Consider the following 41,551-nt stretch of genomic DNA (forward strand, 5'->3'; position numbering starts at 1 on the left):
CTGCGGCATAAACCGGGACCTCGGGGCGGTACAGCGGCAGGCTCTGGCCCTGCACCGGCGCAGGCAGCTCGGCCTGGCCGGGCGCTGGCGCAGCGACGGGCGGAGTGACGGCCGGGGCGATCACGGGTGGCTCGCCCGGTGCCGGCACAGGGGGCTGAGCGGGTGGCGCAACCAGCGTCGAGCGCAGGTACCAGCTGTTTTCACTGCCGGCAGTGACGCCCCCTTTGAACAGCCGATAGTCGTAGGCACCGGCCGATAGCGTCTGGGTCTGCACAAAGGCGGTGGCCGTGCTGGTGGCGCCGTCACGGGCTTCGACCACCTGGATGCCGTTCTGCGCAGTCGCCGCACCTGCGCCGTTGAGGTTGTTGATGAGCACCTGGGTAGAGCCGGCGATGGCGCCGCGGCTGATCACCAGGCGATCGGAAGCAGCGCCATCGCCGGCCAGCACGCTGTTCAGGCGCAGGGTGCCGTTGTGGCCGGTGTAATCGCCCTCGATGCGCAAGCGGCCCATGGCATCATTGCCGGCTGTGAGGTCAAGTGTACCTGCGTTGCTGACCGAGGTGCGCTGGCCTGGGACAAACGCGGTGATCACCCCTTGGCGTGAAGTGATGCTGCTGCTGGCGTCGAGGGTGAGGCTGCCCGTGCCGCTGTTGCTATCGCCCAGTACCAGCGTGTCATCCAGTGCCAGCCGGCTGCCGTTGTTCAGCGCCACGCGTTCCCAGTTCACATAGTGGGCACCGCCTGCCGGCTGGCTGGCATCGAACGTCAGGCTGTCGTTACCTTCGCCGCCGTCCAACGTGATACTCAGCACCTCGGGCGTAAGGCCTTTGAGCAGTGCCGTGTCATCACCAGGGCCGGCATCCACGCGCCCGACAATACGGCCTCCGTCCCAGGTGAAGCGGTCGTTGCCAGAGCTCAGCAACACATCGCCGCCAACCTGGCCACCGTGCACCAGCACCTGGTCGTCGCTACCGCTGACGCTTATGTTGCCGCCGATGTTGCCATCGAAGACTTCGATGTAGTCCTTGTCGAAGGCTGTGATGACGTTCCGGTCGACGTTGCCGCCACGCATGATGAAGGTGTTCTCGTCCAGCCGCATGTTGACGTTGCCGATACGCCCGTCGTCCATTTCGGCATAGTCGCCGCTGTCGAACGTGCCCTTGATCCAGCCGCCGCTCATGTGAAAGGTGTCCAGGCCATCACCCTGGTTGAGGTTGCCTTCGATGACGCCGCCGCTCATGACGAAGTCATCGATGCCAGCGCCTTGGTTGACGTTTCCGCCGACGCTGCCAGAGGCCATGTCGATGCTGTCTCTGCCGGCGCCGAAGGTTACGTCGCCGGTAATGGCGCCGCTACCGGATGCCGGGAATACCAGGCGGTTATCGCCGCTGGTGTCCACCAGCGAGGGCGCAGTGCCGCTGTCACAGGTGTAGGTGTCGTTACCCGGGCCGGGTGAGAAGGTACAAGCCGCGTGTGCAGCGGGCGAGGCCATGCCCAGCAGCGGGAGCGAACCCAGGGTCAGCATCAGGCGTAGACGCATCAGGAAATCCTCCATTCTCCAGGGAGACCTGCGCACCACGCGTGGTGCACAGGGTTACCGGGGTTGTATAGAGGAGTGCGTCACGACCACAACTGGCAAAAATGTCAGGTGGCAAAGGGCTAGCGCGTTAGTCGCGGTAGAACGTTTGCACCAGGTGGTAGCCGAATTTGCTCTTGATCGGCCCGTGTACCACACGCAAAGGCTTCTTGAAGATTACCTGGTCGATGGCGCCGACCATCTGCCCGGGGCGAATTTCGCCCAGGTCACCACCGCGCTTGCCCGATGGGCAAAGAGAGCACTTTTTCGCGAGCACGTCGAAAGCCTCGCCGTTGGCGATGCGCTGCTTGAGCTTTTCGGCTTCGTCAGCGGTCTTGACCAGTATGTGGCGGGCTTGGGCTTTCATGGGCTACCTGTGCATCGGGGAAAAAGGCGGCATTATGCCTGATTGAATCCCGTTGAAGCGATCGCGCCCAACTGGCCGCGATGAATGTCAGCTCTTCAGCTCAGCGCGATCGCGAAACTGCTCCAGCGCTTCCGGGTTGGCCAGGGCATCGGTGTTTTTCACCGGCAACCCATGCACCACATCGCGAATCGCCAGTTCCACCAGCTTGCCACTGATGGTGCGCGGTATGTCGCTGACCTGGGCGATCACCGCCGGCACATGGCGGGGCGTGGTGTACTGGCGTATCACCTGGCGGATGTGCTGGCGCAGGGCTTCATCCAGCTGCAGGCCGTCGTGCAGGCGCACGAACAGCACCACCCGCACATCCCCGTTCCAGTCTTGGCCGATGGCCACGCTTTCCACAACCTGTTCGACCTTTTCCACCTGGCGGTAGATCTCCGCCGTGCCAATGCGCACACCGCCCGGGTTGAGCACGGCGTCGGAGCGACCGTGGATCACCATGCCCCCGCTGGCACGCTGCTCGGCGTAGTCGCCTTGGGCCCACACCCCCGGAAACTGACTGAAGTAAGCATCGTGGTAACGGCGACCGTCCGGGTCGTTCCAGAAATCGAGTGGCATCGAGGGGAAGTTGCGCGTGCACACCAGCTCGCCTTTTTCGTCCACCACAGGCTGACCCTGCTCGTTCCACACCTCCACCGCCATACCCAGGCCCTTGCACTGGATTTCGCCACGACGCACAGGCAGGGTCGGGTTGCCCAGCACGAAGCAGGAGACAATATCCGTACCGCCCGACATGGACACGAGCCACAGGTCGGCCTTGATCTTGTCGTACACATAGTCATAGCTGTGTGGTGACAGCGGCGAACCGGTGGACAGCAGCAGCCGCAGGCTGGTCAGGCAGTGGCTGGTGGCAGGTTCCAGGCCTGCCTGCTCCAGTGCCGCCAGGTACTTGGCGCTGGTACCGAAAGCGTGGATACCCTCGGCCTCTATCAGGTCCAGAAGGCGCCCGGGGCCTGGGTGGAACGGCGAGCCGTCGTACAGCACCAGCGTGGCACCCACCGCCAGGCCGCTGGCCAGCCAGTTCCACATCATCCAGCCGCAGGTGGTGTAGTAGAACAGCACGTCATCGGCCTTCAGGTCGTTGTGCAGGCCGTGTTCCTTGAGGTGTTGCAACAGCACACCTCCGGCGCGATGGACAATGCACTTGGGCACGCCGGTGGTGCCACTGGAATAGAGGATGTACAGCGGGTGGTCGAACGGCAGCGGAGTGAAACGGGGCTCGCCGCCGGGCTGGAAGAAGTCATCCCACAGGCTGACGTTGGCTGCCTGGAATTCGTCGGCACGCGTGCCTTTGCGGGTGTGGGGCACCACGATAAGCTGCTCCAGGCCCGGCAACTGCGCACACACCTGGTTGACCTTGGTCACCTGATCGATGGCCTTGCCAGCATACTCGTAACCGGCGCAGACGATCAGCAGCTTGGGTTCGATCTGGCCGAAGCGGTCGATGATGCCATGCACGCCGAACTCGGGCGAAGAGGTAGACCAGACCGCGCCAAGGCTGGTGCAGGCGAGCATGGCCACCAGTGTTTGCCAGGTATTGGGCATGATGGCAGCTACCCGGTCGCCCGGGACGATACCTGCAGCCTTGAATGCCGTTTGCAGCCCGGCCACCTGTGCGGCCAGTTCGGCATGGGTGAACACTTCGCGTTGGCCGTCTTCGCGTACGGCGACCACGGCCGGGCGGTCGTCACGGCGGCGCAGCAGGTGTTCGGCAAAGTTCAGGGTGGCATTGACGAACCACTGTGCATCGGGCATTTGCGGCCCTTCGCTGAGCACCTGGCTGGGCGGGGTATGCCAATGCACGTGGAAGTACTCGGCAAGGGTTTGCCAGAAGGCGGGCCGCTGTTCGATGCTCCAGGCGTGCAGGGCCTGGTAGTCGTTGAGTTGCAGGTTGTAGCGCAGGTTGACCCGGCGGCGGAAGGCATCCATCCGGCTGGCCTCGATCTGCGTTGTGGACGGGCGCCAGAGCACATCGTTCATGCCGAATCTCCTTTACCGGAACAAAGCAGGCTCAGGGCAGGATCAGCCTTGTGTTGCGAAGAGGCTGACCCTGCCGAGAAAGCGGTCCTGCTTACTCTACTTTAGCCTTCTGCACATCCTGCGATGCCGCCCACACGCGGTAGCGCACTTCGACATCCTTGGGCACATACACCACCACCGGCAGCTTGCTGTTGTAGCGCAGCAGGAAGCCATCGCCGACCACCGGCACGAAGGCCTCGGTCTTCTTGCCGTCCGGGCAGGCCATCAGCGTGCTGGCCGGGCCGCTGACGTTGTCCAGGCGGTAGTAATTGTAGCCCCAGCCTTCCAGGGTGCGTGCTTCAAGGTTGCCGCCCAGGCGCTGACGATTGCAGTCGACCTGCAGCGTCTTGCCAGCGAGGATTTCCAGTTTATAAGCCGACTCGTCGGCCTGTGCCGGCAGGTGGATAACCTGCCGGGTAAAGCCTTTTTCCGCCTCGGGGTAGGGCGCGATGTCCTTCAGGCTGGCGGCCATCGCAGGTGCGGCGGCGGCCAGGCTCAGGGCCAGAATCGCGGTCATTGGGGTAGGGCGCATAAGGCCTCCTTGCTGATAAACGAATGCGGGACCGTCGCCAGGCCCAGGCCGCCCGTCACTGGGCCAACCAGCCACCATCGACGTTCCAGGCGGCGCCGCGAACCTGGCTACCGGCCTCGCTGCACAGGAAGAGTACCAGCTCACCGAGGTGTTCGGGGGTGACGAAGGCCAGCGACGGTTGCTTTTCTGCCAGCAGATCGTGCTGCGCTTGCAGCCGATCGCCACCCTTGGCCGCACGATCGTCGATCTGCTTTTGCACCAGCGGTGTCAGCACCCAGCCCGGGCATATGGCATTGCAGGTGACATGACTGGTGGCGGTTTCCAGGCCGACCACCTTGGTCAGGCCGACCACACCATGCTTGGCTGCCACGTAGGCTGCCTTGCCCATCGAGCCGACCAGGCCATGCACCGAAGCGATATTGATGATGCGCCCCCAGTTGCGCGTGCGCATGCCCGGCAGCGCCAGGCGTGTGCCATGGAATACGGCCGACAGGTTCAGGGCGATGATCTTGTCCCAGCTTTCTGGCGGGAACTGCTCAACCGGTGCCACATGCTGGATACCGGCGTTGTTGACCAGAATGTCGACGCCACCGAACTCACGTTCGGCCAGGTTGAACAAGGCCTCGATCTGGATCACATCCGACAGGTCGGCCGGGTGATGCACAACCTTCACCCCGTGCCGGGCGATTTCCGCCATGGCGGGGCCCGGGTCGCCAAAGCCGTTGAGCACGATGTTGGCGCCAGCCCGGGCCAATACCTGGGCGATGCCCAGGCCAATGCCGCTGGTGGAACCGGTGACGAGTGCAGTTTTGCCTTCAAGGGTCATGCCATGCTCCTTAGACGATGCCAGTGGCGTAGAACGTGGCGATGACCACGAACACCGCCAGGGTCTTGATCAGGGTAATACCAAAAATGTCCTTGTAGGCCTCGCGGTGGGTGAGGCCTGTCACCGCCAGCAAGGTGATCACCGCGCCGTTGTGCGGCAGGGTGTCCATGCCGCCGCTGGCCATGGCGGCTACCCGGTGTAGCACTTCCAGCGGGATGTCGGCCGCGTGGGCGGCGGCAATGAAGGTGTCGCCCATGGCCGCCAGGGCGATGCTCATGCCGCCCGAAGCGGAGCCGGTGATGCCGGCCAGCAAGGTCACGGTGATGGCTTCGTTCACCAAGGGGTTGGGGATGCCGCGCAGGGCATCGGCCAGCACCAGAAAACCCGGCAGCGAGGCGATTACCGCGCCAAAGCCGTATTCCGAAGCGGTGTTCATGGCTGCCAGCAAGGCGCCACCCACCGCGCTTCTGGTGCCTTCGGCCAGGCGCGTGCGAATGGTGCCAAAGGCACACACCAGGACCATAAGGATGCCCACCAGCAATGCTGCCTGCACTGCCCAGATGGCTGTTAGTTTGGCCACGTCGCTTTGTACCGGCGCACTCATGCCTGGCAGTTGCAGGCTGTGACTGGGGCCGTACCATTGCGGTATCCAGTGGGTGAACACCAGGTTCATCACCCCCACCAGTATCAGCGGCGACAGCGCCAGCCAGGGGTTGGGCAGGCTCAGGTCGGCAGCGGTTTCCGGTTCGTTGCGCAAGTCGGTGCCATAACCTTCACCGGCGCGCAGGGCCTTGTTGCGCTGGCGCTGCAGGTAGGCCATGCCGGTAAAGAACACGAACAGCGTGCCGATCAGGCCCAGCCACGGCGCGGCCCAGGCGGTGGTGTTGAAGAAGGTGCTGGGGATGATGTTCTGGATCTGTGGGGTGCCGGGCAAGGCGTCCATGGTGAACGAGAATGCGCCCAGGGCGATGGTGGCCGGGATCAGGCGTTTGGGGATGTTGCTCTGACGGAACATTTCGGCGGCGAACGGGTACACCGCGAACACCACCACGAACAGCGAAACACCGCCGTAAGTGAGCAGGGCACAGACCAGTACGATGACCAGCATCGCCTGGCGGGTGCCGAGCAGGCGGATGGCCGCGGCGACGATCGAGCGGGAGAAGCCGGACAGCTCGATCAGCTTGCCGAACACCGCCCCCAGCAGGAATACCGGGAAGTACAGTTTGATGAAACCGACCATTTTCTCCATGAACACCCCCGTGAACGCAGGGGCGACGGCAGCAGGGTCGGTGAGCAGGACAGCGCCGAGGGCGGCGATGGGGGCGAAGAGGATCACGCTGTAACCGCGGTAGGCGGCCAGCATCAGCAAGGCCAGAGCGGCGAGTGCGATGAGCACGGTCATCGGGGTGGGTCTCCTGGGTGAGTCTTGTTTTTATCGTTGAACAGGAGATAGCGGGAATCGTGCCAAGTATGTAACTGGCTGATTTGTAAGGGTTAAAGGGTTTTGTTAGAAGTCTATGTCTACATTCAGAGACGCCAGGGGCTGCTTTACAGCCCATCGCTGGCTTGCCTGTGATCAAGGGCGGGCCCTCGCTGTAATCTCAAAATAGAAACAAAAGTCTCCAATTAGAGACCGAGTGCCGCCATCTTCTTGTACAGCGTCGACCGCCCCAGCCCTAAGGCTGCTGCTGCCTCTGGCACTTTTCCTCCCTGTTCGGCCAGCGCCCCGGCAATCAGGTCGCGTTCAAAGGCCTCGCACGCGTCACGGTAGCTCTGCCGCACGGGCGCTTCAGCCAGCGGGCTCAATGGCCCCAATGCCGCACGCAGGTCCGCAACCCCCAACCGGGGCTGATCCGCCAGCAGGGTCGCGCGCTCCAGCACATTGCGCAGCTCGCGAATGTTCCCCGGCCACGCATGCCTGGCCAGCAGTTGCTGCGCTTCAGCTTCCAGCTCGTATTGGCTGCCCAGCTCAGCCAATATGGCCTCGCACAGCGCGGGCAGGTCCTCCAGCCGTTGCCGCAACGGCGGAACATCGATCGGCAGCACGTTCAGCCGGTAGTACAGGTCGGCGCGGAAGGCCCCGCGGGCCATGGCAGCCTGCAGGTCGATGGAGGTGGCGGCAATGATGCGCACATCGCTGCGCAGCATCTGGTTCGACCCGACCGGTTCGTATTCCTTTTCCTGCAGCACCCGCAGCAGTTTGCTCTGCAGGGCCAGCGGCATGTCGCCGATCTCGTCGAGGAACAGCGTGCCGCCTTCGGCCAGTTGCAGCTTGCCGCTACGGCCTTTGCGGTCGGCGCCGGTAAAAGCACCCGGCGCGGTGCCGAAGAATTCGGCTTCCAGCAGCGTCTCCGGGATGGCTGCGCTGTTGATGCTGACAAAAGCTTTGTGTGCCCGTGCTGACGCTGCGTGAATGGCGTGGGCCAGCAGCTCCTTGCCAGTGCCGGTTTCGCCCAGCAGCAATACGGGTGAATCGCTGCCGGCGCCACGCCGGGCGCGTCGCTTGGCTTCCAGGCTGGGCGCGCTGCTGCCTACGAACTGGGCGAAGCTGTACTTGGCCTGGCGGGCGCGCAGTTGCGAGCGGGTCGAGGCCAGTTCCTGCTGCATGCTGGAATAGCGTTTGAGCAGCGGCGACAGGCTGCGCAGTTCGTCGAACAGGGCAAAGCCGATGGCGCCGATCAGCGTGCCCTGGTCGTCGTGGATGGGCAGGCGCATGACCACCAATGGCTCGTTCGGCGTGTCGAGCATGTCCAGCAGGATGGGGCGGCCATTGCTCACCACGTCGCGCATCAGGCTCCCAGGGATCACCGTTTCGCAGGGTTGGCCGATGGCACTGGCAGCGTCGGCCAGGCCAAAGCGTCGGGCATAGCGTTCGTTCATCCAGACGATGCGTGCCTGGCGGTCGACGATCACCGTGCCTTCGCTGGACTGTTCGATGATCTCGAACAGCGAGCGGATCGCCAGTTGCCGTACCTGGGGGTAGTCCTTGAGGCTGTTGCTGTCGTGCATGGGTGAACATCCTGAATCATGTATTGGCACAAGCCCGCGAAAAGGCCTGGCCTGAAAACTCATCGTCGGGGGTCAAACGCCTCACGCAAGGCATCCCCGATAAACACCAGCAGTGACAGGATCACCGCCAGCGCAAAGAACGCGGTAAAGCCCAACCACGGCGCCTCCAGGTGCTGCTTGCCCTGGGTCACCAGCTCGCCCAGCGAGGCGCTGCCCGCTGGCATGCCAAAGCCCAGAAAGTCCAGCGCGGTCAGTGTGGTGATCGCCCCGGTCAGCATGAACGGCACATAGGTCAGCGTGGCATTCATGGCATTGGGCAAGATATGCCGCAACATTACCTGACTGTCCGGTAATCCCAACGCCCGCGCTGCCTTTACATACTCCAGGTTGCGCCCACGCAGGAATTCGGCGCGCACGACGTCGACCAGGGTCAACCAGGAGAACAGCGCCATGATCCCCAGCAGCCACCAGAAATCCGGTACGACGAAACCGCTGAGGATGATCAACAGATACAACACTGGCAACCCCGACCATACCTCCAGCAAGCGCTGGCCGAACAGGTCGACCCAGCCCCCGTGGTAGCCTTGCAGGGCGCCCGCCGCCACGCCAATGAGCACACTGACCACGGTCAGGGCAAAGGCGAACAGCAGCGATACCCGCGTGCCATAAAGCACCCGCGCCAGCACGTCACGCCCTTGGTCGTCGGTGCCTAGCCAGTTGCTGGCACTGGGCGGGCTGGGGGTGGGCACCTGCAGGTCGTAATTAGGTGTGTCGGCACTGAACGGGATTGGTGCGAACAGCATCCAGCCACCCTGTTCCGCGATCAGTTGGCGCACATAGGCACTGCGGTAGTCGGGCTGAAACGGCAGTTGCCCGCCGAACTGCTGCTCGGTATAGCGTTTGAGCGCCGGCACGTACACATTGCCCTTGTAGCCCAGCAGCAGTGGCTTGTCGTTGGCCACCAGTTCGGCGCAAAGGCTCAGCAGCAGAAGGCCGGCAAACAACCACAGCGACACCCAGCCCAGGCGGTGGCGGCGAAAACGTTGCAGGCGACGACGCGACAGGGGCGATAGCATCAGTGCGCCCTCGTATCGAAGTCGATGCGCGGGTCGAGCAGGGTGTAAGACAGGTCACCGAGCAGGCGAATCAGCAGGCCCGCCAGGGTGAAGATGAACAGCGTGCCGAACACCACCGGGTAATCCCGCGACACCGCGGCCTCATAGCTCATGCGGCCCAGGCCATCGAGCGAGAAGATCACCTCGATCAGTAACGAGCCGGCAAAAAACACGGTGATCAGCGCCTGTGGCAGCCCGGCCACCACCAGCAGCATGGCGTTGCGCAACACGTGGCCATACAGCACGCGGCGTTCGCTGAGGCCCTTGGCCCGCGCAGTGACCACGTATTGGCGGGAAACCTCGTCGAGGAAGGCATTCTTGGTCAGCAACGTGAGGGTGGCGAACCCACCGATCACCAGGGCCGCAACCGGCAGCACCAGGTGCCAGAAGTAGTCGGCGACCTTGCCCAGCAGGCTGAGCTCGTCGAAATTGTCCGAGACCAGGCCGCGCACCGGGAACCAGTTGAGCGAAGTGCCGCCGGCAAACAGGACGATCAGCAGCAATGCGAACAGGAACGAAGGCAGGGCGTAACCGATCACGATCAACGCGCTGCTCCAGGCATCGAAGCGGCTGCCGTGGCGCATCGCCTTGCGGATGCCCAGCGGGATAGACACCAGGTAGGTGATCAACGTGGCCCAGAAGCCCAGCGACAGGGTGACCGGCAACTTGTCGAGAATCAGGTCGGTGACTTTGGCGCCGCGGAAGAAGCTGTTGCCAAAGTCCAGCCGGGCATATTGGCCGAGCATCAACCAAAGCCGCTCGGGGGCGGATTTGTCGAAGCCATACTGGCGCCTGATCTCTTCGATCAGTTTCGGGTCCAGGCCGCGTGTGGCCCGGGATTCGCCATGGACCACTTCAGTTCGCGCGCCGGGTGCGCCGCCACCGATGCCCTGCAGGCGCGCCACGGCTTGCTCCACCGGCCCACCCGGCGCGGCCTGGACGATGGCGAAATTGACCAGCAGGATTGCCAGCAGCGTCGGGATGATCAGCAACAGACGGCGCAGGATATAAGCGGTCATGGCGAGGCCTTCTGGCGTTCGGCCATCTGCGCGTTGGTCAGCGGGGTAGGGCTTACCTCCCACCAGGTGTCCAGGCCCTCGTCATAGGTGGCCTGGACCTTGGGCAGGCCGAAGCGGTTCCACCAGACGGTGGAGCTGCCCGGTGGGTAATAGTTGGGTATCCAGTAGTAATTCCACTGCAGCACGCGGTCCAGGGCATGGGCGTGGCGCAGCATGTCGGCCTGGGTGTCGGCGCGGACCAGGCCGTCGATCAGGTGGTCTACGGCCGGGTCCTGCAGGACCATCAGGTTGTTCGAGCCGGGGTCGTGAGCGGCCGCCGAGCCAAAGTAGTTGTACAACTCGGCGCCCGGTGACAGGGTGACCGGGTAGCCGGTGACGATCATGTCGTAATCGCGCGCCATCAGCCGGTTGACGTACTGGGCCGAGTCGACGTTGCGGATGTTCAGGCTCACGCCGATCTGGGCCAGGTTGCGCTTCCACGGCAGCAGCAGGCGTTCAAGGCCGGCCTGGCCATTGAGGAACGTGAACGCCAGCGGCGTGCCCTGGCTATCGACCAGGCGGTCGCCTTCGGGGTGCCAGCCGGCTTGTTCGAGCAGGGCCAGGGCCTGCAACTGCTGTTGACGGATGATCCCCGAGCCGTCGGTGACCGGGGCGGTGAACACCGTGGTGAACACTTCATCTGGCACTTGGCCGCGCAAGGGGGCGAGCAGCTTCAACTCACCCGCATCCGGCAACTGGCGAGCGGCCAAAGGGGTATTGGAGAACACGCTTTGCTGGCGGATGTACAGGTTGCGCATCATCTGCCGGTTGCTCCACTCGAAGTCCCATAACATACCCAGCGCCTGTCGCACACGGCGGTCCTTGAACTGCGGCTGGTCGAGGTTGAACACAAAACCCTGAGCCACTTGCGGTTTGGCCGGGCCCAGGTGGGCGCGCTGCAGGCGGCCGTCGTCCAGTTGCGCACCTTTGTAGCCCAAGGTGTAGGCCGTGGCGGAGAACTCACGGTTGTAATCGTAGCCACCGCCTTTGAGTACCTGGCGCGCCACTTCGGTGTCGCCGAAGTACTCGATGCGCAGCTTGTCGAAATTGTAGCGGCCACGGCTGGCCGGCAGGTCACGTGCCCACCATGTCGGGTCGCGTTCGAAGGTGATGCTGCGGCCGTTTTCGATGCGCCCGATTCGGTATGGCCCGCTGCCAACCGGCTTGTCGAAGCCGGCACCGTTGGCAAAGTCGCGGTGCTGCCAGTCGTGCTCGGGCATTACCGGCAGGCTGGCGAGGTCCAGCGCCAGGGTGCGGCCGTGCTCGGGCTTCAGGTCGAATCGCACGCTGTGCAGGCTTTCTACGGTCACGCCGGCCACGTCGGCGAACTGGGTACGGTACTTCAGGCTGCCCTTGCTCATCAGCAGTTCGAAGGTGAAACGCACGTCTTTGGCGCGCACCGGCTTGCCATCGGCGAAGGTGGCGCGTGGGTCGATGTCGAAACGCAGCCACTCATCATTGGGGCCGCGCTCCATGCGCCGGGCGATCAGGCCGTAAACGGTATAGGGTTCATCGTAAGAGCGTACCGCCAGTGGCGCGTACAGCAGGCCATCGACTTCGCTGACACCGATGCCTTTGTCGATGTAGGGGAGGATGTGGTCGAACTGGCCGATCTCGATGGCCGAGCGGCGCAAGATGCCGCCCTTGGGGGCGGAGGGGTTTACATAGTCGAAATGCCGGAAGCTGGCGGCGTAGCGGGGGTCTTCACCGTAGACCGTGAGGGCGTGGGTGGGAGCGGCCTGGACCGTAAAGCCCATGCACGAAAATACAAGCCCCCACAATACTTGTGGGAGCGGGTTTACCCGCGAATGCGTCGGAGCAGGCAACGAGGTTGTCTGGTCTGGCCTCTTCGCGGGTAAACCCGCTCCCACAGGGGGGCTGATCACCGGGAGGGGTGAATCAGTCCTGGCGGCTGGTCACTTCCAGCAGGTGGTAGCCGAACTGGGTCTTCACCGGGCCTTGCACGGTGTTGACCGGGGCGCTGAAGACCACAGTGTCGAATTCCTTTACCATCTGGCCTGGGCCGAACGAGCCCAGGTCACCGCCCTGACGGCTGGACGGGCAGGTGGAGTTGGCTTTGGCGATTTCAGCGAAGTCGGCGCCTGCTTCGATCTGGGCTTTGAGTTCGTTGCACTTGTCTTCGCTGCTGACCAGAATGTGGCGGGCGGTTGCACGGGCCATGGGTACTGCTCCTTGGGGGTAAAAAGGCAAGCCTAGCGCACTTGTCCGGGGTATGTCTCGCCAGGCTTACAACCTTCGGCCTACAGTTTTTGTGCCGCCTCACGCAACAGGGTTTCGGTCGAGGCCCAGCCCAGGCAGCCGTCGGTAATCGACACACCGTATTTCAGCGTGCCCTTGCCCAGCGCCTGGCAGCCATCGAACAAGTGCCCTTCGATCATGACGCCGACCAGCGAACGGTCGCCGGCCAGGCGCTGTTCCAGCACATCATTGAAGACCGCTGGCTGGCGCGCCGGGTCCTTGCCGCTGTTGGCGTGGCTGCAATCGACCATGATCCGTGCCTGCAGACCGGCCTTGGCCAACGCCTGACGGGCCATGGCGATGCTGTTGGCATCGTGGTTCGGGCCTTTGTGGCCGCCACGCAGTACAAGGTGTGTGTCCGGGTTGCCCAAGGTCTCGATGATCGCCGGGTGGCCCTGTGCATCCATACCGAAGTGGCGGTGGGGGTGGGCAGCGCTGCGCATGGCGTCGCTGGCGATGGCGATGCCGCCGTCCGTACCGTTCTTGAAGCCGACCGGCAGTTCCAGGCCACTGACCATTTCGCGGTGGATTTGCGATTCGGTGGTGCGAGCGCCAATCGCGGCCCAGGCCAACAGGTCGTCGAAGTAGCCGGCGGCCATCGGTTGCAGCAACTCGGTAGCGATTGGCAGGCCGCGTTCGATCATGCTCAGCATCAGCCCGCGAGACAAGGCGATACCCGAGTGCATGTCGTCACTGCCATCGAGGTGCGGGTCGTAGGCCAGGCCTTTCCAGCCCACTGTAGTACGCGGTTTTTCGACGTAGGCGCGCATCACCAGTAGCAGCTTGTCGTTGACTTCGCGGCCAAGGGCGGCCAGGCGGTCGGCGTATTCCAGGGCCGAGCGCGGGTCATGAATCGAGCAGGGGCCGACGATGACCAGCAGGCGCGGGTCGCGGCCTTCGAGGATGTTGCGGATGGCCTGGCGATGGGCCTGGACTTGCTGGGCCAGTTCGCTGGGCAGTGGCATCTGTTGCTTGAGCAGGTGCGGGCTGGGCAGGCGTTTGCTGACAGTGGTGTTGGCCGCTTGCGGCTGGGTCAGGGGCAGGGCGAGGCTGGAAGCGTGCATGGCGTTTTTCCCTGGGCGGACAGCGGGTTCAAGCCCGCATGGTCGGCCCTATCGAGGTGTTCGACAGATCGTTGAATTCGTATTGGCTGCTGCATTGCCACCTGTAGAAGACCGATCGGAGGCGGCAGGCTGGCCCGAACGGGATTGGCTAAATCGCCAGGCGTAGGTGTTTGCGTAGTAATAAGTGGCGTAGTTCATGAATCTGTCCTCAAAGTGAATCGGTGTTGGTCAAAGGCCTGAAAAACAAAACCCCCGGTCGGGAAGCCGACCGGGGGTTTGAGTATTCTCATGTTCGGCGGCCCCTCTAAGGTGGACGCCGGGTGGGTATCGGCGCCTAGTGGCTAAACCAATACCCAAAGTAATAGCTGGCAGGTGCCACGCAGCCGGCAACGGCCAGCACAGGGCGCGGGCTGCGACCGGTGTGGTTGGCGTGGTTGCGGGTGTGTTTCGGCATGTTGCTCTCCAGTGAATGAGCCCGAGCTTACTTCAGTTCGTGCGGGCCATTCAATGGATAAATGCTATGGGGCCGATCATTTACTTTTGTACTGACTGGTTCAATGGCCGTAGCGCCCGACCAGGCTCTGCGCCCCCAGGGCGTGGCCTTGCAGCAGTTGCAGCAGGCCGCTGCGGTCCAGCCCCTCGGGCAAGGTACCCAAGGGCAGGTCGGTGGCAATCAGGGTCAGGGCGTAATGATGGGGGTTGTCGCCGGCGGGTGGACAGGGGCCGCGGTAGCTCTCGGTGCCACGGGAGTTGCGGCCCACTGTCACGTAGGGCCCGCTCAACCCCGCCATGCCTTCCTTGAGCCCATCGTGTTCGGGATCGATGTTGTAGGCCACCCAGTGCACCACACCCACACCCTTGCCACCGTCCGGGTCGAACATGATCAGGGCCAGCGACCGCGTACCTGCGGGCAGGTTGTCCCAGCTCAGTTGCGGGGTCCGCTCTTCACCGGCACCGCATGCCGGGTCCTGGCCGACCTGTTGCAGGGCAATGACGCCGCCATCGGTGAAAGACGAGGAACTGACCGACATTGCGCCTTGGCCGCCTGCGGCGGCTAACGCTGTGCAGGGCAGCAAAGCAGCGAACAGCCAGTGTCTGAAGTGCATGGTCAATCCTTGGCAGGGCGTCAGGGCTCAGTCTAGACCAGGTCTGCTTCAGCGGCTGTCCTGGTCCTCGGCAGTGCCTCCGCTGGCTCCGGCACCAGAGCCGGTGGCTTCGCCGGTGCTGTTGGAGCCGCCAGAGGCACCGTCGGCGGCATCGGCGTTGCTGCCGGTGTCACTGCTGTCGTTACCTTTGCTGCTACCGGGGCTGTTGACGCTGCTGCCTTCACCGGCGGTCTTGCCGCCGGATTGGTCAGTTTGCGGATGGCTGTCGGTATGGGTGTCGGTGGCGGCGAAGGCAGCGCCGGTGAGGCTGGTCAGGGCCAGCGCCAGGCTCAGGGACAGCGGGCGAATGCGGATCATGGGACTTCTCCTTTGTGCAAGATCTGTCATTCGTTTGGCTGGCAGCTGCTGGCGGGGTGCCTTCTGGGCGACGAGTGGCAATCAACAGGATTCCGAGCGCTGTGCGGTTGCCGGGGTTTCGACCGGCTCCAGCGGCGGATGCTCCTGCGCCGCATGCATCAGGTCTTCGGTCACCCGCAACTCGGCACCGGTTGGCGAGAAGGTGGTAGAAGCGGTGAACGGCGCCGGGTGCTCTGCCGCCGGGCGCTTGCCGCGGCGCCACATGAAGAAGCACACCATGGCCAGGTTGACCACGGCAAACGCCCAGAACAGCCCAGCCTCGCCAAACTCGGTCATCATCGGCGAAATGGCCACCGGTGCCATGGCCGAGCCCAGCGAGTTGATCAGCAGCAGGCCCTGGATCATCGGTACCAGCGCATCGGACGGCGCGCGGTCGGCCGCATGGCTGACCGCCACCGGGTACAGGGTGAACACGCCACCACCCAGCAGGAACAGCATGGCCGGCAGCAGGAACGAGTCCGATGGCAGGAACACCGTTACAAGCGACAGGACAACGCACAACGCGGCCAGCGCGAGCAGCACATCGAGGCGGTCCTTGCGGTCGGACCAGCGCCCGACCGGGTATTGCAGCAGCATCGCGCCAAGGATCACCCAGGCCATCATGTTGCCGACCTCACCCACTTCCAGGCCGATGCGCTGCAGGTACAGTGGCAGTAGCGCATAGATGCCGGCAATCGCTACACCCGAGCCGAAGCAGCCGACCAGGCCCGACGGTGCCACGCCCAGCAACTGGCGGGGCTTGAGGGGTTCGACCTGCTCCAGCAGCGGCGACACCCGCGGCAGGATCACGATCGGCAACACCGACAGGGCGGCCAGCACGCCGGCCAGCATGAACGGGGCGGTATCGCCCAGCTGGGTGATTTCGCCAAGGCCAGCCTGGGCGATCACCCCGGCGCCGTAGAAGGCGATCATGTACAGCGCCAGCAGGCGGCCACGGATCTTTGCGTCACCGGCCAGCAGCAGCCAGCTTTCGATTACCAGGAACACGCCCACTGCGGCCCAGCCGTTGATCAGGCGCAGCACCGACCACCAGGTGACCTCGTAGAACAACCCTTGCAGCAGGATGGTCACGGCGATCAGCGAGGCGAAGCTGGTGTAGGCGCGGATGTGCCCGATGCGCAGGATCAGCCGGTCGTTGAAGATGGCGCCGAGGGTCAGGCCGATGAAGTAGGTCGACGAGACGATACCAATGGTGGTTGCAGACTCACCGGCGGCGCCCAGGCGCAGGGTGGTCAGGGAAGACATGAAGCCGTTGCCCAGGGCAATGATGAACAGCCCGAGCAGGGGCGCCAGCGCCATGGCCAGCAAACGCGGAGACATACGTACCTCTAGTTGGATGAGCGGAATGAGCACCTTCTCGGCGCGCACACCGGCTCGACCCGGCAAGGGGCGAGTGGCGACACGGATGCGACCTGGGCAAGACTCAACCGCTGGGCGCTATGGGAGATGGGCCGGGCGGGGAGGGTTGAGCCTACTTCACATGTACGTTCATGTGTTCAGGCGCTGACTCTGTCATTGCTGCTGGTTGCCACCGTTCAAGGCGACGGGCGAAAAGGAAGCGGGATTCTACGGGCTTGAACGCTTTTGCCCAAGGGGCTCGGGTGTGCGACGAGACGCCGCAGTCTCAGCGCGACATGAACATGTCTTCCACAGACATTTTCGATGGCGGCGCCTGCGGGCGGTGAGATCGGCCCGGTAATCTCGCTGAGTGCGGCATAATGCTGAACCCCACCAAGGAAGGCCCACCATGTTCGCGTCGCTGTTCGCAGTCCTGGCCCCGGTTTTCATCGTCGCCGGCATTGGTTTTGCCTGGGCCCGCAAGGGCCTGGATTACCCCACTGATTTCATCGCCCGGGTGGTGATGACCGTCGGCACACCTTCGCTGGTACTGTCCACCCTCAGTCGTACCGAGCTGGACCCGAATGCCTTTACCAGCATGGCTGTGGCCTGCTTGCTGTGCACCCTGGGGATGGCCTTGGCCGCTTTGCTCGTGTGTCGCGCGTCGGGCATGCACTGGCGGGTACTGCTGCCGGCCTTCATGTTCCCTAACACCGGCAACATGGGCCTGCCGATCAGTTTGTATGCCTTCGGTGAGCATGGCCTGGCCTTGGCCGTGGCATTTTTCCTGACCCTGTCGATCGTTCAGTTCACCATCGGCATGGCCATCTCCGGCACGGCGGCTTCGCTCAAGGCGTTGCTGCGCAACCCTATCGTCATCAGCCTGGCTGGCGCCATGCCCATCATTTTTCTCGATTTCGAACTGCCGCGCTGGCTGGCCAACACCGCAGACCTGCTGGGCGGCATGACCATTCCGCTCATGCTGCTGACCCTGGGGGTATCACTGGCCAGCATTCGCCTGCGTCACGTGGGCAGCGGCATGCTGCTGGGCGGTTTGCGCATTGGCCTGGGGGCTGCGGTGGGCTGGGCAGTGGGCGCGGTACTGGGCATGGACAGCCTGGAGCGTGCGGTGCTGATGGTGCAGTCGGCGATGCCGGTAGCCGTGTTCAACTACCTGATGGCGGTGCGCGCCAACCGTGAACCGGAGCAGGTGGCGAACCTGGTGATGTGCTCGACGGTGCTGTCGTTTGCCTGGTTACCGGTGGTCCTGGCCTGGTGGATGTAGGCCTTTACCGACGATAGTGCCGGTACAGGCTTCGGGCTATTGGGCCAGCAACTGGTCATCCACCCAGCCTTGGCTGGTCAGCACCAGGGTTCGGGTTTCCTTGAGCGGGGTAGCATGGCTGGCCACCGCCTGGCCCAAGCCGGCGATGCTGGCTTTCACCTGAGCATTGGTGGCCCACGCCGGCAACTCGATGATCTTGTAGGCATAGGTCACATTCGACAGCTTCTGTCCGGTTGCCTCGCTCGGCTCACTGAACTGCTCGATTGCCGTCACTTGTGCCTTGCCGAAACACAGCCCAGCGCCTGCCTTGTAGTATTTGCGGCCTTCATCGGTCAGGTCGTAGGCGTAGTAGATATCCGTGCGTGCCGGCGACCACAGCCGGGCCGGTATTTCGGTACGCGAAATTTCCTTCTCGCTGACCACGCCTACCTGCGCCAAGGCGTGCAACGCCTTGTTGGTGCCGTGCACGTCGAAGTCCTGGGTCTTGGTAGGGAACGAACTGATGACGAAACAGTGTGGGTACCGGGTATCCAGGGAGGCCTGGGCAGCCTTGTGGAAACTGGCCTTGATGGTGTCCTGGCTGTCGGAGCAACCGGCCAGTGTTGCCAGCAATGCCAGTGGCACGATCTTCCTGTACATGGTGAAACTTCCTTGGCGACGGATCGTGCGCGATTAAAACCCACGGGTTAGAGCGGCGCAATCGTGGCACGACGGCATCCCTGCAGGGCTGCCGGGGTTACATCACTGTTCGCCCCGGGTATCGATACTGACCACCACCGACATCCCTGGGCGCAGATGCCTGGCAGTCGGCTGGTCGGCATCCACCGTGATGCGCACCGGTATGCGCTGGGCGATCTTGACGAAGTTGCCAGTGGCGTTGTCCGCCTGCAGCAAGGCGAATTCAGAGCCGGTGGCCGGCGAAATCTGCTGCACATGGCCCCGTAGCTTCCGGTGGTTCAGCGCGTCTACGGTAAAGCTCACGGGCTGACCGATACGCACATTGGCCATCTGGGTTTCCTTCATGTTGGCAATCACCCAAAGGGTGTCGGGCACCAGCGCCATGAGCTGCGCGCCGGAGTTGACATAAGCACCCAGGCGGGTGCCGATCTGCCCCAGCTGGCCATCGCGCGGGGCCGTGACGCGGGTGTTGTCGAGGTCGATGCGTGCCAGCTCCACGGCGGCCTTGGCGTTCTCCACCGAGGCCTCGAGTGCGGCCCGGTTGACCACCACGGCCTCACGGTCCTGGCGGGCGATTTCCAGCGCCGCCCTGGCCTGGGCCAGGCTGGCGACGGCAGCGGCCTCGCTGGCACGGGCCAGGTCCAGGTCGCGGCGCGACACCGATCCATCGTTGACCAGCGCCTGGTTGCGGCCGAGGTCAGCCTTGGCCTTGGCCGCCTGGGCCGCAGCATCGCCGATGGCGGCCTGGCGCTGGGCAATGGTCGCTTCGGCGCTTTTGCGCTGCTGCTGGTTGTTGGCCAGGGCCGCCAACTGCTGTTGCAGCTGGGCGCTGGCCTGGGCAAGGCGTTGTTTGTAGATACGGTCGTCCAGTTGCACCAGCAAGTCGCCGGCCTTGACGAACTGGAAGTCATGCACCGGTACATCGACGACGTAGCCGCTGAGCTGCGGGCCGATGATGGTCACCTGGCCCCGCACCAGGGCGTTCTCGGTGCTTTCGATGGCGCTGCTGAATGGCGGCAGGCGCCAGGCATACAGCACCAACAGGATGCCGGCCAACGCCACGGCGGCGAAGCTGATGGATGACAGGATGCGCACCCGCCGCGTGCGTACCGGGCTGGTTGGTTCACTGGGCGGTGTGACGCCCTCCGGGGTTTCGGCGATGGCGGTGGTGGTCGTGGTGCGGGTGTCGTCGGTCATCGGGTGGGCGCGCCGGGGGTAGAGTCGGTAAGGGTGGCCTGACGTTTCACATGCCAGAGCCAGGTACTGCGGATACAGATCCAGATCATGGTCAGGATAGCGATGCTGCCGATCAGCACGAACACATCGTTGTAGGCCATGACGTTCGCTTCACGGGTAGCAGCGCTGGCCAGCAGGCGCATGCCGGCTTCACTGCGCAAGGCAGGGTCGGCAATGATGCCGCCGTAACCGGCACCCCCACTTTGAACGCGGGCATTGACCAGGGGTTCCAGGTAGCTGAGGCGATCCATCAGGTGGCTGGAGTGGAACTTTTCCCGCCAGGTCTGGAAGGTGCCCAACAACGCCGCCCCAATCAGGCCGCCGAGGTTGTTGCAGATGCCGAACAACACCGAAAAACTGACCAGGTTGCGCGGGTTGGCGCGCACATGGCTGATGCCCAGGGCCATCGACGGGCCGAGGAAGAAGGTGCTGCCGAACGCCAGCAGGAACTGGCTCAAGTACATTTGAGCCGGGCGTGTGAGGTTGCTGGAACTGCTGTCCATGAAGGCGCCGGCGGCCATGGCCAGCAGCGAGACGAACAGCGGGATCACCAAATGGTTGGGGTTGATGGTGAGGGCGCTGCTGGCCAGGCCCGTGACAGCGCCTAACAGCATGATCCAGTACAGCGTGCGCATCTGCTCGCTGCCCATGTTCAGCGCCTGCAGGAAACCGACCGCGCCGGTGGACTGTTCCGAGGTCACCATGCGGATCAGCACCACGCACAGGGCCAGACGTATGATGGCGCCACTACCCAACCAGTGGGTCATCAACAAGGGGTTGCGGCGATTGTGCTCGATGGCCAGGCCGCTGAAGACCAGCGCGATCGACGCCGCCAGTGCCACGCCGATCCACGGCGCCTCCAGCCACCAGTCGATGCGCCCCAGTGACAGTACGGCGCAGAGCAGTGCGGTACCGCTGGCGATCAAGGTGAAGGTCAGGAAGTCGAGGGGTTCGAAAGTTTTAAAACGGTCACCGGGCGGCAATTTCAGCAGCAGTACGCAACCCAGTGCGGTGAGTGCCAGGCCCAGCTCGAACAGGTACAACCCGCGCCATTCGGCAATTTGCAGAAGGTCTTCAGAAAAGATCCGTGCCAGCGGTAGCGCCAGCTGCGAGGCGCCCAGGCCCAGTACCATGGCCTTGAGCCGCCATTGCGCCGGGAAGGCCTGAATCATGTAGTACAGCCCCAGCGAGCTGAGCGCCGCGCCGACCATGCCGTGGGCCGCGCGTACGGCGATGGCAGAGTTCAGGTCGTTGACCAGCAGGTGGGCGAAGGTGACCAGCACGTACAGCACCAGGAACACTTCGGTGAAGGCTCGCAGGCCGAACTGTTGGCGGAACTTCACCAACAGCAGGTTGATTGAGACGTTGGTCATCACATAGGCGGCCGGCAGCCAGGCCATTTCCGCGGTGGTTGCACCCAGGGCGCCTTGCAGGAACACCAGGTTGGCGGTGACCAGCGCGTTGCCCAGGCCACCGGTGATTGCCACCAGCAGGCCGACCACGCCGTAGGCCAGACGCTTGGCTGGCGAATGCAGGGGCGTGGAAGGGGAGCCTGGCAGGCTGGGCTTTTCGTGGGGGAGCCACTGGCGGGGGGCGTATTTATCCATCGGCAGACTTTACTTTAGCGGCGCTTGATGCTGCTAGGCGCGTCCTTTGGTTTTTGGGGTGGTGTCGAGATTGAGCGCCGCCCGCTACAACGCTTTGGCCAGAAACTCGGCCGTGCGGCTTGCCTTACACCCGGCCACCACCTGCGGGGTGCCGCTGACCACCACCTTGCCCCCGGAATCCCCGGCCCCCGGGCCAATATCGATCACCCAGTCACTCTGCGCCACCACTCGCATGTCGTGTTCGACCACCACCACGCTATGCCCGCTTTCTACCAGGCGGTTCAGCTGTACCAGCAGCCGGTCGATGTCCTGCGGGTGCAAGCCGTTGGTGGGCTCATCCAGCACATACAGGGTCGCCCCGCGGGCCATGCGCTGCAGTTCGGTCGCCAGCTTGATCCGCTGCGCTTCACCACCGGACAGCTCGGTAGCAGGCTGGCCCAGACGCAAGTAGCCCAGGCCGATATCCTGCAGCACCTGCAGGCAACGGCGGGCAGGCGGTTGCTCGGCAAAAACCTGCAGGGCCTGGTCGACGGTCAACTGCAGCACTTGCGCGATGTTCATGCCTTGCCAGCTCACCGCCAGGGTTTCGGGGTTGTAGCGGGCACCCTGGCAGGTCGGGCAGGGTGCGTACACGCTGGGCATGAACAGCAACTCGACGCTGACGAAACCCTCTCCCTCGCAGTTGGCGCACCGGCCCTTGGCAACGTTGAAGGAAAAGCGCCCGGCGTCGAAGCCCTGTGCCTTGGCCTGCTCGGTAGCCGCGAAGCGTTTGCGCACGTGGTCGAACAGGCCTGTGTAGGTGGCCAGGTTGGAGCGCGGCGTACGGCCGATCGGCTTCTGGTCAACCTGCACCAACCGCTTGATGCTGCCAAGCCCGGCGCTTAGGTGGCCGCTGCTGGTCTGTTCAGGTTCGTCTTCCAGGCTCTGCGCTTCGGGCTCGCTACGTTGCTCGGCATGGCCCAGGTGTGCCCCCACCAGTTCCAGCAGGGCCTGGCTGACCAGGCTGGATTTGCCCGAGCCGGAAATACCGGTAACGGCGGTAAAGCAGCCCAGCGGAAATGCAGCGCTCAGGTTATCGAGGTTATTGCGCGTGATGCCTTCAAGCTTCAGCCAGTCGCGGGGCTGGCGGGGGGCGCGTGTGGGCTGTACCGGTGCATCGAACAGGTAGGTGCGGGTGCATGACTGTTGCACCTCGGCCAGGCCGGCAGGCGGCCCGCTGTAGAGGATGGTGCCGCCGTGTTCGCCGGCAGCTGGCCCTACATCCACCAGCCAGTCGGCGCGGCGCATGGTGTCCAGGTCGTGCTCCACCACATACACCGAGTTGCCAGCCTGTTTCAGGCGCTGCAGGGCTTCGAACAGCGCTTCACTGTCGGCCGGGTGCAAGCCGGCCGACGGCTCGTCGAGTACGTAAACCACGCCAAACAGCTGCGAATTCAGCTGGGTGGCCAGGCGCAGGCGTTGCAGTTCCCCAGAAGACAAGGTCGGGGTGCTGCGCTCCAGGGCCAGGTAACCGAGGCCGAGGTCAAGCAGCGTATCAATGCGTTCGAGCAGCTCGTTGGCGATGCGTTGGGCCGCCAGGCGTTTTTCCAGTGTCAGCTCGTCCTGCTGCCGGGTCAGGTAGTCGGCTGCCGCCACCTTGCGGAACACCTCGGCCAGCGCCTGCAACGACAGGTGCGACAGTTCGGCGATGTCCAGCCCGGCGAAGGTCACGCTCAGCGCTTCGCGCTTCAGGCGTTTGCCCTGGCACAGCGGGCAGGGGCTGGGGCGCATATACTGGGCCACACGCTTGCGCATCTGCGCGCTCTGCGAGTGCATGAAGGTATGCAGCACGTAACGCCGGGCACCCATGAACGTGCCTTGATAGCTGGGCTCCAGCTTGCGCTTGAGCGCTTCGCGGGTCTGCGCCGGGGTCAGGCCGGCATACACGGGGGCGGTGGGCGTCTCTTCAGTGAACAGGATCCAGTCGCGCTGCGCCTGAGGCAGGTCGCGCCAAGGGATATCGACGTCATAGCCCAGCGTGACCAGGATGTCGCGCAGGTTTTGCCCTTGCCACGCCATTGGCCACGCCGCCACCGCACGCTCACGGATGGTCAGCGACGGGTCGGGAACCATGGTCGCTTCGGTCACCTCGTAGACACGGCCCAGGCCATGGCACTGCGGGCAAGCGCCCTGGGGCGTGTTCGGAGAAAAGTCTTCGGCGTACAGCATCGCTTGCCCGGCCGGGTAATGGCCTGCGCGGGAGTAAAGCATTCGGATCGAACTGGACAAGGTGGTCACGCTACCCACCGAGGAGCGTGCACTCGGCGTGCCGCGTTGCTGCTGCAGGGCCACCGCCGGCGGCAGGCCATCGATGGCATCCACATCCGGCACGCCAACCTGGTCGATCAGGCGCCGGGCATAGGGCGCGACCGATTCGAAATAGCGGCGCTGGGCTTCGGCATACAGCGTGGAGAATGCCAGCGAAGACTTGCCCGAGCCAGACACGCCGGTGAACACCACCAAGGCGTCGCGGGGGATATCGACATCAATGTTCTTCAGGTTGTGCTCGCGGGCGCCACGGACGCGGATGAAACCGCTTGGGGTGGTCGGGCTTGGAGGCATGAAGCAGTCCTTGTCTGAAGCTGAGCAGTGAGCCCAAGGTAACAGCAACTGCAGCGGCCCTCCAAAAGGCGCGCAAACATTCCGAATGTTGAGCGCTCCCTTGCTGACACAGCTTTCTCTCTCCGACTGGTTCCGCTGGGCGGAACCACATTCGTTTGTGATCCCGCGTCACTCGCGCTTATCTGTGAACCAAGCACGACCTGCCTCACCTGTCGTGACCTGAAGGCGAACAACAAGAACGGGAAACCACCCGCGCGAGGAGACTCCACATGTCCCGACATCAGCATATCCAGGCCTGGCTCGCCGACGTGGCCAGCGACCTGCACGCGATCCGTCACGATATCCACGCTCACCCGGAATTGGGCTTTGAAGAAAGCCGCACCTCGGCATTGGTCGCCCGACTGCTGGAGGAATGGGGCTATGAAGTGCACACCGGTATCGGCAAGACCGGCGTGGTCGGCGTGCTGCGCAATGGCAGTAGCCCCCGCCGGCTGGGCCTGCGCGCCGACATGGACGCGCTGCCCATCCACGAAGCAACGGGCGCGGCATACAGCAGCCACCACCCAGGCTGCATGCACGCCTGTGGTCATGACGGGCACACCACCATGCTGCTTGGCGCCGCGCGCTACCTGGCGGCAACCCGGCAGTTCGACGGCACGCTGATACTGATCTTCCAGCCGGCCGAGGAGGGCCAGGGCGGGGCCGAGGCGATGCTGGCCGACGGCCTGCTGGAGCGCTTCCCATGTGATGCGCTATTCGGCATGCACAACATGCCAGGGCTGCCGGCCGGGCACCTGGGGTTTCGTGAAGGGCCGATGATGGCTTCGCAAGACCTGCTGACGGTGACCCTGGACGGGGTGGGTGGCCATGGCTCGATGCCGCACCTGACCGTCGACCCGCTGGTGGCGGCCGCCAGTGTGGTGATGGCGCTGCAAACCGTGGTGGCGCGCAATATCGATGCGCAGGAGGCGGCAGTGGTCACCGTCGGCGCGTTGCAGGCCGGCGAAGCGGCCAACGTGATTCCGCAACAGGCGCTGTTGCGCCTTAGCCTGCGCGCGCTGAACGCCGAGGTGCGGGCGCAGGCCCTTGAGCGGGTGCGGGCAATCATCGTCAGTCAGGCCGAGAGCTTTGGTTGCCGCGCCAGCATCGAGCACCGCCCGGCCTACCCGGTGCTGGTTAACCATGCCGCTGAAAACGCCTTTGCCACCCAGGTAGGGGTCGAGTTGCTGGGCGCCCAGGCAGTGGATGGCAACACCCGCAAGCTGATGGGCAGCGAAGACTTCGCCTGGATGCTGCAGCGCTGCCCGGGGGCCTACCTGTTCATCGGCAATGGTGTATCCCGGCCGATGGTGCACAACCCGGCCTACGACTTCAACGACGACATCCTGCTGACCGGCGCCGCCTACTGGGGCGCGCTGGCAGAGCGCTGGCTGGCACCTGCCTGATTGTCCCTTTTTGACCACTGCCGCTGGAACCCGGGCGCGACTGCGCCTGGGCGATCACCCAATCATTGTGTGGAGTGTTCCCTATGCAGACTTCGAGCACCGGCGTGTCGCGTACCCGGCAAGTGGTGGCCGCCGTTATCGGCAACGCCCTGGAATGGTATGACTTTATCGTGTATGGCTTTCTGGCCAGCATCATCGCCCGGCAGTTCTTCCCGTCCGACGACGCGTACGCCTCGCTGCTGATGGCCCTTGCCACCTTCGGCGTCGGGTTTTTCATGCGCCCGGTGGGCGGCGTGCTGCTGGGCATGTATTCCGACCGCAAGGGCCGCAAGGCGGCCATGCAGATGATCATCCGCCTGATGACCGTGTCCATCGCCATGATCGCCTTCGCGCCCGACTACCTGGCCATCGGCATGGCTGCGCCGCTGCTGATCGTGGTGGCGCGCATGCTGCAAGGCTTTGCCACCGGTGGTGAATATGCCAGCGCCACGGCATTTCTGGTGGAAAGCGCACCTGCCCACCGCAAGGGCCTGTATGGTTCGTGGCAATTGGTAGGGCAGTGCCTGGCGGTGTTTTCCGGGGCGGCAATGGTGGCGTTGGTTACCCACCTGTGCTCGCCTGAGGCGCTGGACAGCTGGGGCTGGCGCATCCCGTTCGTGCTGGGCCTGCTGATCGGGCCGGTCGGGCTGTGGATTCGCAAGCATATGGAGGAGCCTGAGGCGTTTGTCGAGGCGCGTCGCCATGCCAAGGGCCAGTCGCCCAGCCTGTGGCAGGTGCTGCGTGAACACCGGCGCAGCCTGCTGGTGTCGATGGGGTTGGCCTGCGGCGCCACGGTATCGTTCTACGTGGTGCTGGTGAACATGCCGACCTTCGCCCACAAAAGCCTAGGCCTGCCGCTGGACCAGGTGCTGCTGGTGCAGATGCTCGCCGTGGGGCTGATGACCCTCGTGATTCCGTTGTCCGGGGCGCTGTCTGACCGGCTGGGGCGGCGCCCGGTGCTGATGGCCTTCACCCTGGCGTTCTTCGTGATGGTCTACCCACTGTATGTGTGGGTGGCCGCTGCGCCTTCACTGGAGCGCCTGTTGGTCATGCAACTGCTGTTGTGCACGGCCATCGGTGGTTTCTTCGGCCCGGCACCTACTGCCCTGGCCGAACAGTTCCCGGTCCAGGTGCGTTCCACCGGCGTGTCGGTGGCCTACAACGTGGCGGTGATGGTGTTCGGTGGCTTTGCCCCGTTGATCGTGACCTGGCTCACCCAGGTGCTCGGCACCCCGGTGGCGCCGGCGTTCTACGTGCTGTTTGCCTGCCTGCTGACATTGCTGGGCACCTATTGCCTGAAAGAAGCACCGCGGGCAGTCAAGCCTGCCGCCTTCAACCTTGGAGTAAAACCGTGAAGCCGCTAGCCATCGACCCCATTGTTGCCCTCGATGCCGAGGCACTGTCCCAGGCCATCCATGCCCGCCAGTTGTCATGCCGGGAGGTGATGCAGGCCTACCTGGGGCATGTGGAGCGCTTCAATCGGCAGGTCAATGCACTGGTCTCGCTGCGCCCGGCCGAAGTGCTGCTGGCCGAGGCCGAGACGCGTGACCGCGAACTGGCCTGTGGCCATTCGCGCGGCTGGATGCATGGCATGCCGCAGGCAATCAAGGACCTCGCCGCCACGGCCGGGCTGCGTACCACGCTCGGCTCGCCGCTGTTTGCCGAGCAGGTACCCGAGCAGGATGCGATCAGCGTGGCGCGGGTGCGGGCGAGCGGGGCATTGATCATGGGCAAGAGCAATGTGCCCGAGTTTGGCCTGGGCTCGCAAAGCTACAACCCCTTGTTTGGCACCACCACCAACGCCTACGACCCGTCGCGGGTGGCGGGTGGCAGCAGCGGTGGGGCTGCAGCGGCGCTGGCCATGCGCTTGCTGCCGGTGGCCGACGGCAGCGACATGATGGGCTCGCTGCGCAACCCGGCGGCGTTCAATAACCTGTTCGGCCTGCGCCCATCGCAGGGCCGCGTGCCGCATGGGCCGGCGCCCGAGCTGTTCGTGCAGCAGCTGGCCACAGAAGGGCCGATGGGCCGCAGTGTGGTCGACGTGGCGCGGCTGCTGTCGATACAGGCGGGTGTTGATGCGCGGGCGCCGCTGTCGCTAAGTGAAGGCCGGCGCGATTTTGCCGTTGGCTTGCCGCGCGATTTTCGCGGTGTACGGGTGGGCTGGCTGGGCGACTACAACGGCTATCTGCCGATGGATGACGGGGTAATGAGCCTGTGCGAGTCGGCGCTGGCCGACTTTGCCGAGCTGGGCTGCCAGGTCGAGGCCTGCCAGCCGGCATTCGACCTGGCGCGCTTGTGGCAATGCTGGCTGACCCACCGCCACTTCCTGGTGCATGGCAACCTCGGCGCAGCCTATGCCGACCCCGGCAAGCGCGCATTGCTCAAGCCCGAAGCACAGTGGGAGGTGGAAGGTGGCTTGCAGCTGAGTGCGGCGGCGCTGTACCAGGCTTCGTTGGACCGCAGCGACTGGTACCGCGCCATGGGCAAGCTGTTCGAGCGTTACGACTTTCTGCTGTTGCCCTCGGCCCAGGTGTTCCCTTTCGATGCACGCCAGCCATGGCCGACGGTGGTTGGGGGGCGGGCAATGGACACCTACCACCGCTGGATGGAAGTGGTGATCGGGCCGACCCTGGCCGGTTTGCCGAGCATCAGCGTGCCGGTGGGGTTCAATGCCGCCGGGTTGCCCATGGGCCTGCAAATCATCGGCCCGGCGCAGGCCGACCATGCCGTGTTGCAGCTGGCATATGCCCATGAACAGCTCACCCGCTGGGTGGCGCGCTGCCCGCCACAAAGCCTGCTTGCGCCATGAAAGCATGGGCAGGCGCGGATCTTGCTGGCTATCCTGACCATCCCGCTACAAGGAGGTCATACCCATGGGCATCACGGCAGACAGCGGCGGCGTGCGTTCGGTGGAGCGGGCACTGGCCATTGTCGACCTGCTGGGCGAGCACCAGGCGTTGGGCCTGGAAGAACTGCACTACCTGACGGCGCTGCCCAAGGCCACGGTGTCGCGCATGATCGCCACCTTGCAGGCGCAAGGCTGGGTGTACCGCGGCCTTGCCGACCGGCGCTACCGGCTGTGCGCGCGACGCCTGTTCGGTGACCGCCAGTTGCGTTTCAAGCGGCGCCTGGTGGAAAGCGCAGCGCCCATGCTGCTGGAGCTGAGTGAGCGCACCGGGCTGGTCGCTGACCTGTCGTGTTTCGACGGCCAGCGGCTGGAGGTGATGGAAAGCGCCATTCCCCAGGTGCTGCGCAAGCGCTATCCGCACACCAGTCAGATTGTTGGGCAGCATGCCAGCCTGTTTCATTCGGCGATGGGGCGGGCGTGCCTGGGGGAGCTGGCGGTGGACGAAGTGCAGCGCCTGGCGGCCCATGAGCGGCTGGGTGATGACGGGTTGTTGCGCGATATCGAAGAGCAAGCGCACAAGGGCTTTGGTCAGCGCACCGAGGGCTACTGGGAATACCCGGTGCGCCTGCCGTTCCTGATCCGCGCCATTGCCTTGCCGGTACATGCCGAAGGGCGCCTGGTCGGCAGCATTGCCTTGCAATGGCCGCTGGATCAGGCGCCGGTGGAGCGGGTGTCGAGCCTGCACCTGAGCAGTTTGGCGACCACTGTGGGGGAAGTGCAGCGGGCCTTGGCTGTTTGATGTTTCCTGCACCGGTTTCTTCGCGGGTAAGCCACAGACGCGTGCATTGCCAGTAACACCCACAGAGCCTGCGGGGCGTTACTGGCCCTCCCGAAATCCGCTAGGGCTCACCCCCGCCTGCTTGCGAAAGAACCGGCTGAAATACCCCACATCGGCAAACCCCAGCTCATGGGCGATCTCTTTCACGCTCAGGCTCGAATGCCCGAGCATGCGCTTGGCCTCCAGGACCAGTCGGGCATTGATCACATTCATCGGCGTCATGCCCAGGTGTTCCTGGCACAACCGCCCCAACGTCACCAGGGTCATGCCCAACTCGGCGGCGTATTCCGCCAGTGGCCAGTGCGCGCGGTAGTGCATGTCTACCAGCTCGCGAAAAGCCGTCAGTTGCTGGCTGCGTCTTGATACTGGGCGCTGCTCACCTGCGGGCATGTACGGCTCATGGCGCAGGACATGGATCATCAGTGCCAGCAATAGCGCCATGCTGCTGGCCACATGCTCGCGGGCGCGGTTGTGGTATTCCTCGCGCAGGGCCCGAAACAGGGGCAACAACGGGTCTTCATCGGCGGCCCAGTGGGGCAGGGCAATCACCTGTGGTTTGCGCAGTTGCACCCGCACGTTGGGTGCCAGCACCTGAGCGATGCTATCCAGCGGGTGCTGCGCAGCCGTGATTACCTGGCCTTCTACCTGGCTGGCCCAATGAAATCCATGCACCACCTGCGCCGGGACGTACACCACGCAGGGTGCATGAACCTGAAACCGGTCACTGTCGAACAGCACCTCGCCGCCACCGCTTTGCAGGTACAACAGCTGCAACAAGCCTTCGTGACGGTGTGCGGCAATCTCCCAGTTGTGCGCGCCAGAGCGCTGGGATATCTGCTCCACATGCAAGGCTTCGTGCCACACTGGCTGCGCGGTTTCACCGTACAGGGCGTAATTGGGGATCTTGTTCATGGTGTTGTAATTGTTCTGGTCAGTACCCGCTACTGTGCCATAGCTGCCCGCAGGCTTCAGGGCGCAGTGGGCAAATTGACGGGAATGTGGGGCTGGTTGCAGGTTTTGTCCATTCTGCCGGTGGGCCTGCCGGCCATAGCCTGTTGCCCAGAACAAGCAACGCTCTGGAGAACAGCATGCACAACAACAAGATCCTTTCTCAGTGGCTAGGCCTGGAGTCGGCCGTATGCGTGGTGACCGGCGCGGCCGGCGGCATTGGTGCAGCGTTGGCCGCAGCCTTGGTGGAGCAGCAGGCCCACGTGGTGCTGCTTGACCGCGACCTGGACAAATGCCGCGAACTGGCGGCCACCCTGGGGGAACACAGTGCAGGCGAAGTCAGTGCCCTGGCCTGCGACATTGCCGACCCGGCCAGCGTGGAGCAGGCTGCGGCCCAGGTACAGGCGCTGCATGGGCGCTGCGATGTACTGGTCAACAATGCCAGCGTGCTGCGCCCCGGCGCGCTGGACACGCTAAGCCTGGAACAATGGAACCAGGTGCTGGCGGTCAACCTCAGTGGCTACCTCTTGTGTGCCCAGGCCTTTGGCCGTTCCATGCTGGACTGCGGCCAGGGCCGTATCGTGCATGTGGCCTCGATTGCAGCACATTACCCGCAACCCAACAGTGGCGCCTACAGCGCGGCGAAGGCAGGCGTCAGCATGTTGTCGCGGCAGATTGCCGTGGAATGGGGGCCACGCGGTGTGCGCAGCAACGCCGTATGCCCGGGTTTGATCCGCACGCCATTGTCGGCGGCGTTCTATGCCGACCCACAGGTGGAGCGCCGGCGTAGCGCCATGACCGCCAACCAGCGCATCGGTGAACCGCAAGACATCGCCGAAGCCGTGCTGTTTCTGGCCAGCCGCCGCGCCGACTATATCAACGGCGCCGAGCTGACCGTGGATGGCGGACTGGAAAGCATGCCCATGGCATTGATCCCGCGCCCTGGCTTCGAGGGGGCAGGCCAATGAATACGCGTAGCTGCGATGTACTGGTCATCGGTGCGGGTGCTGGCGGCCTGGCGACAGCCATCACGGCGAAAAAGCTTGGCCTGGATGTGATCGTCATCGAAAAGGAGGAGTGCTTCGGCGGCACCACGGCGTTTTCCGGCGGCGTATTGTGGGTGCCGGGCACCCGGCACGGGGGCAATGACAGCCAAGCAGCGGCCATGACCTACCTGCGCAACGAAACCGGTGCCTGCTTCGATGCGGCCGGGGTGGAGGCATTCTTGCGCTACGCGCCGCAGATGGTTGAGTTTTTCGAGCGCGAGACGGCAGTCAAGTTCGTGCCCACGCTGTACCCAGATTATCACCCGCAGGTGGAAGGCGGCGTCGATGTGGGTCGCTCGATACTGGCCGCACCTTACGACATCCGTGGTCTGGGGCCCGACATGGCGCGGCTGCGCCCGCCGCTGAAGACCATCACCTTCATCGGCATGATGTTCAATTCGTCGAATGCCGACCTCAAGCACTTCTTCAATGTCACCCGTTCGTTGACCTCGTTCGCCTACGTGGCCAAACGCCTGCTGACCCATTTGAAGGAGCTGGCCTTGTACCGACGCGGCACCCAGGTCACCAGTGGCAATGCCCTGGCGGCACGGCTGGTACGCTCGGCACTGGACCTGGGCATTCCGATTCTCACAGGTACCCCGGCGCGGCAGTTGCTGCGCGAAGGGGCGCGGGTAGTGGGGGCGGTGACCGGGCAGGCCGGCAGCGAGCAGCGCATCGAGGCCCGGCGTGGGGTGGTGCTGGCCTGTGGCGGTTTCTCCCATGACCTGCAACGGCTGCGCCAGGCCTACCCGCATGTACGGCGTGGCGGCGAGCATTTTTCACCGGTGCCAGCGGGCAACACCGGCGATGGTGCGCGCATGGCCGAGGCGCTGGGAGCAAAGGTCGATATCTGCCTGCAGGCACCTGCAGCCTGGATGCCGGTATCGAAGGTGCCGGTGGGTGGTGGGCGGCATATTGCCTTTCCGCATTTGCTCGACCGCTACAAGCCGGGTGTGATCGGCGTGCTGCGTTCGGGGCAGCGATTCACCAACGAGTCGAATGCCTACCACGACGTAGGCGCAGCGCTGATCGAGGCGTGTTCCGACCAGGCAGAAACCGCCATGTGGCTGGTGTGCGACCGCCGCACCCTGGCCAAGTACGGGCTGGGCTTTGCCAAGCCTGCGCCGATGCCGCTGGGGCCATTGCTGCGCAACGGTTACCTGCTCAAGGGCCAGACCCTGGCGGAGTTGGCCGGCAAGGCCGGTATCGATGCGCAAGGGCTGGAGCAGACTGTGCGCGAGTACAACCTTGGCGCTGTCCACGGTGAAGACCGTCAGTTCGGCCGCGGCAGCACCAGCTTCAATCGCTACCTGGCCGACCCGCAGCAACAACCCAACCCGTGCGTAGCGCCGGTTGGCGAGGGACCGTACTTTGCCGTGAAAGTGATCATGGGCGATCTGGGCACTTTCGACGGGCTGCGCACCCGTGTGACCGGTGAAGTGTTGGCGGCCGACGGGCAAGTCATCGACGGCCTGTATGCGGTGGGTAACGACCGCGCCAGCATCATGGGCGGCAACTACCCCGGGGCGGGCATCACCCTGGGGCCGATCATGACCTTTGCCTACATCACCGGGCGCCATCTGGCGGGTGTCGAGCAGGGGCTGGCGGCGGGCAACGCACAGGAGGTGGCGTGATGGACAAGCCTGTGGTCGACCACCGCATCTACACGATTCGCCCACGCGGCATGGCGGCCTTTCTCGAGGCGTTCGACCAGCTGGCGATGCCGATTCTGCTGCGCCACCTCGGTGCACCCCTGGCGTTTTACACCAGCAGCATCGGGCCGTTGAACCAGGTGGTGCACTTGTGGGGCTATGACAGCCTCGATGACTTCGAGAAGCGCAGCGCAGCGCGGGATGCCGACCCGGACTTTGCCGCGTACCTGCATGCCACCCGCGACCTGGTGGTGGCTCAGGAAACACGCATCATAAGGCCTGTGCGCTTACCCAGCCTTTTCCACTAGGGCTGCGACAAACACCGTCATAAAAACAACAACAGGTGATACCTATGAACAACACACTCGACGTGCGCCAACTGATCGACCAGCAACCCATCGGCCGCTACCAGAAATGGGTGGTGTTCCTCGGCTTTCTCATCATCGCCCTGGACGGCCTGGACGTCGCCATCATCGGCTTCATTGCCCCGCAATTGAAAAGCGACTGGGGCCTGGATGCGCAAAGTCTGGGCCCGGTACTGAGCGCCGCATTGATCGGCCTGGCACTCGGCGCCCTGATTGCCGGCCCCTTGGCGGACCGTTACGGGCGCAAGGCGGTGTTGCTGTGCAGCGTCCTGCTGTTCGGCCTCTGGACACTGGCCTCGGCCTTTGCACCCAACCTGGAAGCCCTGGTCGCGTTGCGCTTTCTGACTGGCCTGGGCCTGGGCGCAGCCATGCCCAATGCCAGCACCCTGGTCAGCGAGTATGCCCCGGCACGCAGCCGCTCGCTGCTCATTACCCTGGCATTCTGCGGCTTCTCCCTGGGCGCGGCGGCAGGTGGTTTCGTCAGCGCCTGGATGATTCCGAACCTGGGCTGGCGCAGTGTCTTGGCATTGGGTGGGGTGTTGCCGCTAATGGTCCTGCCGTTGCTGTATTGGCGCCTGCCGGAGTCGGTGACGTTCCTGGTCAGCAAAGGGGCGGACCGCAAGCGCATTCTGGCCATTGTCCGTCGCCTGGCACCTGAGCATGTCAACGCCGACACGACCTTTGTCTTGCCCGGTAAAGCCCAGGCCGCAGGCGGTGCAATCGGCACCATCCTCTCTGCGCGGTATCGCTTTGGTACCTGCATGCTCTGGGGCGGGTACGTGCTGGCGCTGTTCCTGGTCTATCTGTTCAGCGGCTGGTTGCCGACGCTGGTAAAGGAGGGGGGCGGGTTTTCGGTGGCCGAAGCGGCCATCGTCACCGCCTGCTTCCAGATTGGCGGCCCGTTGGGGGCGATTACGGTGGGTTGGGCCATGGATCGCTACCCGGCGCAGCGCGTGCTGGTACTGACCTTCCTGTTCAGTGGTGCGGTGATTTTTGCAATTGGTCAGGTCGCTGCGGACTTCGCCTGGTTGTGTGCGGTTGCGAGCGCTGTGGGCTTTGGCCTTAATGGGGCAAGTGTTGGCATGAATGCACTGGCGGCGGCTTTTTACCCGACTGAAGCACGGGCGACCGGCGCCAGCTGGATGAGCGGCATCGGGCGCCTGGGTGCGATTCTCAGTGCCTTTGCCGGGGCACAGATGCTGGCGCTGGGCTGGAGTTTTGCCCAGGTGTTCGCTTCGTTGTTGCTACCCGCAGGGTTGGCGGCTTTGGCGGTATGGCTGCAGGGGCGAAATGCGGCGTCACGGCTTAGCGTTCCAGGTTGTACATCCGGCACCCCGGCTGCAGCGCCAGCAGGTTCGGCTCCCACTCCCTAGCCTTCGGGAACACAGCCCCTGTCTGAAGCCATACGCTCGATCAACGCCCACAACGCCGCATCATTGAAATCGTCGACAACCAGCCTGGCGCCCGCCGCCAGCAACCGCTCCGGGGTCTGCGTCGTGGCCACGCCCACGGTAAAGATCCCCGCGCCACTGGCTGCAGCCGTCCCCGGCAATGAGTCCTCGAAGGCCAGCGCTTGCCCGGCCTCGGCACCCAGGCGCTGCAGGCCGGTGAGGTAGGGCAGCGGGTCCGGTTTGGGCCGCGCCAGTTCTTCGGCCACCAGCACATGTTCAAAGTGCTGGCCAAGGCCCATGGCGTTCAGCATGTGCTCGGCGTTCAGCCGCGGTGCGTTGGTCACCACACACATGCCGATGTCATGGGCCTGGGCATGCTCCAGCAGGCGCAACAGGCCCGGCATCGGTTCAAGCGACGGCGACATTGCGCGAAACAGCGCTTCCTTGCGGTCGGCCAACGCCTGGCACTGTTCGACGCTGGCGCCGCTGAACAGCTCGGCGAACAGCTCGCCGTTGGCGCGGCCGCTGACCTGGGCGTCGAACTGCGCCTGGCTCAGCTCGCGGCCGTCGTGTTCACGCAGCAGTTGGCGAAAGGCCTGCAGGTGCAGGGTGTCAGTGTCGGTGAGGGTACCGTCAAGGTCGAACAGCAGGGCGGTCAGCATGGGATATCCAGATGAAAAAACACAAGCCAGGGGATCATAACCAAAGCTGACGACGAAGGGGGCTGTTCAGCGTGCTCCGAAAAGAGTACAAATGTGCTCCATGGACACTCTTACCCCCAAACGCCGCGCCATTTTCGAATTCATCCGTGAGCGCATTGCCGAGCATGGTCAGCCGCCGAGCCTGGCCGATATCGCCACGCGCTTCGGTTTTGCCTCGCGCAGCGTTGCGCGCAAGCACATCACCGCCCTGTGCCAGGCCGGTTACATCGATGTCACGCCAAACCAGGCCCGGGGCATACGCCTGGCCGAACCGCTGCGCCGGCCGGAAATCCTCGAAATACCCGTGCTGGGCCAGGTGGCGGCGGGTGCCCCCATCGGCCCGGACCTGGACATCCACGAGCAGTTGCTGCTCGACCCCAGCCTGTTCCGCCGTACCCCCGACTACCTGCTGAAGGTGCGGGGCGACTCGATGATCGACGACGGCATCTTTGACGGTGACCTGGTCGGCATCCTGCAACAGGCCGACGCCCGCGACGGGCAAATCGTGGTTGCGCGCCTGGACGGCGAAGTGACCATCAAGCGCCTGCAACGCCAAGGCGGCACTTACCGGCTGTTGCCACGCAACCCGGCCTATGCGCCGATCGATGTGCAGCCCGAACAGGACTTTTTCATCGAAGGCGTGTTCTGCGGCTTGCTGAGGCGCGACTGATGGGCGCCGTGGTCGACCTCGACAGGCTGCTGGAACAGCGCCGGGTATGGCGCGGCCGGCAGGCCCAGGCGCGGCCACTCGGGCTGCAGCCCACCGGCCATGCGGCCCTCGACGAACGTTTGCCGGAAGGTGGCTGGCCGGCGGCAGCACTGAGCGAGCTGTTGCTGGCCAACCCCGGCTGTGGCGAATTGCAGTTGCTGTGGCCAACCCTGGCCCGGCTGAGTGCAGAAGCCAGCAGAGTGGTGCTGGTGGCTCCACCCTTCATCCCTTTTGCACCGGCCTGGCAGGCAGCGGGGGTGGACCTGCGCTGGCTGGTACAGGTGGATGCCGAGCCTGCCGATGCCCTGTGGGCTGCCGAACAGTGCCTGCGCTCGGGCAGTTGCGCGGCGGTGCTGTGCTGGCCGGAACGTGCCGATGACCGCGCCCTGCGGCGCTTGCAGGTAGCGGCCGAAACCGGGCAGGCACTGGCGTTCGCCTGCAGGCCGCAGCAGGCGTCGCACAACCCTTCACCCGCAGCGCTGCGCATTGCAGTCGACACACGCCCGGCGCAATGGCGCGTGCTGAAAAGCCGGGGTGGCATGCCTCCAGCGCTGCCTATTCCCTGCCCGGGGCGGGGCTGATGCACCATGCTCTGGGCCTGCATCCTGCTCCCGCAGCTTGCGCTGGACACCGTCCTGCGTGAGCGTGACGACCCTGACACACCCTTGGTGCTGATTGGCGGGCCGACCCAGCGTCGCGTGTTGCAGGCAGTCAACCCGGCGGCCGCTGCACTGGGCCTGCGCGCCGGGCAAACCCTGACCGCAGCGCGTGCCCTGGCTGATGGCTTCACCTGCGTCCAAGCTGACCCCAAACGCATCGATCAGGTGCAACAGCTGCTGGCGGCCTGGGCCTACCGCTTCAGTGCCCAGGTCAGCCTGCATTACCCTCGGGCGCTGCTGCTGGAAGTGGGCTCCAGCCTGCAACTGTTCGGGCCCTGGCCTTTGTTCGAGGCGCGTCTGCGTCAGGAACTGGCAGAACTGGGCCTGCGTCAACGCATTGTCCTGGCCAGCAACCCGGTGGCTGCTCGCATGCTCGCCAATGGCCACGATGGCCTGGTCGTGGGCGATGTCGACGCCACCCGAGCGGCGCTGCTTGGCATGCCCATCACGCGCGTCGGCCTGCCGGCAGAGGCGGCCGAAGCGTTTGCCCGCATGGGCTTGCGCCAGCTGGGCCAGGTTTTGGCCTTGCCGCGCGATACCTTGGCCAGGCGCTTTGCGGCCCAGGTGCAGCTGCACCTCGACCAGTTGCTCGGCCTGCGCAACCTGGGGCTGGACTTCTACCAGCCACCCGACCGTTTCGAAACCCGGCTGGAACTCAACTTCGACGTCGAATCGCACCAGGCGCTGTTGTTCCCGCTGCGGCGCATGCTCAACGACCTTGCTGCATTTCTGGCCGGGCGAGACTGTGGCGTGCAGCGCTTCTGCCTGCATCTGGAGCACGCCGAGGGGCCGGATACCCTGCTCAAGGTGGGTTTGCTGGCGGCCGAACGCGATGCTGCGATGCTGTTCGAGCTGGCCCGTGGGCGCCTTGAGCCGCTGCGCATACCCGCACCGGTGCGCAACCTGCGGCTGGTTGCCGAAGACTTGCCACCCTTTGTGCCACAGCATCAGGCGTTGTTCGACCCGCGGGCGCAACAGGCGCAACCCTGGGCGCAATTGCGCGAGCGGTTGCGCGCCCGCCTGGGGGATGAGGCCGTCAAGGGGCTTGGCGCAGCCGCCGATCACCGCCCCGAATGCGCCTGGCAGTTGGCGGAGCAGGGTGCCCAAGGCAACATGCCGGTTGCACCGGGCAGCCGCCCGGGGTGGCTGTTATCGGCACCGATCGCGCTGGATGACGCCGCCTACCAGGTGCAGGGCTACGCCGAACGCATCGAATCAGGTTGGTGGGATGGCGGCGATGTGCGTCGCGACTACTACCGCATCGAAACCCGTGACGGCTTGCGCGGCTGGGCCTACCGCGACCTGAGCCAGGCCGGCCCGCTTTGGCTGCAGGGTTGGTTCGCATGAACACCCCGGGTTATGCCGAGCTGCATTGCCTTTCCAACTTCAGCTTCCAGCGCGGTGCATCGAGCGCCGACGAGCTGTTCCGGCGTGCGCGCAAGCAGGGCTACCAGGCGTTGGCGATCACTGACGAATGCACGCTCGCCGGTATCGTGCGCGCCTGGCAGGCAGCCAAGGTGCACCAGTTGCGGCTGATCGTTGGCAGCGAGGTGCAACTGTGCGACGGGCCCAAGCTGGTGCTGCTGGTCGAGAACCTGACCGGCTACCAGAACCTGTGCGCGCTGATCACCCGTGCCCGGCGGCGGGCAGAGAAGGGTGCGTACCAGCTGTTTCGTGATGACTTGCTGCTGCACCACCAAGGCCTGCTGGCCTTGTGGGTGGCCGCTGACAGTGGCGATACCGCTACCGGCGCGTGGCTGCGCAGTGTGTTCGCTGAGCGCCTGTGGCTGGCCGTGCACCTGCATCGGGGCAGTGACGATGCCATGCGCCTGCAACGGTTGCGGGCACTGGCGGCTGATGTGGGTATCCGCGCCGTGGCCTGTGGTGACGTGCACATGCACGTGCGTGGTCGCCGTGCCTTGCAGGACTGCATGACGGCCATCCGCCAGCATTGCCAGGTGAGCGAGGCCGGGCGCTTTCTGTTTGCCAATGGCGAACGGCACCTGCGCAGCCAGGCGCAACTGGCCGAGTTGTATCCGCTCGACCTGCTGGCCGAGACCCTGGTCATTGCCCGGCGCTGCCAGTTTGACCTGAGCGAACTGAACTACCAGTACCCACGCGAACTGGTGCCCGAGGGGCATACCCCGTCAAGCTGGCTGCGCGAACTGTGCGAGCAAGGCATGCCGCTGCGCTGGCCAGACGGGCCGAGTGGCAAAGTGCGGGCTGTGCTTGCCAAGGAACTGGGGCTGATCGAAGAGCTGGGTTACGAAAGCTACTTCCTGACGGTGCACGACATTGTCGCCTTCGCCCGAAGCCAGCGCATCCTATGCCAGGGTCGGGGGTCGGCAGCCAACTCGGTAGTGTGCTTCGTGCTGGGCATCACCGAGCTTGATCCCATGAAACACCACCTGTTGTTCGAGCGCTTCCTGTCGCGCGAGCGCAACGAGCCGCCGGACATCGACGTGGACTTCGAGCACGACCGGCGCGAGGAGGTGATCCAGTATGTGTTCCGTCGCTATGGCCGGCACCGGGCGGCGCTCACTGCTGTAGTCAACACCTACCATGCCGCCGGTGCGGTGCGGGATGTGGCGCGGGTGCTGGGGCTACCAGCCGACCAGGTGGATGCTTTGGCCAAATGTTGTGGCCGCTGGAGCGATCGCATACCCGATGACCAGCGCCTGGCCGAAGCCGGTTTCGAAGCGTGCAGCCCTTCGCTGCGGCGGGTGCTGGTACTGGCCGGCGAACTGATCGGCTTCCCCCGGCACCTGTCACAGCACCCGGGTGGTTTTGTCATCTCCCAGCAACCGCTCGACCAGCTGGTGCCGGTGGAGAATGCCGCGATGCCGGAGCGCACGGTGATCCAGTGGGACAAGGACGACCTGGACATGGTCGGCCTGCTCAAGGTCGACGTGCTGGCGTTGGGCATGCTCAGCGCCTTGCGTCGCTGCTTCGACCTGCTGCAGCACCACCGTGGCCGGCACCTGACCCTGGCGACCATCCCCAGCGAAGACCCGGCCACCTACGCCATGATCAGCCGCGCCGAGACCATGGGTGTGTTCCAGATCGAGTCGCGCGCGCAGATGGCCATGTTGCCGCGGCTGCGACCCCAAAAGTTTTACGACCTGGTCATCGAGGTAGCCATTGTCCGCCCCGGGCCGATTCAGGGCGACATGGTGCACCCGTACCTGCGCCGGCGCCTGAAGCAGGAACCGGTGACGTATCCGTCGCCGCAACTGAAGGAAGTGTTCGAACGTACCTTGGGCGTGCCGCTGTTCCAGGAGCAGGTGATGGAACTGGCGATGGTCGCGGCCGACTATACCCCGGGCGAGGCCGACCAGTTGCGCCGCAGCATGGCAGCCTGGAAGCGCCACGGCGGACTGGAACCGCACCGCGAACGGCTGGTGCAGGGCATGCTGCGCAATGGTTACACGCTGGCGTTTGCCGAGCGCATCTTCGAGCAGATCAAGGGGTTTGGCAGCTATGGCTTCCCTGAGTCGCATGCGGCCAGCTTTGCCTTGCTGTGCTATGCCAGCAGTTGGCTGAAGTGCCATGAGCCGGCGATTTTCACCTGTGCGTTGGTCAACAGTTGGCCGATGGGCTTCTACAGCCCCGATCAGTTGCTGCAAGAGGCTCGCCGCCAAGGTATCGAGGTAAGGCCGGTTGATGTCTGCCACAGCGACTGGGACTGCACACTGGAGCCTGATGCTCAAGGCACCCTGGCCATTCGCATGGGCCTGCGACTGGTGCGTGGCCTGGCCGAAGCCGATGCCAGGCGCGTGCAGCAGGCAAGGGCGCAGCGGCCGTGGCGCAACGTCGAAGACCTGTGTTTGCGCGCCGGCCTGGACGCACGGGCCCGTGCCCGCCTGGCTGATGGCGGGGCGCTGCGCGCCTTGGCCAGCGATCGGCATCAGGCGCGCTGGCAGGTGGCGGCGGTGCAGCCGCAACTGCCGTTGTTCGCCGATGTGCAGGCCTTGCCTGAAGAACCGGTGCAATTGCCCGTGCCAACCGTGGGCGAGGACCTGATGGCCGATTATCAAACCCTCGGCACTACGCTTGGCCCACATCCACTGGCGCTGTTGCGTTCTCGCCTGAGGGCACTGGGGTGTCGCAGCTCCAGTGAATTGCAGGGTGTGGAGCATGGCGACAACATTGCCGTGGCCGGGCTGGTGGTGGGCCGGCAACGGCCTCAAACCGCCAGCGGAGTGACCTTCGTTACTCTGGAAGACGAGCATGGCATGGTCAACGTGGTGGTGTGGCGTGCACTGGCCGAACGGCAGCGGCGGGCGCTGGTGGGTTCGCAGTTGCTCAAGGTCAGTGGGCGGTTGGAGCAGGAGAATGGGGTGCGGCACCTGATTGCGCGGCGGTTGGAGGATGTGAGTCCGCTGCTGCAAGGGCTGGATGTACGCAGCCGGGATTTCCACTGACCCCAACGCTCGGAACTTGCGCGGTTCCCTGTGGGAGCGGGCGAGCCCGCGAAGCAGCCACCGCATTGCAGGGCACCGGCCTTGCCGGTGTTCGCGGGCATGCCCGCTCCCACATTGACCGCCTGCAGCCTTGAGCCTGCCCCAACCATTCATCGGCCACGGTGCGTTATACCTTGGTCGACAGCCACGTTTGCCACTAGGCCTGAGCCCCCCCTGGACTGCCCCCCAAAAGTTGGACAGTTTTAAGCTGCAGCCTGAGCCCTGTATTCCACAGGGCTCAGGCCATTGAGTCTCAGCTTGATGCGATCATGGTTGTAGTAGTGAATGTACTCA

At 64.5% G+C, this 41,551-nt stretch carries 35 protein-coding genes (1 of these 35 running past the window's edge); 13 read left to right on the top strand and 22 right to left on the bottom strand.

The annotated features are described in order from the left end of the window. From FQ668_RS14585 to FQ668_RS14655, 15 genes are all read right to left on the bottom strand, one after another. A protein-coding gene (locus tag FQ668_RS14585; RefSeq protein ID WP_019438469.1) for an autotransporter outer membrane beta-barrel domain-containing protein crosses the window boundary here: on the bottom strand, positions 1-1,555 show its 5' portion. It extends 923 nt beyond the left edge of the window; 1,555 of the gene's 2,478 nt are visible here — the first part of the coding sequence; its start codon is at positions 1,553-1,555; its stop codon lies beyond the left edge, outside the window. Positions 1,556-1,667: 112 nt separating this feature from the next. Beyond that, positions 1,668-1,943 carry a peptidylprolyl isomerase gene (locus FQ668_RS14590; protein WP_004576651.1) on the bottom strand — a complete coding sequence of 92 codons (276 nt, stop codon included), beginning with the start codon at positions 1,941-1,943 and terminating at the stop codon, positions 1,668-1,670. 87 nt (positions 1,944-2,030) lie between these two features. Then, on the bottom strand, positions 2,031-3,983 hold the full coding sequence (locus FQ668_RS14595) for an acetoacetate--CoA ligase (RefSeq protein WP_019438468.1): 1,953 nt from the start codon (positions 3,981-3,983) through the stop codon (positions 2,031-2,033). Positions 3,984-4,074: 91 nt separating this feature from the next. Further along, entirely contained in the window at positions 4,075-4,554 is a 480-nt protein-coding gene (gene eco, locus FQ668_RS14600; protein ID WP_014591074.1) for a serine protease inhibitor ecotin, read from the bottom strand. A gap of 55 nt (positions 4,555-4,609) precedes the next feature. Continuing rightward, a complete protein-coding gene (gene hbdH / locus FQ668_RS14605) occupies positions 4,610-5,380 on the bottom strand; it encodes a 3-hydroxybutyrate dehydrogenase (protein ID WP_019438467.1) in 771 nt (256 codons plus the stop codon). 10 nt (positions 5,381-5,390) lie between these two features. Continuing rightward, on the bottom strand, positions 5,391-6,782 hold the full coding sequence (locus tag FQ668_RS14610) for a GntP family permease (RefSeq protein ID WP_014591072.1): 1,392 nt from the start codon (positions 6,780-6,782) through the stop codon (positions 5,391-5,393). A 224-nt stretch (positions 6,783-7,006) separates the two neighbouring features. Next, on the bottom strand, positions 7,007-8,389 hold the full coding sequence (locus FQ668_RS14615) for a sigma-54-dependent Fis family transcriptional regulator (protein ID WP_019438466.1): 1,383 nt from the start codon (positions 8,387-8,389) through the stop codon (positions 7,007-7,009). Between the two features lie 59 nt (positions 8,390-8,448). Continuing rightward, positions 8,449-9,465 carry an ABC transporter permease gene (locus FQ668_RS14620; RefSeq protein WP_144180383.1) on the bottom strand — a complete coding sequence of 339 codons (1,017 nt, stop codon included), beginning with the start codon at positions 9,463-9,465 and terminating at the stop codon, positions 8,449-8,451. Next, the gene (locus tag FQ668_RS14625; protein WP_014591070.1) at positions 9,465-10,523 is read right to left on the bottom strand and encodes a microcin C ABC transporter permease YejB; all 1,059 of its coding nucleotides are present in this window, start codon (positions 10,521-10,523) and stop codon (positions 9,465-9,467) included. Before FQ668_RS14625 ends, FQ668_RS14620 begins: the two co-directional genes overlap by 1 nt. Next, entirely contained in the window at positions 10,520-12,319 is a 1,800-nt protein-coding gene (locus FQ668_RS14630; protein WP_026031934.1) for an extracellular solute-binding protein, read from the bottom strand. Before FQ668_RS14630 ends, FQ668_RS14625 begins: the two co-directional genes overlap by 4 nt. A gap of 142 nt (positions 12,320-12,461) precedes the next feature. Next, positions 12,462-12,743 carry a peptidylprolyl isomerase gene (locus tag FQ668_RS14635; RefSeq protein WP_003248318.1) on the bottom strand — a complete coding sequence of 94 codons (282 nt, stop codon included), beginning with the start codon at positions 12,741-12,743 and terminating at the stop codon, positions 12,462-12,464. A gap of 80 nt (positions 12,744-12,823) precedes the next feature. Then, positions 12,824-13,885, bottom strand: coding sequence for a 3-deoxy-7-phosphoheptulonate synthase (locus FQ668_RS14640; protein WP_014591068.1), 1,062 nt, complete (start codon positions 13,883-13,885; stop codon positions 12,824-12,826). Between the two features lie 554 nt (positions 13,886-14,439). Then, positions 14,440-14,991 carry a YbhB/YbcL family Raf kinase inhibitor-like protein gene (locus FQ668_RS14645; protein WP_019438462.1) on the bottom strand — a complete coding sequence of 184 codons (552 nt, stop codon included), beginning with the start codon at positions 14,989-14,991 and terminating at the stop codon, positions 14,440-14,442. 48 nt (positions 14,992-15,039) lie between these two features. Next, positions 15,040-15,348: a hypothetical protein gene (locus FQ668_RS14650; RefSeq protein WP_019438461.1), complete on the bottom strand. Its 309-nt coding sequence runs from the start codon at positions 15,346-15,348 to the stop codon at positions 15,040-15,042. An 81-nt stretch (positions 15,349-15,429) separates the two neighbouring features. After that, on the bottom strand, positions 15,430-16,728 hold the full coding sequence (locus FQ668_RS14655) for an MFS transporter (RefSeq protein WP_019438460.1): 1,299 nt from the start codon (positions 16,726-16,728) through the stop codon (positions 15,430-15,432). Between the two features lie 427 nt (positions 16,729-17,155). On the opposite strand from FQ668_RS14655, the gene FQ668_RS14660 reads away from it, so the two are divergent. After that, positions 17,156-18,031 carry an AEC family transporter gene (locus tag FQ668_RS14660; protein WP_014591064.1) on the top strand — a complete coding sequence of 292 codons (876 nt, stop codon included), beginning with the start codon at positions 17,156-17,158 and terminating at the stop codon, positions 18,029-18,031. 36 nt (positions 18,032-18,067) lie between these two features. Here the strand turns inward: FQ668_RS14660 and FQ668_RS14665 are convergent, their stop codons facing one another. From FQ668_RS14665 to FQ668_RS14680, 4 genes are all read right to left on the bottom strand, one after another. Then, positions 18,068-18,670, bottom strand: a complete 603-nt coding sequence (locus FQ668_RS14665; RefSeq protein WP_019438459.1) for a hypothetical protein — start codon at positions 18,668-18,670, stop codon at positions 18,068-18,070. 102 nt (positions 18,671-18,772) lie between these two features. Then, positions 18,773-19,906, bottom strand: a complete 1,134-nt coding sequence (locus tag FQ668_RS14670) for an HlyD family secretion protein (protein WP_019438458.1) — start codon at positions 19,904-19,906, stop codon at positions 18,773-18,775. Continuing rightward, positions 19,903-21,552 (bottom strand): MFS transporter, encoded by a 1,650-nt coding sequence (locus tag FQ668_RS14675; RefSeq protein WP_014591061.1) that lies wholly within the window; start codon positions 21,550-21,552, stop codon positions 19,903-19,905. Before FQ668_RS14675 ends, FQ668_RS14670 begins: the two co-directional genes overlap by 4 nt. 84 nt (positions 21,553-21,636) lie before the next feature. Continuing rightward, positions 21,637-24,153, bottom strand: coding sequence for an excinuclease ABC subunit UvrA (locus FQ668_RS14680; protein WP_019438457.1), 2,517 nt, complete (start codon positions 24,151-24,153; stop codon positions 21,637-21,639). Between the two features lie 269 nt (positions 24,154-24,422). On the opposite strand from FQ668_RS14680, the gene FQ668_RS14685 reads away from it, so the two are divergent. The 4 genes from FQ668_RS14685 (at position 24,423) to FQ668_RS14700 (ending at position 29,284) form a co-directional block, all read left to right on the top strand. After that, positions 24,423-25,598, top strand: coding sequence for a M20 aminoacylase family protein (locus FQ668_RS14685; RefSeq protein ID WP_014591059.1), 1,176 nt, complete (start codon positions 24,423-24,425; stop codon positions 25,596-25,598). Between the two features lie 83 nt (positions 25,599-25,681). Continuing rightward, positions 25,682-26,992 (top strand): citrate-proton symporter, encoded by a 1,311-nt coding sequence (locus tag FQ668_RS14690; RefSeq protein ID WP_014756638.1) that lies wholly within the window; start codon positions 25,682-25,684, stop codon positions 26,990-26,992. Then, on the top strand, positions 26,989-28,446 hold the full coding sequence (locus FQ668_RS14695) for an amidase (RefSeq protein ID WP_019438456.1): 1,458 nt from the start codon (positions 26,989-26,991) through the stop codon (positions 28,444-28,446). The genes FQ668_RS14690 and FQ668_RS14695 overlap by 4 nt, the downstream gene beginning before the upstream one ends. 64 nt (positions 28,447-28,510) lie before the next feature. After that, positions 28,511-29,284 (top strand): IclR family transcriptional regulator, encoded by a 774-nt coding sequence (locus FQ668_RS14700; protein WP_004374195.1) that lies wholly within the window; start codon positions 28,511-28,513, stop codon positions 29,282-29,284. A gap of 78 nt (positions 29,285-29,362) precedes the next feature. On the opposite strand, the gene FQ668_RS14705 is transcribed toward FQ668_RS14700, so the two are convergent. Beyond that, on the bottom strand, positions 29,363-30,235 hold the full coding sequence (locus tag FQ668_RS14705; protein WP_026031933.1) for a helix-turn-helix domain-containing protein: 873 nt from the start codon (positions 30,233-30,235) through the stop codon (positions 29,363-29,365). A gap of 176 nt (positions 30,236-30,411) precedes the next feature. Here FQ668_RS14705 and FQ668_RS14710 point away from each other — a divergent pair, with 176 nt between their 5' ends. Genes FQ668_RS14710 through FQ668_RS14725 form a run of 4 tightly spaced genes read left to right on the top strand, consistent with a single transcriptional unit; the run spans position 30,412 to position 34,707 of the window. Continuing rightward, a complete protein-coding gene (locus FQ668_RS14710) occupies positions 30,412-31,239 on the top strand; it encodes an SDR family NAD(P)-dependent oxidoreductase (RefSeq protein ID WP_004374198.1) in 828 nt (275 codons plus the stop codon). Beyond that, positions 31,236-32,951, top strand: coding sequence for an FAD-dependent oxidoreductase (locus tag FQ668_RS14715; RefSeq protein WP_019438454.1), 1,716 nt, complete (start codon positions 31,236-31,238; stop codon positions 32,949-32,951). The genes FQ668_RS14710 and FQ668_RS14715 overlap by 4 nt, the downstream gene beginning before the upstream one ends. After that, on the top strand, positions 32,951-33,277 hold the full coding sequence (locus tag FQ668_RS14720; RefSeq protein ID WP_004374204.1) for an NIPSNAP family protein: 327 nt from the start codon (positions 32,951-32,953) through the stop codon (positions 33,275-33,277). Before FQ668_RS14715 ends, FQ668_RS14720 begins: the two co-directional genes overlap by 1 nt. A gap of 44 nt (positions 33,278-33,321) precedes the next feature. Beyond that, a complete protein-coding gene (locus tag FQ668_RS14725) occupies positions 33,322-34,707 on the top strand; it encodes an MFS transporter (RefSeq protein WP_014591053.1) in 1,386 nt (461 codons plus the stop codon). Here the strand turns inward: FQ668_RS14725 and FQ668_RS14730 are convergent. Next, complete coding sequence (locus tag FQ668_RS14730) at positions 34,704-35,387, bottom strand: HAD family phosphatase (RefSeq protein WP_004374207.1); 684 nt, start codon at positions 35,385-35,387, stop codon at positions 34,704-34,706. The two genes, FQ668_RS14725 and FQ668_RS14730, sit on opposite strands and share 4 nt — an antisense overlap. Before the next feature lie 91 nt (positions 35,388-35,478). Between FQ668_RS14730 and lexA the strand changes: the two genes are divergently transcribed. Genes lexA through FQ668_RS14750 form a run of 4 tightly spaced genes read left to right on the top strand, consistent with a single transcriptional unit; the run spans position 35,479 to position 41,218 of the window. Continuing rightward, complete coding sequence (gene lexA, locus FQ668_RS14735) at positions 35,479-36,096, top strand: transcriptional repressor LexA (protein WP_012052394.1); 618 nt, start codon at positions 35,479-35,481, stop codon at positions 36,094-36,096. Further along, entirely contained in the window at positions 36,096-36,716 is a 621-nt protein-coding gene (imuA, locus tag FQ668_RS14740) for a translesion DNA synthesis-associated protein ImuA (protein ID WP_004374214.1), read from the top strand. Before lexA ends, imuA begins: the two co-directional genes overlap by 1 nt. A gap of 6 nt (positions 36,717-36,722) precedes the next feature. Continuing rightward, positions 36,723-38,141, top strand: a complete 1,419-nt coding sequence (locus FQ668_RS14745; RefSeq protein ID WP_019438453.1) for a DNA polymerase Y family protein — start codon at positions 36,723-36,725, stop codon at positions 38,139-38,141. Further along, a complete protein-coding gene (locus FQ668_RS14750) occupies positions 38,138-41,218 on the top strand; it encodes an error-prone DNA polymerase (protein WP_019438452.1) in 3,081 nt (1,026 codons plus the stop codon). Before FQ668_RS14745 ends, FQ668_RS14750 begins: the two co-directional genes overlap by 4 nt. 242 nt (positions 41,219-41,460) lie before the next feature. Here the strand turns inward: FQ668_RS14750 and FQ668_RS14755 are convergent. Next, positions 41,461-41,551 (bottom strand): IS3 family transposase (locus FQ668_RS14755; RefSeq protein WP_144180385.1); only part of this gene is annotated, 91 nt, incomplete at its 5' end.

Origin of the sequence: Pseudomonas sp. Kh14 (assembly GCF_900291005.1) — a bacterium.
GTDB classification, from domain to species: domain Bacteria; phylum Pseudomonadota; class Gammaproteobacteria; order Pseudomonadales; family Pseudomonadaceae; genus Aquipseudomonas; species Aquipseudomonas alloputida.

What these genes read in the sequence shown, in the direction of transcription:
- FQ668_RS14640 (WP_014591068.1), bottom strand. Translation starts at nt 13,885, where the DNA reads ATGCACGCTTCCAGCCTCGCCCTGCCCCTGACCCAGCCGCAAGCGGCC.
- FQ668_RS14620 (WP_144180383.1), bottom strand. Translation starts at nt 9,465, where the DNA reads ATGCTATCGCCCCTGTCGCGTCGTCGCCTGCAACGTTTTCGCCGCCAC.
- FQ668_RS14700 (WP_004374195.1), top strand. Translation starts at nt 28,511, where the DNA reads ATGGGCATCACGGCAGACAGCGGCGGCGTGCGTTCGGTGGAGCGGGCA.
- FQ668_RS14615 (WP_019438466.1), bottom strand. Translation starts at nt 8,389, where the DNA reads ATGCACGACAGCAACAGCCTCAAGGACTACCCCCAGGTACGGCAACTG.
- FQ668_RS14610 (WP_014591072.1), bottom strand. Translation starts at nt 6,782, where the DNA reads ATGACCGTGCTCATCGCACTCGCCGCTCTGGCCTTGCTGATGCTGGCC.
- FQ668_RS14630 (WP_026031934.1), bottom strand. Translation starts at nt 12,319, where the DNA reads ATGGGCTTTACGGTCCAGGCCGCTCCCACCCACGCCCTCACGGTCTAC.
- FQ668_RS14705 (WP_026031933.1), bottom strand. Translation starts at nt 30,235, where the DNA reads ATGAACAAGATCCCCAATTACGCCCTGTACGGTGAAACCGCGCAGCCA.
- FQ668_RS14680 (WP_019438457.1), bottom strand. Translation starts at nt 24,153, where the DNA reads ATGCCTCCAAGCCCGACCACCCCAAGCGGTTTCATCCGCGTCCGTGGC.
- FQ668_RS14660 (WP_014591064.1), top strand. Translation starts at nt 17,156, where the DNA reads ATGTTCGCGTCGCTGTTCGCAGTCCTGGCCCCGGTTTTCATCGTCGCC.
- FQ668_RS14650 (WP_019438461.1), bottom strand. Translation starts at nt 15,348, where the DNA reads ATGATCCGCATTCGCCCGCTGTCCCTGAGCCTGGCGCTGGCCCTGACC.
- FQ668_RS14655 (WP_019438460.1), bottom strand. Translation starts at nt 16,728, where the DNA reads ATGTCTCCGCGTTTGCTGGCCATGGCGCTGGCGCCCCTGCTCGGGCTG.
- FQ668_RS14750 (WP_019438452.1), top strand. Translation starts at nt 38,138, where the DNA reads ATGAACACCCCGGGTTATGCCGAGCTGCATTGCCTTTCCAACTTCAGC.
- FQ668_RS14595 (WP_019438468.1), bottom strand. Translation starts at nt 3,983, where the DNA reads ATGAACGATGTGCTCTGGCGCCCGTCCACAACGCAGATCGAGGCCAGC.
- lexA (WP_012052394.1), top strand. Translation starts at nt 35,479, where the DNA reads ATGTGCTCCATGGACACTCTTACCCCCAAACGCCGCGCCATTTTCGAA.
- FQ668_RS14730 (WP_004374207.1), bottom strand. Translation starts at nt 35,387, where the DNA reads ATGCTGACCGCCCTGCTGTTCGACCTTGACGGTACCCTCACCGACACT.
- FQ668_RS14685 (WP_014591059.1), top strand. Translation starts at nt 24,423, where the DNA reads ATGTCCCGACATCAGCATATCCAGGCCTGGCTCGCCGACGTGGCCAGC.
- FQ668_RS14725 (WP_014591053.1), top strand. Translation starts at nt 33,322, where the DNA reads ATGAACAACACACTCGACGTGCGCCAACTGATCGACCAGCAACCCATC.
- FQ668_RS14635 (WP_003248318.1), bottom strand. Translation starts at nt 12,743, where the DNA reads ATGGCCCGTGCAACCGCCCGCCACATTCTGGTCAGCAGCGAAGACAAG.
- FQ668_RS14645 (WP_019438462.1), bottom strand. Translation starts at nt 14,991, where the DNA reads ATGCACTTCAGACACTGGCTGTTCGCTGCTTTGCTGCCCTGCACAGCG.
- FQ668_RS14745 (WP_019438453.1), top strand. Translation starts at nt 36,723, where the DNA reads ATGCTCTGGGCCTGCATCCTGCTCCCGCAGCTTGCGCTGGACACCGTC.
- FQ668_RS14590 (WP_004576651.1), bottom strand. Translation starts at nt 1,943, where the DNA reads ATGAAAGCCCAAGCCCGCCACATACTGGTCAAGACCGCTGACGAAGCC.
- eco (WP_014591074.1), bottom strand. Translation starts at nt 4,554, where the DNA reads ATGCGCCCTACCCCAATGACCGCGATTCTGGCCCTGAGCCTGGCCGCC.
- imuA (WP_004374214.1), top strand. Translation starts at nt 36,096, where the DNA reads ATGGGCGCCGTGGTCGACCTCGACAGGCTGCTGGAACAGCGCCGGGTA.
- FQ668_RS14625 (WP_014591070.1), bottom strand. Translation starts at nt 10,523, where the DNA reads ATGACCGCTTATATCCTGCGCCGTCTGTTGCTGATCATCCCGACGCTG.
- FQ668_RS14715 (WP_019438454.1), top strand. Translation starts at nt 31,236, where the DNA reads ATGAATACGCGTAGCTGCGATGTACTGGTCATCGGTGCGGGTGCTGGC.
- FQ668_RS14665 (WP_019438459.1), bottom strand. Translation starts at nt 18,670, where the DNA reads ATGTACAGGAAGATCGTGCCACTGGCATTGCTGGCAACACTGGCCGGT.
- FQ668_RS14675 (WP_014591061.1), bottom strand. Translation starts at nt 21,552, where the DNA reads ATGGATAAATACGCCCCCCGCCAGTGGCTCCCCCACGAAAAGCCCAGC.
- FQ668_RS14720 (WP_004374204.1), top strand. Translation starts at nt 32,951, where the DNA reads ATGGACAAGCCTGTGGTCGACCACCGCATCTACACGATTCGCCCACGC.
- FQ668_RS14690 (WP_014756638.1), top strand. Translation starts at nt 25,682, where the DNA reads ATGCAGACTTCGAGCACCGGCGTGTCGCGTACCCGGCAAGTGGTGGCC.
- FQ668_RS14710 (WP_004374198.1), top strand. Translation starts at nt 30,412, where the DNA reads ATGCACAACAACAAGATCCTTTCTCAGTGGCTAGGCCTGGAGTCGGCC.
- FQ668_RS14670 (WP_019438458.1), bottom strand. Translation starts at nt 19,906, where the DNA reads ATGACCGACGACACCCGCACCACGACCACCACCGCCATCGCCGAAACC.
- hbdH (WP_019438467.1), bottom strand. Translation starts at nt 5,380, where the DNA reads ATGACCCTTGAAGGCAAAACTGCACTCGTCACCGGTTCCACCAGCGGC.